47 protein-coding genes, 4 tRNA genes, 2 pseudogenes and 1 other annotated feature are annotated in these 57671 nt (G+C 44.1%); of the genes and pseudogenes, 32 read left to right on the top strand and 21 right to left on the bottom strand.

The genetic code is table 11. The annotated features are described in order from the left end of the window. Positions 1-8 precede the first annotated feature (8 nt). Positions 9-1364, top strand: a complete 1356-nt coding sequence (gene dnaB / locus WCV65_RS20935) for a replicative DNA helicase (RefSeq protein ID WP_035408509.1) — start codon at positions 9-11, stop codon at positions 1362-1364. 368 nt (positions 1365-1732) lie between these two features. On the opposite strand, the gene WCV65_RS20930 is transcribed toward dnaB, so the two are convergent. The 6 genes from WCV65_RS20930 to WCV65_RS20905 all read right to left on the bottom strand — a co-directional run bounded on the left by WCV65_RS20930 (position 1733) and on the right by WCV65_RS20905 (position 10044). Continuing rightward, positions 1733-4300, bottom strand: a complete 2568-nt coding sequence (locus WCV65_RS20930) for a family 16 glycosylhydrolase (RefSeq protein ID WP_338779165.1) — start codon at positions 4298-4300, stop codon at positions 1733-1735. A gap of 34 nt (positions 4301-4334) precedes the next feature. Beyond that, positions 4335-5681 (bottom strand): GH1 family beta-glucosidase, encoded by a 1347-nt coding sequence (locus WCV65_RS20925; RefSeq protein ID WP_338779163.1) that lies wholly within the window; start codon positions 5679-5681, stop codon positions 4335-4337. 13 nt (positions 5682-5694) lie between these two features. Beyond that, positions 5695-6480, bottom strand: a complete 786-nt coding sequence (locus tag WCV65_RS20920) for a carbohydrate ABC transporter permease (RefSeq protein WP_338782396.1) — start codon at positions 6478-6480, stop codon at positions 5695-5697. 117 nt (positions 6481-6597) lie between these two features. Beyond that, on the bottom strand, positions 6598-7497 hold the full coding sequence (locus tag WCV65_RS20915) for a sugar ABC transporter permease (RefSeq protein ID WP_338779161.1): 900 nt from the start codon (positions 7495-7497) through the stop codon (positions 6598-6600). A 62-nt stretch (positions 7498-7559) separates the two neighbouring features. Next, positions 7560-8873 carry an extracellular solute-binding protein gene (locus WCV65_RS20910; protein WP_338779159.1) on the bottom strand — a complete coding sequence of 438 codons (1314 nt, stop codon included), beginning with the start codon at positions 8871-8873 and terminating at the stop codon, positions 7560-7562. Positions 8874-9033: 160 nt separating this feature from the next. Further along, entirely contained in the window at positions 9034-10044 is a 1011-nt protein-coding gene (locus WCV65_RS20905) for a LacI family DNA-binding transcriptional regulator (protein ID WP_338779157.1), read from the bottom strand. Between the two features lie 561 nt (positions 10045-10605). Here WCV65_RS20905 and WCV65_RS20900 point away from each other — a divergent pair. The 14 genes from WCV65_RS20900 to rlmH all read left to right on the top strand — a co-directional run bounded on the left by WCV65_RS20900 (position 10606) and on the right by rlmH (position 22724). After that, a complete protein-coding gene (locus WCV65_RS20900; protein WP_338779155.1) occupies positions 10606-11898 on the top strand; it encodes an adenylosuccinate synthase in 1293 nt (430 codons plus the stop codon). Between the two features lie 550 nt (positions 11899-12448). Next, a tRNA-Lys gene (locus WCV65_RS20895) sits at positions 12449-12521 on the top strand. A 12-nt stretch (positions 12522-12533) separates the two neighbouring features. Continuing rightward, a tRNA-Glu gene (locus WCV65_RS20890) sits at positions 12534-12608 on the top strand. A gap of 17 nt (positions 12609-12625) precedes the next feature. Then, positions 12626-12702: transfer RNA gene (locus tag WCV65_RS20885), tRNA-Asp, on the top strand. Positions 12703-12898: 196 nt separating this feature from the next. Continuing rightward, positions 12899-12971 (top strand) — tRNA-Phe (locus WCV65_RS20880). Between the two features lie 313 nt (positions 12972-13284). Further along, complete coding sequence (locus WCV65_RS20875) at positions 13285-14706, top strand: M23 family metallopeptidase (protein WP_338779153.1); 1422 nt, start codon at positions 13285-13287, stop codon at positions 14704-14706. A 173-nt stretch (positions 14707-14879) separates the two neighbouring features. Further along, on the top strand, positions 14880-15593 hold the full coding sequence (gene yycF / locus WCV65_RS20870; protein WP_338779152.1) for a response regulator YycF: 714 nt from the start codon (positions 14880-14882) through the stop codon (positions 15591-15593). Between the two features lie 5 nt (positions 15594-15598). Continuing rightward, positions 15599-17428, top strand: a complete 1830-nt coding sequence (walK, locus tag WCV65_RS20865) for a cell wall metabolism sensor histidine kinase WalK (RefSeq protein WP_338779150.1) — start codon at positions 15599-15601, stop codon at positions 17426-17428. Continuing rightward, positions 17425-18777 carry a two-component system activity regulator YycH gene (gene yycH / locus WCV65_RS20860; RefSeq protein WP_338779147.1) on the top strand — a complete coding sequence of 451 codons (1353 nt, stop codon included), beginning with the start codon at positions 17425-17427 and terminating at the stop codon, positions 18775-18777. The genes walK and yycH overlap by 4 nt, the downstream gene beginning before the upstream one ends. Then, a complete protein-coding gene (yycI, locus tag WCV65_RS20855) occupies positions 18764-19579 on the top strand; it encodes a two-component system regulatory protein YycI (protein ID WP_035410560.1) in 816 nt (271 codons plus the stop codon). Before yycH ends, yycI begins: the two co-directional genes overlap by 14 nt. Before the next feature lie 21 nt (positions 19580-19600). Next, a complete protein-coding gene (locus tag WCV65_RS20850) occupies positions 19601-20395 on the top strand; it encodes an MBL fold metallo-hydrolase (protein WP_035410557.1) in 795 nt (264 codons plus the stop codon). A gap of 69 nt (positions 20396-20464) precedes the next feature. Further along, positions 20465-21679: a trypsin-like peptidase domain-containing protein gene (locus tag WCV65_RS20845; RefSeq protein ID WP_338779143.1), complete on the top strand. Its 1215-nt coding sequence runs from the start codon at positions 20465-20467 to the stop codon at positions 21677-21679. 327 nt (positions 21680-22006) lie between these two features. Then, positions 22007-22162 (top strand): CxxH/CxxC protein, encoded by a 156-nt coding sequence (locus tag WCV65_RS20840; protein WP_066098973.1) that lies wholly within the window; start codon positions 22007-22009, stop codon positions 22160-22162. Between the two features lie 82 nt (positions 22163-22244). After that, the gene (rlmH, locus tag WCV65_RS20835) at positions 22245-22724 is read left to right on the top strand and encodes a 23S rRNA (pseudouridine(1915)-N(3))-methyltransferase RlmH (protein ID WP_338779139.1); all 480 of its coding nucleotides are present in this window, start codon (positions 22245-22247) and stop codon (positions 22722-22724) included. On the opposite strand, the gene WCV65_RS20830 is transcribed toward rlmH, so the two are convergent. Further along, the gene (locus WCV65_RS20830; RefSeq protein ID WP_338779137.1) at positions 22696-24261 is read right to left on the bottom strand and encodes a recombinase family protein; all 1566 of its coding nucleotides are present in this window, start codon (positions 24259-24261) and stop codon (positions 22696-22698) included. The two genes, rlmH and WCV65_RS20830, sit on opposite strands and share 29 nt — an antisense overlap. A gap of 5 nt (positions 24262-24266) precedes the next feature. Beyond that, positions 24267-24863 (bottom strand): helix-turn-helix transcriptional regulator, encoded by a 597-nt coding sequence (locus WCV65_RS20825; protein WP_338779135.1) that lies wholly within the window; start codon positions 24861-24863, stop codon positions 24267-24269. Positions 24864-25005: 142 nt separating this feature from the next. Here WCV65_RS20825 and WCV65_RS20820 point away from each other — a divergent pair, with 142 nt between their 5' ends. From WCV65_RS20820 to WCV65_RS20800, 5 genes are all read left to right on the top strand, one after another. After that, positions 25006-25140, top strand: a complete 135-nt coding sequence (locus WCV65_RS20820; protein WP_338779133.1) for a hypothetical protein — start codon at positions 25006-25008, stop codon at positions 25138-25140. A gap of 72 nt (positions 25141-25212) precedes the next feature. After that, positions 25213-26133, top strand: a complete 921-nt coding sequence (locus tag WCV65_RS20815; RefSeq protein ID WP_338779131.1) for a hypothetical protein — start codon at positions 25213-25215, stop codon at positions 26131-26133. Positions 26134-26622: 489 nt separating this feature from the next. Then, positions 26623-27675 carry a DUF1835 domain-containing protein gene (locus tag WCV65_RS20810; protein WP_338779129.1) on the top strand — a complete coding sequence of 351 codons (1053 nt, stop codon included), beginning with the start codon at positions 26623-26625 and terminating at the stop codon, positions 27673-27675. A gap of 308 nt (positions 27676-27983) precedes the next feature. Then, positions 27984-28568 (top strand): recombinase family protein, encoded by a 585-nt coding sequence (locus WCV65_RS20805; protein WP_338779127.1) that lies wholly within the window; start codon positions 27984-27986, stop codon positions 28566-28568. A gap of 409 nt (positions 28569-28977) precedes the next feature. Beyond that, the gene (locus WCV65_RS20800; protein ID WP_338779125.1) at positions 28978-29448 is read left to right on the top strand and encodes a DinB family protein; all 471 of its coding nucleotides are present in this window, start codon (positions 28978-28980) and stop codon (positions 29446-29448) included. 112 nt (positions 29449-29560) lie between these two features. Here WCV65_RS20800 and WCV65_RS20795 read toward each other — a convergent pair whose 3' ends face one another. Next, positions 29561-29992 carry a terpene synthase gene (locus WCV65_RS20795; protein WP_338782394.1) on the bottom strand — a complete coding sequence of 144 codons (432 nt, stop codon included), beginning with the start codon at positions 29990-29992 and terminating at the stop codon, positions 29561-29563. A gap of 244 nt (positions 29993-30236) precedes the next feature. Between WCV65_RS20795 and WCV65_RS20790 the strand changes: the two genes are divergently transcribed. After that, positions 30237-31292 carry a DUF5105 domain-containing protein gene (locus WCV65_RS20790; RefSeq protein ID WP_338779124.1) on the top strand — a complete coding sequence of 352 codons (1056 nt, stop codon included), beginning with the start codon at positions 30237-30239 and terminating at the stop codon, positions 31290-31292. A 183-nt stretch (positions 31293-31475) separates the two neighbouring features. Here the strand turns inward: WCV65_RS20790 and WCV65_RS20785 are convergent, their stop codons facing one another. Then, positions 31476-32690, bottom strand: coding sequence for an MFS transporter (locus WCV65_RS20785; RefSeq protein WP_338779122.1), 1215 nt, complete (start codon positions 32688-32690; stop codon positions 31476-31478). 229 nt (positions 32691-32919) lie between these two features. Between WCV65_RS20785 and WCV65_RS20780 the strand changes: the two genes are divergently transcribed. The 4 genes from WCV65_RS20780 to WCV65_RS20765 all read left to right on the top strand — a co-directional run bounded on the left by WCV65_RS20780 (position 32920) and on the right by WCV65_RS20765 (position 36295). Then, positions 32920-33276 carry a YciI family protein gene (locus WCV65_RS20780; protein WP_338779120.1) on the top strand — a complete coding sequence of 119 codons (357 nt, stop codon included), beginning with the start codon at positions 32920-32922 and terminating at the stop codon, positions 33274-33276. Between the two features lie 142 nt (positions 33277-33418). Further along, positions 33419-33889: an inner membrane protein YiaA gene (gene yiaA / locus WCV65_RS20775; RefSeq protein ID WP_338779118.1), complete on the top strand. Its 471-nt coding sequence runs from the start codon at positions 33419-33421 to the stop codon at positions 33887-33889. 200 nt (positions 33890-34089) lie between these two features. Beyond that, a complete protein-coding gene (locus WCV65_RS20770) occupies positions 34090-35211 on the top strand; it encodes a hypothetical protein (RefSeq protein ID WP_338779116.1) in 1122 nt (373 codons plus the stop codon). A 211-nt stretch (positions 35212-35422) separates the two neighbouring features. Continuing rightward, the gene (locus tag WCV65_RS20765) at positions 35423-36295 is read left to right on the top strand and encodes a Cof-type HAD-IIB family hydrolase (protein ID WP_338779113.1); all 873 of its coding nucleotides are present in this window, start codon (positions 35423-35425) and stop codon (positions 36293-36295) included. 59 nt (positions 36296-36354) lie between these two features. On the opposite strand, the gene WCV65_RS20760 is transcribed toward WCV65_RS20765, so the two are convergent. The 3 genes from WCV65_RS20760 to katG form a co-directional block, all read right to left on the bottom strand. Beyond that, positions 36355-37395 (bottom strand): zinc-binding dehydrogenase, encoded by a 1041-nt coding sequence (locus WCV65_RS20760; protein ID WP_338779111.1) that lies wholly within the window; start codon positions 37393-37395, stop codon positions 36355-36357. 157 nt (positions 37396-37552) lie between these two features. Continuing rightward, positions 37553-38182, bottom strand: a complete 630-nt coding sequence (locus tag WCV65_RS20755) for a spore coat protein (protein WP_338779109.1) — start codon at positions 38180-38182, stop codon at positions 37553-37555. A gap of 152 nt (positions 38183-38334) precedes the next feature. Then, positions 38335-40548: a catalase/peroxidase HPI gene (katG, locus tag WCV65_RS20750; protein ID WP_338779107.1), complete on the bottom strand. Its 2214-nt coding sequence runs from the start codon at positions 40546-40548 to the stop codon at positions 38335-38337. A 221-nt stretch (positions 40549-40769) separates the two neighbouring features. On the opposite strand from katG, the gene WCV65_RS20745 reads away from it, so the two are divergent. Beyond that, positions 40770-42188, top strand: coding sequence for a PAS domain S-box protein (locus tag WCV65_RS20745; RefSeq protein WP_338779105.1), 1419 nt, complete (start codon positions 40770-40772; stop codon positions 42186-42188). A gap of 326 nt (positions 42189-42514) precedes the next feature. Here WCV65_RS20745 and WCV65_RS20740 read toward each other — a convergent pair. Then, a pseudogene (locus WCV65_RS20740) lies at positions 42515-42714 on the bottom strand (iron chelate uptake ABC transporter family permease subunit); the annotation flags it as partial. Between the two features lie 427 nt (positions 42715-43141). Between WCV65_RS20740 and WCV65_RS20735 the strand changes: the two are divergent. Next, positions 43142-44641: a malate:quinone oxidoreductase gene (locus WCV65_RS20735; RefSeq protein WP_338779104.1), complete on the top strand. Its 1500-nt coding sequence runs from the start codon at positions 43142-43144 to the stop codon at positions 44639-44641. An 89-nt stretch (positions 44642-44730) separates the two neighbouring features. Here the strand turns inward: WCV65_RS20735 and WCV65_RS20730 are convergent, their stop codons facing one another. Both WCV65_RS20730 and argS read right to left on the bottom strand, forming a co-directional pair. Further along, positions 44731-45363 (bottom strand): 2OG-Fe(II) oxygenase, encoded by a 633-nt coding sequence (locus tag WCV65_RS20730; RefSeq protein ID WP_035410618.1) that lies wholly within the window; start codon positions 45361-45363, stop codon positions 44731-44733. Between the two features lie 484 nt (positions 45364-45847). Next, positions 45848-47701: an arginine--tRNA ligase gene (gene argS / locus WCV65_RS20725; RefSeq protein ID WP_338779103.1), complete on the bottom strand. Its 1854-nt coding sequence runs from the start codon at positions 47699-47701 to the stop codon at positions 45848-45850. A gap of 39 nt (positions 47702-47740) precedes the next feature. Beyond that, positions 47741-47959 (bottom strand) — a binding site (T-box leader). Positions 47960-48123: 164 nt separating this feature from the next. Between argS and WCV65_RS20720 the strand changes: the two genes are divergently transcribed. Both WCV65_RS20720 and WCV65_RS20715 read left to right on the top strand, forming a co-directional pair. Continuing rightward, entirely contained in the window at positions 48124-48609 is a 486-nt protein-coding gene (locus WCV65_RS20720) for a DUF1456 family protein (RefSeq protein ID WP_338779102.1), read from the top strand. 14 nt (positions 48610-48623) lie between these two features. Then, the gene (locus WCV65_RS20715) at positions 48624-49331 is read left to right on the top strand and encodes a SprT family zinc-dependent metalloprotease (protein WP_338779100.1); all 708 of its coding nucleotides are present in this window, start codon (positions 48624-48626) and stop codon (positions 49329-49331) included. A 49-nt stretch (positions 49332-49380) separates the two neighbouring features. On the opposite strand, the gene rluF is transcribed toward WCV65_RS20715, so the two are convergent. From rluF to WCV65_RS20700, 3 genes and pseudogenes are all read right to left on the bottom strand, one after another. Beyond that, a complete protein-coding gene (rluF, locus tag WCV65_RS20710) occupies positions 49381-50088 on the bottom strand; it encodes a 23S rRNA pseudouridine(2604) synthase RluF (protein WP_338779098.1) in 708 nt (235 codons plus the stop codon). A 399-nt stretch (positions 50089-50487) separates the two neighbouring features. Continuing rightward, positions 50488-50877: an RDD family protein gene (locus tag WCV65_RS20705; protein WP_338779096.1), complete on the bottom strand. Its 390-nt coding sequence runs from the start codon at positions 50875-50877 to the stop codon at positions 50488-50490. 230 nt (positions 50878-51107) lie between these two features. Next, a pseudogene (locus WCV65_RS20700) lies at positions 51108-51350 on the bottom strand (gluconate permease); the annotation flags it as partial. A 169-nt stretch (positions 51351-51519) separates the two neighbouring features. Here WCV65_RS20700 and WCV65_RS20695 point away from each other — a divergent pair. Next, a complete protein-coding gene (locus tag WCV65_RS20695) occupies positions 51520-51987 on the top strand; it encodes a DinB family protein (protein WP_338779095.1) in 468 nt (155 codons plus the stop codon). Positions 51988-52039: 52 nt separating this feature from the next. Here WCV65_RS20695 and WCV65_RS20690 read toward each other — a convergent pair whose 3' ends face one another. After that, complete coding sequence (locus WCV65_RS20690) at positions 52040-52948, bottom strand: Gfo/Idh/MocA family oxidoreductase (RefSeq protein ID WP_338779093.1); 909 nt, start codon at positions 52946-52948, stop codon at positions 52040-52042. 78 nt (positions 52949-53026) lie between these two features. On the opposite strand from WCV65_RS20690, the gene WCV65_RS20685 reads away from it, so the two are divergent. Both WCV65_RS20685 and WCV65_RS20680 read left to right on the top strand, forming a co-directional pair. Beyond that, a complete protein-coding gene (locus WCV65_RS20685) occupies positions 53027-56212 on the top strand; it encodes an SNF2 helicase associated domain-containing protein (protein WP_338779091.1) in 3186 nt (1061 codons plus the stop codon). A gap of 77 nt (positions 56213-56289) precedes the next feature. Continuing rightward, positions 56290-56850: a cysteine dioxygenase family protein gene (locus tag WCV65_RS20680; RefSeq protein WP_338779089.1), complete on the top strand. Its 561-nt coding sequence runs from the start codon at positions 56290-56292 to the stop codon at positions 56848-56850. Here WCV65_RS20680 and WCV65_RS20675 read toward each other — a convergent pair. Further along, complete coding sequence (locus WCV65_RS20675) at positions 56844-57548, bottom strand: DUF421 domain-containing protein (protein WP_338779087.1); 705 nt, start codon at positions 57546-57548, stop codon at positions 56844-56846. The genes WCV65_RS20680 and WCV65_RS20675 overlap by 7 nt on opposite strands. Positions 57549-57671: the final 123 nt, after the last annotated feature.

Here is a 57671-nt window from a genome sequence, read left to right as displayed (position 1 = left end):
GCTCGAACTTGAATGAACTATTCAATGACCGAATTCCGCCGCAGAATATAGATGCTGAACAAGCTGTACTAGGAGCCATTTTTCTTGAACCGCAAGCCTTAACGATGGCTTCAGAAGTATTAATACCTGAGGATTTTTACCGGGCTGCGCACCAGAAAATTTATAACACGATGCTCCAGCTTACCGACAAGGGCGAGCCTGTAGATCTGGTCACCGTTACCTCTGATCTCGCAGATGTAAATCTGCTTGAAGAAATTGGAGGGGTCTCCTATTTATCAGACCTTGCCAACTCAGTACCAACAGCGGCGAACGTAGAATATTATGCAAGAATTGTAGAAGAAAAATCGATTTTAAGAAGACTAATCCGGACGGCAAGCACGATTGCCCAGGAAGGCTATACACGCGAAGACGAAGTGGCCGATCTCCTGACAGATGCTGAAAAAAGCATCATGGAAGTAGCACAGCGCAAAAACGCAGGCTCCTTCCAGAGCATTAAGGATGTCCTCGTTCAAACCTATGATAATATTGAACTTCTTCACAACCGAAAAGGAGACATCACGGGAATACCAACCGGGTTCTCTGAGCTCGACCGGATGACGGCAGGCTTTCAGCGAAACGACCTCATCATCGTTGCCGCCCGTCCTTCTGTTGGTAAAACCGCCTTCGCCCTGAACATTGCCCAGAACGTCGCGACCAAGACAGATGAGAACGTTGCGATCTTCAGCCTCGAGATGGGGGCCGACCAGCTCGTTATGCGTATGCTCTGTGCAGAAGGCAACATCAACGCCCAAAACTTAAGAACCGGTAACCTGACAAGCGAGGACTGGGGAAAGCTCACCATGGCTATGGGAAGCCTTTCTAACGCAGGAATCTATATCGATGACACCCCAGGGATCCGCGTAAGTGAGATCCGCTCAAAATGCCGCCGTCTCAAGCAAGAGGCCGGCCTCGGCATGATCCTGATTGATTACCTGCAGCTCATCCAGGGAAGCGGCCGAAGCAAGGATAACCGCCAGCAGGAGGTATCCGAAATCTCAAGAACGCTCAAATCCCTGGCCCGTGAGCTCAAGGTGCCCGTCATCGCCCTGTCCCAGCTCTCCCGTGGAGTGGAGCAGCGCCAGGACAAGCGTCCGATGATGTCCGACATCCGTGAATCCGGAAGTATCGAGCAGGATGCCGACATCGTCGCCTTCCTATACCGTGACGATTACTACGACAAAGAATCCGAAAACAAAAACATCATCGAAATCATCATCGCCAAACAGCGTAACGGTCCCGTGGGAACCGTCTCCCTGGCGTTCGTAAAAGAATACAACAAGTTCGTGAACTTGGAGCGGAGGTTTGACGACGCTCCAGGGGCTTAGAGGCTGCACCCTTTTGGGGTGTGGTCTTTTTCGTGCTGTTGCACTGACCCCCACTCTGCTAAAGCACTAAACCTCCGTCCCTTCTCTTTCTGATTGCATATCCCGAGCCGGATGGCATGTTTTTTGCTCTGTCCCCCTGTGCGGTGATTCGATGGGGGTCAGTGCAATGCACTGACCCCCGCTTTGCTAAAGCACTAAATCTCCGTCCCCCCGCTTTCTGATTGTATACTAGGAGCCGGATGGCATGTTTTTTGCTCTGTCCCCCTGTGCGGTGATTCAATGGGGGTCAGTGCACAGTGCACCTGCCGTCAACCGCACTACGCTTACACACCGAAAAACCCCGCTCCTCCAAAAGAAGCGGGGCTGCCTTATTCTCCAACCTTCCTAAACTCCATCCAATCCAAATTAGCATTCGGTGCATAAACCTGCAGGGTTTGGATGCCTTTTTCCAGACGGATGCTGGTTTCGAAGGTTTTCCACGTATCCCATCCGCCGGTCTGCGGGATGTTCGCCTCAGCTCTGGCATCTGCCTGTTCCAGTTTAATCTCGCCTTGAGGCAGATCGCCTGTGTACTGGTTTCCTACTTTTCTGAGAAGAGTGAATTTCCCGCCGTCTCGACCGGATGCTGCAAGAAATGTAACCGTATATTCCCCAGCTTCCTTGACGTCAACGGCATATTGCATCCAGTCGCCTTCGTCAATCCAGCCGACACTGGTTAGGCCGTTTTGCACGCCGAACATGTCCTGATAGTTTTCCGCTTCAATGCGGGTACCTAATGGTTCAAGTACAGCCGGTTTGGCAAGGCGTTTCATTGCAATGTTATCAATCGTTACGCCCGCACGATTTCCGCCTAAAAGAAATTCGATCACACTGTTCGGATCGCTTTCCGAAGGCTGAATCAGCAATCGGTAGGATTTCAAGTCTGCTGTAAGCGGGATTTGTTCGGTTTTCGTATAAAAGGCTGAGCGGTTCTCATTTGTAATCTGGAATCCGATATTCCGCTTTGCATCCGCTTTTGCGTCAAAGGTCAGGATATAGGCCGCGTCCTCTTCAAGATTCAGCTTGTTTTGACTTAAGCGAATCGCATCAGCGTAGCTTCCGGTGCGCTTAATATCCACATGAAGCTTGCGTTCCGGAATGGCTTCACCGACTGAAGCCTCGGCTTTAGATCCTTTATCCGCGGCAAGGTCCCAGAACTCCATGCGCGCCGTCCCCTGGTCAAAGGTTCCGTTGTAAATATAGTTTCCGTTAGGTAGTACCTTTTTCGGTGCGTTCGGATCCTTTGGAAGCTTTACGAGCTTTACATGGTCTATCCAAACTGGAAGATCCGAGCCCTGGCCCAGATTAAATTCCAGACGCGCATGAGGATCCGTCTCGCTTTCCATCGTAAACTCATAGCTAAAGGACTGCATCTTGTCCGTAAGGGAAAGAGTTTGATCGGATAAATATCTCGTATAGCTGCGTTCGGGACCCGAAATATTGATACCAGCCGCACGAGGGCCAGTAGACCGGGCATCAAATGTCAGTTTATAGCGCTCTCCCTTTTCAATCGGAAGGGCAGGCTGCACAAATTGGATGGCATGTACGGCATTCCCTGGTTTCGTGATGCTGATTTTTGCTTCACCGTTCACGGATTCTGCCGTTCCTTCTCCTCCAAACAGGCTGGAAGGCTCAAACGGCTGGAACTTCCACTCATTGAGGCCGGCCTCGAACTCCCCGTTATACACATAGTTTCCGTCAGCTAGCGGGGGACGAAGATCCGCAGCTGTCTCTTCAGCGACCGGTCTTTCCCCGGCCTCGCGATACTTTCCGTCCAATTCATACACTCTTACATAATCGACGAGCATCCGGCTTGGGAAGACCGTAGTGCTATCCGGATAACCGGGCCAGTTTCCGCCAACAGCCACGTTCAGCTGAAGGAAAAAGTCACGGTCGAAGGGAGCGGGATACGTGTAGGGTGCAGCAGCATTTTCATTTTTGCTGTACCAGTCATTTTGCTTTGCATAAAGAACGCCATCCACGTACCATCTAATTTCACCAGGCTCCCAGTCAATCGAGAAGGTGTGATAGGCTTCTGAGAAATCCTTCGCGCCTTGCGGAAGGCGGTACATCTCCCCTGTGTTTTTCCATGGCAGTCCATAATGCAGCGTGCCATGCACTTCATTCGGAGCGTGTCCGAGCAATTCCATAATGTCAATTTCTCCTGAGGCAGGCCACCCTGAGTATAGATCATAGTCTGTCGGCATCATCCAGATTGCCGGCCACATGCCCTGGCCTTTTGGGAGCTTCGCACGAATTTCGTAGCGGCCGTACGTCCAGTCGCCTTTGTTTTGCGTGGTCAATTTGGCAGACGTATACTCATTGCCGCCCAGAGCCTCTTTATGCGCTTCAATAACAAGGGAACCATTCTCCAGACGGGCGTTTTTTGAGCGGTTCGTATAATTTTGAAGCTCATTATTCCCGTAGCCGCCGCCTCCCTGGATAAAATTCCACTTGCTTTCATTGATCGCGGATCCGTCAAATTCATCCTGCCATACAAGATTCCAGTTTTCCTTTTGGATCTGGTTTTCCTTCAAGGCAATCTGTTCAAAATCAAGGACCCGATTCGCTGAATCCAACAGATAAACGCCTGCATACTTGTTGATTTTCGGATCAACACCTGTCAGGTCAGAACCGGAGAGGTATGGATTCGTGACCGTTCGTCCTTTCGGCGCCAAATCGCCGGTTTTAACTTTGCCGAACGGTTCATTTGATACCTTTACGGCCACGTGATGCGATTTTGGAACGGGGATAATCAGTTTAGCTGTCCCATGATCCTTCCCCTTAATCGCAACGGGATGGAACGGGATCGCCTCCTTGCTGCCTGCAGCCTGTGCAGGGCCTGTAAACCCTGCAATCAGCATGCAGGAAATCATCATACCTGTTAATTTGCGCATCTCTTTACCTCCTTGATTTTGTCCAAAAGGCGAATTAAGAACCGATCTGCAAGGAAGGTGTCCGCTGCTTAATGATTTCTGCATACCGATAGGCACTGTCCTTCCAGATTCGTTCCTGAGAATCAAAGTCCACATAAATCATGCCAAAACGTTTGTCATAGCCGAAGCTCCATTCAAAGTTATCGAGCAGGGACCACAAGTAGTAGCCTTGAATATTCATGCCCATCTCATTTAAATCAGAGACGGCTTGAAGGTGCTTTTCAATATAATCGGTGCGAAGGGAATCATGTACTCTGCCATTCTCCACCTCATCATCATAGGCGGCCCCATTCTCCGTTATGTAGATTGGGAGGTCCGTGTATTCTTTACGGAGTCTGATAATCAGGTCTTTAAATTCATCCGGAGCGATGTCCCAGCCCATCCCGGTTTTCTCATAATCCGAATAAGCGCCTTTGCTCATGAAATCTTGGGCTGCGCTGAATTCAACGATGGCCCGGCTGTAGTAGTTAATCCCGAAAAAGTCACATGGAACCGAAATGGTTTCCAAGTCTCCTTGTTTAATAAAATCATAGGAGTGAACGTATTTAGAAAAGAGATTCATCATATCTGCCGGATAGCTGCCTTTGAAAATCGGATCCAGGAACCATCTGTTAGAATAGCCATCCGCATTATTCGCAGCAAGCAAATCGTTCGCTGAATCGGACGCTGCATAAACAGGGGACAGGTTCAGCGTAATACCGATTGGAGTGAGGGATGAAAACTCCTGTTTCAGCATGTTCACAGCTTCTCCGTGTGAAAGCAGCATGTGATGAACGGCTTTAACGGCTTCTTCCATGTTCGTATGGCCTGGTGCATGAACGCCCTGATGATAGCCAAGAAAGCCCGCGCACCAAGGCTCATTGTGCGTAATCCAGGAATCAACGAGATGATCAAGCTCTGTAAAGCATGCTCTTGTGTAATCGAGGAACCATTTCACAGATTCACGGTTTGTCCAGCCGCCTTCTTCATGCACCCACATAGGCAGGTCCCAGTGATAAAGCGTAACCGCAGGCTTGATGCCTTCTCCCTGAAGACGCTTCGCCAGGTTTTTATAAAAAGCCATTCCTTCTGCGTTGTACTCGCCTTTCTTAGGGAAAATACGAGGCCAGGCAATGGAGAAGCGATAAGCATCGACGCCCAGGTTTTTGATGATCTGAATATCTTCCTCGAAACGGTGGTAGTGGTCACATGCCGTATTTCCGTTGTGCTGCTCATAAACCTTTCCGGGGGTGTCGCAGAATGTATCCCAAATCGAAGGGGTCCTTCCGCCTTCGTTATGTGCTCCTTCAATCTGATAGGAAGACGTTGCTGTACCGAAAATAAACTCTTTAGAAAAATTCACTTCACTTCACTCCTTATTCTTTGATGGCTCCAGCTGAGATGCTGTTAATGATGTATTTAGATAAGAATAGAAACGCAATCATGATCGGCACGACTGAAATGGCAATGCCAAGATACATGGATCCGAGATTTTGAGCGACTTGAGAACCTTTTAAAAATCCCATTAAAACCGGCAAGGTGTACTTTTCCGGAGAGAAGATCAGCACTAAAGGCATAATGTAGTTGTTCCAGGATCCGATAAAGGTGAAAATCGACATTGTTGCAATAGCAGGCATCATGATGGGGATGGCAACAATGTGAAAAATCTTAAACTCACTAGCCCCATCGATTCTTGCTGCTTCTATTAAACTCGGATGAAGAGTCGTCAAAATATATTGCCTCAGGAAAAATACAACAAACGGGCTTGCGACAGCCGGGACAATGAGCGGAATATACGTATCAAGAATTCCTAATGTCTTGGACAATTCATAAAATCCAATTAAACCAAGCTGTCCGGGCACCATCATCATGACGAGCATGAAAACGAAGAGGAAATTATTCCCTTTAAACGTGTAAAAAGCGAATCCGTATGCAGTCAGGGCCGAAAAATACCCCGTCAGGATCGTTACAAGAACGGAGATGAAAAGACTGTTTTTAAAGCCTGTCCACACATTCACATAATCCATCATCGTTTGATAGTTTTCGAGAAGTGCATTGCCGGGTACGAGAGTAAAGCCTGTTAATATCGCTTCATTGGAGCGCGTGGCATTAACGAGCATCATCAGGAAAGGAACAAAGCAAACAATGGCTAAAACGGTCATGCCGATGTAAAGAATCCCTTTGATGATCCGGTCTTTTCCGCCTTTAGGCTTTGGCTGAAGAGAGACAGGCTTTGATTTCAATTCAGTAGGAATGGTTTTGTTCGTTTCAATCATTTTTTACACCTGCCTTGCTTGTTTTCGTTCGCTGCTGTACATCGATCTGAAGACAACGGCAGAGAAAATGACTGTGATGATAAACAATCCGTAAGCAACTGCGGAAGCATAGCCATAGTTGTTGTACTTGAATGCCTGATTGTATAAATACAGAACCATCGTGTTCAGCGATCCGTCCGGCGATCCGATGCCATCGGTAATCAGCATAGGAAGATCGAATAATTGAAGACCACCAATGAGAGAGGTAATCATGATATACAAAAGAATCGGTTTTAATAAAGGCAGGGTAATGCTGACAAGTGTTTGCCAGCGGTTTGCGCCATCGATCAGAGCGGCTTCGAAATAGTCAGTGGAGATTCCGGAAATCCCAGCCATGATGACAATAAAGGAATGTCCGAACCACATCCACGTTAAGATCAGGGAAACGGAAATTTGAGCGGTGGCTGGTTCATTCAGCCAGTTAATTGGATCAGATATCAATCCGAGGTTCATAAGAACAACGTTCAGCGAGCCATGCTGCCAATCCAGCAGAATCCCGAATAATAGAGCAACGGAGCTGACCGTTATCAAATTTGGCAGATAAAAAATTGCCCGGAAAAACGATTGGCCCTTCATTTTTAGCCGCATATCGGAAAAAATGGCGGCAAGAATCAACGCAAGTCCCATTTGCAAAGCAAAATTAATGCCCCAGATTTTCAGCGTGTTGACAAAGGCCTGCACGAAGAAGGAATCCGTTAAAAGACGTGTATAATTCGCTAATCCGACAACCTCAGCAGTTCCGCTGCCGGTATAATTCGTAAAGCTGTAATAAAACGTGAGCGCAACTGGATAGATACTGAATACTAAGAAGACCAGCCAAAACGGTGCGATAAAAAAGTACCCATACCGGTTTAAATTTTTCACCTTTTTCCCTCTCTTTCAAGAAGTACAAGCGGCCTAAAGCTTGTTAAGCCGCTTGCTGCTTATCATTTATTTGGAACCGTTAAATCCGGATACGCATTTTTCGCTTTCATATAAAACTCTTTAATCGCGTCATCCTTGGATTTTTTTCCATCCGTATATTGTTTAACCGCATTGCCGTAAAGGGTATCAAGCTGCTGATCATACTTCGTTACGATTCCCGGCTTAATATTTTGAGCCTGATCAAGGAAGAATTGATAATTATTTTGCCCGCCAAGAAATTCATCCTTGAAATCACCTTTAATTTCATCTGTAACAGGAAGGTAGGATAGAACATCTCCTGTTTCTTTCGCCCAATCCTTAAGGAAGTCTTTATCCTGCGTCATCATTTTCACGAAATCGTAAGCCAGTTCCTTGTTCTTTGATTTGCTGTAAACACCAAGCCATGAACCGCCCCAGAAATATGGACTCGGACCGCTTGTAACTGCCCAATCACCCGTGGATTTTTTTACATTTGTTTTCAAAACACTATGCAGACCCCAAGTAGGAAGTACATAGGAGAACACATTGGTTTCAACTGTCTTTCCGTTCTCTTTAACCTTCACGGCTTTATCCATGGATTCGAACCACGATGGGGACCATTCTGCAGCATTGGCTGTGTAGCCTTTCGTCTTCATTTCTTTTGCATAGTCCATAAATTCAACTTTTCTGTCAGTCAGCTGCAGCTCATTTTTATCATTTACCCATGGTTCAGGTGCATCGCCTTGAGCAAACCAGCGGATTGCGCCCTCATCCGGGAACATGCGGTAGCCTTTCGCTTTCAATTTTTCTGCTGTTGCAAACACACTGTCCATAGAAGACATCATTTTCCCGACTTCAGCAGGATCATCCGTTCCAAGAACCTCTTTCGCAATGCTTCGCTTGTAATAAACACCGCCTGGAGTCGTCTGCCAGGAAAGAGCTCGCACCTTGCCATCCTTGTCTTTTCCCATATCAAATACGTAAGGAATGTATTGATCTGATAACTTTTCAGCATCGTATGGGGATTTTGAAAGGTCTTCCCAATATCCCGCATCCACCCATTGCTTAATAAAGGCAAGCTCACCCGTAAATACGTCAGGAGCTCCCACGCCGCTTTCAAGAACCGGCCTTAGCTTCGTTGGATAGTCTGCAATCGGAACGATGGTCAGCTCCACCTTCACGCCATTCTTTTCTTCAAATTTTTTAATAGGCTTCTTCAATTCATCTGTAAATGACCAGATTCTCAAATCAATGTCTTTACCGCCTTTTGATCCGTTTGCACTTTGTGAACCTGAACAGCCTGCCAAAACGCCGACTAGTAAAACAAGCGATAAAAACATACTCAGTGTTTTCTTCATCATGTAGCCCCTTTTCAAATGGTATTGGAAAATAAGTGCTTTACTTACTGTTCGAAAGCGGTTTCGATTTTTGTAAAAAAAATAAACATATAACCGAAAGCGGTTTCGTTTAACTGCAAAAAAATATACTGAAAGCGGTTACTATAAAAATTAAAAAAAATTAGGTTAAAGCTCGGCAGGATTCGCGTTCTATTAATTGAATTGGAATCATTTCAGATTTTATTGATTTCTTTTTCTGGACAATCTGACTCACAAGCAGACTCGCTGCCTGTGCACCAAGTGCATCTGTATCCTGTTTGATCGTGGTTAATTTAGGTGTTACATAGCTCGCCATTTCAATATCGTCAAAACCAACAATCGAAAAATCATCCGGAACAGCAAGACCATGGTCTTTAATGGTTTCCATTGCCCCAATTGCCATTTGGTCTCCAGCTATGAAAATGGCTGTAGGACGATCCTTCAGTTTTAAAAGCTGTTCCATTGCTGCTCTGCCTTCCTGAATGGAGAACATCCCTCCGTTTACAAGATATCCTTCAGGTATAGCAAGACTGCTTTTCTTCATTGCCTTCTCGTACCCATTAATTCTTGCCTCACCAGTAAATGTTTCGGAATCACCTGAAATATGGGCAATCTTGCGGTGGCCGAGTGATATGAGGTAATCTACTGCAGTCTCAGCTCCAGTCACATTATCAGAATAAACGACACTGCTGTTAACCTCATTCATGTCAATCACGACAATAGGAATGTTGCTGTCCAGAATTTCCAGCACCTGGGGATCATTTTGGTCAGAGCAGATGATGATAATGCCATCCACACCTCTGTATGTAAAATGCTCCAGATAGGTCGTATTCCGGTTGCGGAGATTTCTGGAAGGGAAAATGAGGTCATACCCTTCATTTTCCGCATGCTTGCGAAAACTTTCAATGACAGCATTAAAGAATGGATGCTTCATCCCCACTTCATTTTCCTCCGTAAACATGACTCCAATTGACCATGTTTTTTTGGTGGAAAGGGACTGGGCGTGAGAATTAGGCAAGTAACCCATCTCCGCTGCTACAGTCAAAATGACATTCTTTGTTTTCTCGCTCACATCCGGATAATTATTTAATGCTTTTGAAACGGTTGTACTGGAAACCCCAGCTTTTTTTGCTACATCATAGATCGTGGTCATCCTAATCTCCTCTTATCGAAAGCGCTTTCGTTAATTTGTATTATAAGGGTGTGAACTTAGAATAGGCAAGAGAATTTTTTGGATATTTTGGACGGGTGACATAGCTTGGGATCTGACCCGCACTCAGCTAAAGAACGAAAGCTCCGGCACCGCCTCTACTCAAACCTTATGTATCAAGGTCTCAGCCAGTACAGCCTCTGTCCCCGGCTGCGGTGAAGCAAAACGGGACTGGCACCGTGCCAGTCCCGTCATTTGCTATCAGGCTAAAGCTCTGGCACCATCCTTCACAAACCCAGGAGGCGCACCGGTTTACATGAGACTGCCTCTGTCCCCTTATGCGGTGAAGGAGAGCGGGATAGACCCGGCGTTATGTAAACAAACCCCCATCTATTTACTATCTGCATCCATTCTCCTATTCACGAACAAAAATAACCACCGACCTACTTAATGTTCGGAAAATAAATTGACTTTCCTCCATCTCATTGGTACAATATTGGATGGATTTAGTGTATATAAATGGATTGAAATCGCAAGTTAAATCGCATTCGGAGGTGCAGGTATATGTCTTCAGCAGTAGTAGTTGGAACCCAGTGGGGAGATGAAGGAAAAGGGAAAATCACCGATTTCCTCTCAGAAAATGCAGAAGTAATTGCTCGCTATCAAGGCGGAAACAACGCAGGCCATACCATTAAATTCGACGGAGTCACGTACAAGCTTCATTTGATTCCATCCGGAATTTTTTACAGTGATAAAATCTGTGTAATCGGCAACGGAATGGTGGTTGACCCGAAAGCGCTTGTTCAGGAGCTCGCTTACCTTCATGATAAAGGCGTAAACACAGACAATCTGAGAATCAGCAACCGTGCCCATGTTATTCTTCCTTATCATTTAAAATTAGACGCCGTTGAAGAAGACCGCAAAGGCGCAAATAAAATTGGTACGACGAAAAAAGGAATCGGGCCTGCGTATATGGATAAAGCAGCGAGAATCGGGATCCGCATCGCCGATCTTCTTGACCGTGAATCCTTTGAAGAAAAGCTTGCACGCAACTTAGAAGAAAAGAATCGTCTTTTTGAAAAAATGTACGAGGTTGAAGGCTTTAAAATCGAGGATATCCTTGATGAATACTACGAATACGGCCAGCAAATCAAAAAGTACGTGTGCGACACATCCGTTGTCCTCAACGACGCATTGGATGAAGGCCGCCGTGTGCTGTTTGAAGGAGCTCAAGGCGTCATGCTTGATATCGACCAGGGTACGTATCCATTTGTTACTTCCTCCAACCCGGTAGCGGGAGGCGTAACAATCGGTTCAGGCGTAGGCCCAACAAAAATCAACCATGTAGTCGGAGTTTCCAAAGCGTACACAACCCGTGTCGGAGACGGTCCTTTCCCTACTGAGCTCGATAATGAGATCGGCCACCAAATCCGTGAGGTCGGCCGCGAGTACGGTACAACCACTGGCCGTCCGCGACGTGTCGGCTGGTTTGACAGCGTCGTTGTCCGCCATGCCCGCCGTGTCAGCGGAATTACAGACCTGTCTCTTAACTCCATCGACGTGCTGACAGGCATCGAAACACTGAAAATCTGTGTTGCTTACCGCTACAAAGGCGAAGTCATGGAACACTTCCCGGCAAGCCTTAAAGAACTTGCGGACTGTGAGCCTGTATACGAAGAGCTGCCAGGCTGGACAGAAGACATAACAGGAGCGAAAACGCTTGAAGATCTTCCAGAGAATGCCCGCCACTATCTGGAGCGCGTGTCACAGCTGACAGGAATTCCGCTTTCCATCTTCTCAGTGGGTCCGGATCGTTCGCAAACGAATGTACTTAGAAGCGTATACCGCGCAAACTAATAGATTTAAAAAAGGGGAGCCAGTTAGCTGGCTTCTCTTTTTTAATATAGTAGAGGTTAGTGCTGTTCGGTTTTTACTTTGTACGTGCGGCGGAGAGTCCGATAAATGAGGAAAACGGCCCGATATACCGGGGCGAGTGTCCGATATAAGGTGAGGAGAGTCCGATAAAAGATTGAAAGTCCGATAAAAGCAGCGGAGTGTCCTATAAGGGAGAGAAACTGTCCGATATCCTGGGGTGAGTGTCCGATATAAGATGACAAGCGTCCGATAAAAGGTTGAATGTCCGATAAAAAGATAAATGGCTATTCTTCGATATTCCAAAGATAATCTACTACGTAAAATAACTGTATTCTTTTAAAAAGAAGTAGACATCCCGACTATCAAACAGCATAATAAATCATGCGTGCAAGAAAGATATATGGGATTCAAAAAGTATTTTGTCATTTTTGTAAAAAAACTATTGTTTCTTTCTATTAATCTATGCTATTATTAAAAACGTCGCTGAGGCGCTCTGATACTGAGTTTAAAGTGGCAGCAAGGTTTAAAAAGGGAGCCATTAGCTCAGTCGGTAGAGCATCTGACTTTTAATCAGAGGGTCGAAGGTTCGAGTCCTTCATGGCTCATCTCTAAATATTGGCCCGTTGGTCAAGCGGTTAAGACACCGCCCTTTCACGGCGGTAACACGGGTTCGAATCCCGTACGGGTCACCATTTATATAACCCCTTTTGGTCCGGTAGTTCAGTTGGTTAGAATGCCTGCCTGTCACGCAGGAGGTCGCGGGTTCGAGTCCCGTCCGGACCGCCATTTTGTTTCTTCATACATATTTAGTGGCGTACTAACTTAATAAAATGTGGCTTGGTAGCTCAGTCGGTAGAGCACGCCCGAATAAGCTGCAAAGCAATGCTTCAGCGCACAAATGGAGCTGCTGCTTGAATAAGCTTTCTGAGATTTGTGCGATTGTGCAAGTGATATCCAATGGCTCTGACGAAAATTATATAATGGCTTGGTAGCTCAGTCGGTAGAGCAATGGACTGAAAATCCATGTGTCGGCGGTTCGATTCCGTCCCAAGCCATCCAAAGACATGTTCCCGGTGGAATGTGTCTTTTTTATTATTTTTCCATCTCTTCCTCCCTCCTTTCCACTCCAAATGCTATTTGACCCACTGGTAAACCTGTTAAATAATACCCTGATTATTACAAAAACCCACCCATTTATAACAAATTGACCACAATCCCTTAACAATTGGAAGCAAATTGGGCGAGTTTTAGTAAGTTTGTGCTATCTTAAACGGGTGCCTTTTTGAGGCGCGTTTTTTTCCCTGCTTGATGGGGTGTAAATCATAACCTATTGAGCAGCAATGAATTGTTTTCAGGGGGACAACGACTATGAACCAGCCACATAAATCGAAATTTAAGTATGCGCTTGCATGCGGTATTATTACTTCGACAGTCATGCTTGGAAGCCAAACGGCTTCTGCGGAGGATCAGGTAGCAACGGTTTATCATATATACATAGATGGGAAGAAGCTTGGCACCATCGATAATCAGGATGTTTTAAAGGATGCGGAAGCGGAGATTGTGAAGCGTGCCGGCGGTCAATATGATCAGAAGGGTCTGAATCTGACGGTGGAGGATATGGAAATTGTCCCTGAGCAGATGTTTCAGCCATTAGCGGATAATGAAGGCGCTAAGCAGAACCTCGTGAATGAGCTTGACCTAGCGGCTAAGGCCTATTCTATTGTAATTGGCGGTAAAACGGCGGTTTCCTTTAATTCTAAAGAAGAGGCGGAAAAAACGCTGAGAGATTATCTTCATCAGTTTATGCCGGCGGACCAGCTCGCTGCGTTTGAGGAGCATAAAAGAAGCGGCAAGCCTTTTGAGCCGATAAAAGAGGGAGAATCGCGAATTACGGATATTACGTATTCGGCTGCCCCGGAAATTAAGGAGCAAAAGGTGAAGCCTGAAGATATCCGCAACACCGGACAAGGGCTTGAAGCTTTGCAGAAAGGAACAAAGGGAGAGTCCCTGTACAGCGTGAAAAATGGCGATACCCTGGAGACGATTGCACAGGATTTCAGTCTTTCTGTTGACGAACTGCTGAGGCTGAACGGGAATATGGATCCCCGGACTTCAATCAAGCCAGAAGATACATTGATGGTTGTCGTTCCTAAGCCTTTTATGGAAGTAAAAGTGACAGAGGAATCTTCAAAGGTGGAGGATATTCCTTTTGAAGAGGAGAAACAGGAAAATGGCGATCTTCCAAAGGGAGAAGAGAGCATTTCTCAAAAAGGGGAAACGGGACAGGCCCTTCGTGAGTACGTCTATACGAAGGTAAATGGCGATACGGTAACAAGAACGACGGCTAAAGAGGAAAAGCGTAAAGACCCGGTTAAGCAGGTTGTTCAAGTAGGGACGAAGGAAACGTCGAAAGGCGATGGATCACTGAGCTGGCCTGCTGTTGGCGGCCAGATTACGAGCAAGCAGGGACAGCGCTGGGGCCGTGCCCATAAAGGGATCGACATTTCCGGCGTGCAGGATAAGACGATTAAAGCTGCCGATAATGGGAAAGTTGTTTTCGCTGGAAAAAGCGGGGCATACGGCAACAAAATTGAAATTGATCATCAGAACGGCATGAAGACAGTATATGCCCACCTCAACTCCATTACGGTTTCTGAAGGCGATACGGTCCAAAAGGGATCGCAAATCGGGGTAATGGGTTCAACAGGACGCTCCACTGGCATGCATCTTCATTTTGAAGTATATAAAAACGGAAATTTAGAAAATCCGCTTGATTATGTAAAGCAATAAGAGGAAAGCTGACCTTAAGGTGCATCAATAAGGTCAGCTTCTTTTGTTTTCTGACAGAATTCATGCAGAAGGTGGAAATAAGGACATACTATCGGTATAATTAGTCTGTTTAGAACTATAAAAAAGTGACTTTATATAAAATGGGAAACCTTGGCCAAAAGGGGCGATCAATAATGGATAACCGAAGAATATTAGTCGTGGACGATGAAAAGCCGATTGCAGATATACTTGAATTTAACCTGAAAAAAGAAGGATACGATGTCCATTGCTCCTATGATGGAAACGATGCTCTGCAGCAGGTTGAGGAATTCCAGCCTGATCTCATTCTTCTCGATATCATGCTTCCGAGCAGGGACGGAATGGAAGTGTGCCGTGAAGTGCGGAAGAAATACGATATGCCGATTATTATGCTGACAGCGAAGGATTCGGAGATTGATAAGGTCCTCGGCCTTGAATTAGGCGCAGATGACTATGTTACGAAGCCTTTCAGCACGCGTGAGCTTTTGGCAAGGGTAAAAGCCAATCTTCGCAGACAGCATACCGTTGGAACGACTGAAGACACGGCGGGTGAAACGAATGAAATCGGCGTAGGTTCGCTCGTTATTCATCCCGATGCGTATGTGGTAACGAAGCGCGGCGAAACAATTGAATTGACCCACCGTGAGTTTGAACTGCTGCATTACCTGGCTAAGCACATTGGACAGGTTATGACGCGTGAGCATTTGCTTCAAACCGTATGGGGCTATGATTATTTTGGAGATGTCCGTACCGTTGATGTGACCGTTCGCCGTTTGCGCGAAAAGATTGAAGACAACCCAAGCCACCCGAACTGGATCGTGACCAGAAGAGGCGTGGGGTATTATTTGCGAAATCCTGAACAGGAGTAGTCTGAATGAATAAAATAGGCTTTTTTCGCTCCATCCATTTTAAATTTGCCCTGATATTTGTACTGCTGATTATTTTGGCGATGCAAATTATCGGGGTGTACTTTGTTAAGCAAATGGAAGAATCACTGAAGTCCAACTTCAATATTTCCATTAATAAACAAATCAACTTGCTGAACTACAGTCTTGGAGTTGAATTCGATAAAGACCGTACAAAAGAAGAGACGGATTCACTCGAGGACGACTTAGCAGATGTATTAAGCGATTATACGACGGGTGATATTGAAGAGGTTCGCGTCATTGACCGCAACTTAAGAGTTCTAGCCACCTCTACCTCCGACACTGATTTAGTCGGGAAGAAAATTACCGACATCATGATTAGCCGAGCCCTTTCAACCGAGCTGCAAACTCCTAAAGATGTATTCGATCCTAAAACCCAGAAACGAATCCGAATCTATGCTACGCCCATAAAGAAGAGTGATGGAGAAATCATCGGGGTTGTTTACATAGAAGCCTCTATGGAAGAGATTTTCACGCAAATGAGGAATATTAACAGCATTTTGGCTGTTGGTACTTTACTTTCTCTCCTTATTACAGCTCTTGTAGGGATTTTTCTCGCAAGGACGATCACAAGGCCTCTTTCTGATATGAGAAAACAGGCCCTCGAGCTTGCAAAAGGAAACTTTGGCCGCAAGGTGCGGATCTATGGAAATGATGAGATCGGTCAGCTTGCCTTAAGCTTTAACCATCTGACGGAGGAGCTTGAAGAAGCTCATTCCCAGACAGAAGGGGAACGGAAAAAGCTTGCATCAGTCATCGCCAATATGACGGACGGCGTCGTTGCCACCAACCGCAAAGGCGAAGTTATTCTAGTCAATGAACCGGCTGCACAGCTGCTGAATGTTTCACATGAAACAGCCCTTTCGATGAAAATCACTTCGCTGCTGGAAATCGAGGAAGAAGTCCAGTTCGATCAGCTGATTGAATCGCAGGAGCCACTCCTTCTTGACTTTAGCTCTGACGATAAACCTCTTATTCTCCGAGTCAATTTTTCTGTCATTGTAAAAGAGCATGGCGGATTTATTGAAGGCTTGATTGCGATTATTTACGATGTAACCGAGCAGGAGAAGATCGATGAGGAGCGGAGAGAATTTGTAGCGAACGTTTCACACGAACTCCGCACGCCGCTTACGACGATGCGCAGCTATCTGGATGCTTTGGCAGAAGGAGCCTGGGAGGATAAAGAAATTGCTCCCCAGTTTTTGAATGTGACCCAGACAGAAACAGAGCGGATGATCCGGTTAGTCAATGATCTGCTGAATTTGTCGAAGATGGACAGCCGCGATTACCGGATAAAACCGGACTGGATCAACTTTACGGTGTTTTTTAATAAAATCATAGACCGGTTTGAAATGACGAAATCACAAAAAGTGACATTCAAACGCGATATACCGAATGAAGAGCTTTACGTGGACATTGATACAGATAAGATTACCCAAGTCCTTGATAACATCATCTCCAATGCGATGAAATATTCTCCTGAGGGCGGAAAAATCACCTTTAGAATCAAGGTCCTAGAGGAAGAGCTTCTCATCAGCGTAAAGGATGAGGGTGTAGGAATTCCGAAAGACAGTGTGAAAAAAATCTTCGAGCGTTTTTACCGTGTGGATAAAGCGAGAACCCGGAAACTTGGCGGAACGGGGCTTGGCCTTGCGATTGCAAAAGAAATGGTCCAGGCGCACTCTGGTGAAATTTGGGCAGAAAGTAAGGAAGGACGGGGGACAACTGTGTTTTTTACACTCCCGTACGATCCGAATCAAGAGGATGATTGGGAATGAAACGGGAAACAGTGAAAACCCTGGTCTTAAGCTTTTTAATTATCGTCAGTCTGTTTTTTACATGGAGCATATGGACGTTTCAGCCGACCTATGACCCGATTGAAAGCATGACCTATCTTGAAACGCTAAAATTATCGGATGACAAACGCGAATTCAGCGAAGTGGTAAAGCCGCAGCAAGTCTTTTACCATGAGAATAAAAATACCCATTACGGGGCGGACAAACAGCTCGATAAAATTTGGAAAGCCATGGCCGACTGGAAGCTTGAAGAAGCGAGCGATCTTTCAACCCGCTACAGTGAGGCCGAGTTTCTGCAGTTTATCCATGGCCTGGACGGCCGCAAAAAACTCGAGCTGGTTTTCAGCCAGACAATCCCTTCTAAAACCTTTCAAAGCATTTTAGACTGGGAAACAAAAGAAGCGGTGAACAAAGCCTTTGACCGAATCATCATTCCTTTTGACGGAGTGAAAACGCCAACGGTTTATTTTGTCTCCACTCAAGGCAAGCTCGTTTATGAAGTGAAAATGAAGCATGACGTGGTAACCCAGCTTCAGGGGCAATATTTCAGCAATGCTGAAGAAGAAGGATATCCGCGTTATTTCGCAAATTCATTCAACAAGGACGCCGTGTTAATGCTCCCTGAAAAAAAACGCGTGTTTAACCGGTTCTCCTATACCTTCAGCAATATTGATGATGAAGACTTTAAACAGGCCCTGTATAATAACCCTTCCTACGTTTCACGCGGCTACAATAAATCGGACAGTGTCTATACCGATGGTTCGAGAAGGATGGTCATTGAAAAGGACAGCGGCTTCTCTCAAATCACCTACACAGCTGGCGGAAAAAAGGATAAAACCATTGAACCGGCTTTATCAAAGGTCATGGAACAAAGCCTGGATTATTTGAACTCTCATGGCGGCTGGACCGATGATTATGTATTTTTCGGTCATTCACCGGACTTGGAGATTACTCTAAGGATGCTGATCAATAATCTGCCTGTGTTTCCCAGTAAAGAAACCCCATCCATCAGGACGGATATTTTTCAAGAATGGGGCAGTACCGAAATCATCCGCTATGAGCGTCCCGGATACCGCACGAAAAGGCACTCCAGTCAGGAGCCTATTTTGCTTCCGGACGGCAAAGAAATCCTTGCGATGCTGACTGAAAGCAAAGGAGAAATGAACATCAACAATGTAGTCAGGGTCTTCCCTGCTTATGAGCTTCAGTCCTCTGAAGATATGAACGTGATCGTGAATCCCGTTTGGTATGCAGAGACGAAATCAGGGAATTACCGTGTGATTGATGATCCAAAAACACTGGGAGGAGGCAGACAGGATGGATTGGAGTAAAACGAAAACCATCTTTATTTTCGCTTTTCTTATTCTCGACCTGTTCCTTGCCTGGCAATACTCTCAAAAGCTCACGACGAGCAAATATGATCCGATTCAGAAGGAGACGATTCAAGACCAGCTGGCGGCGGAAGAAATTAAATATCCGCCTCTTTCCCCGGACAACGCTGAGCTGAAGCTATTGGCCGTTAAACGGCATGAGTTTACGGAGGAAGAGCTCTCCGCTCTTAAGGATCAGGAGCCGGCGATCGATATCCAGGATCAGATTGGCGAAACCGAATCGGTCTTGCTGCAAATGAAGCTGAAAAAACCGATCAAGATTGAAAAAGATGATTTGTCCAAAGCGGATAGCTTTGTTTCCTCCTCATTAAAATTCGGGAGTGAGTATGTGTTCTGGTCCTACAATCAGGAAAAAGCGGCCATTACCTATTTCCAGCGAATCAATGGGATGACGATTTATCAAGGATCTGATCAGCCGATTGGGGCCGTCACCCTTCATTTGAATGACAAAAGGGAAATTATCAGCTATGAACAAACGTACGTAATGGAATCCGACCAAGTCCAGGAACAGCAGGAAGATACCATTACAGCGATTGAAGCCATTGAACAGATGTATAATGAAAACGACCTGAAGTATAAAAGCGAGATTACCAAAATGGAGCTGGGCTACTATACGGAGCAGGCGGAATCAAATAAACAAACCCTGCAGCCATACTGGTATGTAGAGGTGAACGGCAAAGAACATTATTTTGTGAGCGCGTTTGAAGGGCAGATAGTCAGACCTGAGAAAGCGACTAAATAGATAAAAATTGGAGTGACAGACATGAGCTTGCAATTTAGCGTACTTGCGAGCGGGAGTACGGGGAACGCCATTTACGTAGAAGCGGACGGACAATCTTTTTTGGTGGATGCCGGCTTAAGCAATAAACAGCTTGGCCTGCTCATGAGCCAGATTGGCAAAAGCATGGACGATTTGAGCGGAATTTTTATTACCCATGAACACAGCGACCACATTAAAGGCCTTGGGGTTGCTGCAAGAAAGCACAAGGTGCCGGTCTATGCGAACGGCAAAACATGGAATGCGATGGAAAAGCTGATTGGAGAAGTTCCGTCTGAGCAAAAATTCCATTTTGAAACCGATACAGTCAAAACATTCGGAGGCTTGGATATCCAGTCCTTCGGCGTCTCGCATGACGCGGCCGAACCGATGTTTTACGTCTTTCATCATAATGGGCGCAAGCTTGCCCTCATTACGGACACAGGCTACGTCAGCGACCGGATGAAAGGCATGATCAAGGACGCCAACTCCTTTGTGTTTGAAAGCAACCATGACGTCAGCATGCTCCGGATGGGGCATTACCCATGGAGCATTAAGCGCCGCATTCTCTCAGACGTCGGCCACGTCTCAAACGAGGATGCCGCCCTAGCAATGTCGGACGTCATTGGCGATCATACTTCCCGAATCTATCTTGCCCATCTCAGCAAGGATAACAACATGAAGGATCTCGCGAGAATGTCGGTTCAGCAGACATTGGAAAGCAAAGGCTTCGTTTTAGGCGACGGAATCGGCCTTTATGATACCGATCCGATAAAGCCAACTCCGTTAACAGCCGTTTAATCATTATTTTTTTGCACAAGCTTGAGTATAATAAACAATAGCAGCATGCGAAAAAAAGGAGCTGGAAACATGGGGTATTATGATCAGGATTATCAAGAGCCGCCTCGCAGGCAAAAAGGCAACCGCGGCGGCTGGTTTTTGGCTGGAATTACAGGAGCCATACTCGGAGGGCTCATCGTCCTCTTTGCCGGCCCGACCGTTAATGATTTCGTCAACGGGAATTTTCAGCAGGAAGAAAACAATACCGGTACGAATGAGCCCGCTGGCCCCGAGAAGCAGGTTTCGGTTAACGTCAGCTCCGACATTACCAATATCGTGAGCAAGGTATCAAGCTCGGTTGTCGGCGTCATCAATATCCAGCAGTCCGGATTCTGGGAAGAGGAAGAAGGCAGCGGAGAAGCGGGAACCGGCTCCGGTGTTATCTATAAAAAAGACGGCGGCAATGCCTTCATCGTAACAAATCATCATGTGATTGAAGGCGCCACCCAGGTTGAAATCAGTCTCTCCGACGGCACAAGAATCAAGGCCAGGATTCTCGGAAGCGACAAGCTGACCGATCTTGCCGTCCTTCAGGTAAGCAGCGACAAAATCAAAAACGTCGCTCCTTTCGGAGACTCCGACAAGGTCAAACCAGGTGAGCCGTCCATCGCGATCGGAAATCCCCTCGGCCTTCAATTTGCCGGGTCTGTCACGCAGGGAATCATCTCCGGAACGGAACGTGCCATTCCGATTGATGAGAACGGCGACGGACAGCCAGACTGGAACTCCGAGGTCATTCAAACCGACGCAGCCATCAATCCGGGTAACAGCGGCGGCGCCCTCATCAACATCGACGGAAAAGTCATCGGCATCAACTCCATGAAAATTGCCGAATCATCCGTTGAAGGAATCGGCCTCGCCATTCCTGTCAATATCGCGAAGCCGGTCATTGAGGATCTTGAGAAGTACGGAGAAGTAAGAAGACCGTTCCTTGGACTCAGCATGCGTTCTCTTGATGAAGTGTCGAGCTACCACCAGGAGGAAACACTCAAGCTTCCGAAGAGTGTGACAAAAGGCGTCGTTGTGTTCGAATCCGACCCGATCTCTCCTGCAGGAAAAGCTGGCATTAAGCAGATGGATGTCATTACGCAAATGGATGGCAAGGATATTAAGGATATTATTGAACTGCGCAAGGTGCTTTACGAACTAAAGCCAGGTGATACGATTTCGATTACGTATTACCGTTCAGGGAAGAAACAATCGGCGGATGTTCGGTTGGGGGAATCTCAGGCGCAGGGCAGCTAAAAAAATGGAGGGCGCTTAAAGCAGCTCTCCATTTTTTTAATACCCCTTGAAAATAGTCTGTTGATTTCCGCTGCAGGCGATCGCTTTCCGCGGGGCGGGCGGTGAGCCTCCTCAGCGCCAGGCGCTTGCGGGGTCTCACCTGTCCCGCTGCTCCCGCAGGAGTCTCTCGCCTTCCGCTCCAATCAACAGGTGTTTTAAATTTGGGAACACTTCAACATAGTTAGAAGACAATTTTGCAAATCCCCCTTTTTAATTTAGGGTGTGGATAAATGAGATGTTTGGTGTAAAATAAGTAGAGAATCCACCTGTGGATAAGGAGGGAATAGCATGAAAGCATGTGCAGATCATGTCGAAACAGCGATAGATATGTATGTTGACGAGCACGAATTGGCTCCGGAAATAATGAAAATTGAAGAAACCAACAGGTTATCCACAACCTGTGAATTGTGCGAAAACCCAGCCATATATATAGTGGGGGAATAAACTTTCGCCCCCGGATGTGGATGGGAAATACACAATTGTGGATAACTCTTGTGAATATCGTAATTTAAAGTGGGGATAACCTGTGAATATATCGATTATAACGGTAGGAAAACTAAAAGAAAAATACTTAAAGCAAGGAATCGACGAATATTTGAAGAGGCTTGGCCCTTACGCAAAAATGGAAATTATCGAGCTTGCAGACGAAAAAGCGCCCGAAAATTTAAGTGAGCAGGATATGAAAATCGTCAAAGATAAAGAAGGCGAGCGGATCCTGGCAAAAATTTCGGATGATACTCATGTCATTGCTCTGGCGATTCAGGGAAAAATGAAATCGTCGGAGCAGCTTGCTGCGGATCTGGACAGGCTTGCGACTTATGGGAAAAGTAAGGTTGCCTTTGTGATTGGCGGATCGCTTGGATTGAGTGATGCGGTGATGAAGCGGGCGAATGATACGCTGTCGTTTTCAAAGATGACGTTTCCGCATCAGCTCATGCGATTAATTTTAGTGGAGCAGGTTTATCGGGCTTTCCGGATTAATCGGGGGGAACCGTACCATAAGTAAGCACATAGTTTGGTGAAGAAGAAACATCAAAGAATAATTCAATATCTTTGATGTTTCTTTTACTAGGGGAATTACCTTTATAAACAGTAATCTTATTAATAATAGAGTGTAGAAAATCCTTTTGTTGTTCTGGGGGCAGAGTAGGCAATATTTTAGAAAATGCACTTAAAATATTTGAAACTTGCTCGAAGGAAATTTCTTTAACAGTTGGTTTATTCAATTCAAACTCCAAGTATTTTTTCTTTTCTATTAGTTCATTTTGTTTAATTTCTAGTTCTTCAATTCGTTTTAGTATTAATTGTGGGAAATTATCTTGTGTTTCAATGATAGTCATTAATTTTCGAATGCTCTTTTCATTATCACGTATTGACTTAGTTACGTAATTTAGGTTGTTTTGAATTGGCTGTTTATGGGTTTTGATTTCCCTATTGACCCTCTCTACAATTCCCTTTAGTACAGAGGGTTTAGATGTTAGTTCTTCAATTTTTTTAAAAACATATTCTTCGGCAATATCAGCATTTACTAAATGCGATTTACATACACTGCTACCCTTATAATGAAAATTCCCACATTGATAATAACGAATGTATTCATTACCATTCTTGTTTTTCTTTGCTTTATGTCCTATCATTCCCTGTCCACAAATTGGGCATCGTAACAATGTTGTTAATGGGAAAGTACCAGTAAATGTTTTAGCTGGTTTATGTGATTTCTGATTTAAAATGGATTTTGCTTTTTCCCAAATATCCTCGCTAATAATAGGTTTATGTTCACCTTTAACAATGACAGGAGTTTTATTTGTTCCCTTTCTTCTTTTTTCATTCCAATTCTCAACTTGATTAAATCGGATAAATCCAGCGTAACAGGGGTTAGTAATAATTGTTCTTACAGAATTTATTGAGAATGCTTTATTACGTTTTGTTTTGTAACCTTCGTGATTTAATTTATTGGCAATTGCCTTATAACCTTTGCCACCTATATATAAATCAAAGATATATCTAACAAGGTTAGCTTCATCTTCAATAATTATCAACTCTTTATCTTTAGAAGCATAGCCTAGCATACTGCCCCCATTCCACTTTCCTTCTTTGGCTCTTTGGGTCATCCCTAATTTTACATTGTCTACGATTGTATTTCTTTCAAGTTCGGCAACTGCCCCCATCATTTGTAAAGCAAATTTCCCCATTGGGGTTTCAGTTTCAAAATTTTCGCTATAAGAGCGAAATATAACATTATTTTTATGTAATTCTTCAACAATCTTTAATAAGTCAATTGTATTTCGTGCTAAGCGTGATATTTTCCAAACAATAACTTCATTAAATTTTCCCTTTTTGGCATCCTCTAATAGTCTTTTTAGTCCATTTCTTCCATTAATTGATTTACCACTAATACCTTTATCAATATATTCTTCAACGATTGATTTCCCTAACGATTCACAATGATTTCTTAAAGTATTCAGTTGTGCATCAATGGAATAACCGTTTTCTGCTTGGTCTTCTGTAGAAACTCGTACATATAATGCTACTTTTGTTTTCATATGTATCATTCCTCCTCAAATGAATTAATAATTTTTTCCGTCATTAGCTTTTTACAATCTTTCATTGTATTCGAAAAAATTAATTGCATTTCCATATAATCGAATTTAGAAAAGTCATTTTCAAAAAGTGTAAAAAGTAAATCAGCTTTTTCTTCGCTTTTCAGCAGTTCTATAAGATTGCTAAGAATCATGTCAGCCCTTGAATTATCATAACGCCCAAGCGTTTCTAAATGATTATCAACTAATTGTAAAAATAATTTCCTTTTCCTTTCAATTTGTTCGAATTTTTTACTGTAATAACCAGAATTAATTTTCCATGACAGTTCTTTATCTAGTTTTACAGCCAATTCTAATTCAGCTTGCTTTTCCTCTTTTGAATGTATTCCATAATAATTCAGCATTCTTTCGGCATTTTCCTTATTTAAACCTAGTTCTAGCAATATCTGTAAACATGTATCAAATGAAGGGTTTTTAATTAATTCACGTTCCAGCTGAGATACATAAGTGACTGCTTTCCCTACTTTTTGTGATAATTCTTTTGATGGAATCCCAACATGTTTTCTTAGCTTTTTCAATTCTTGCCCAAAGCTAGTTTCATTCATTTTTTTCTCACTCCTTTGATGTTGCAATTGAATTGTAGCATAAAGGTAGCATATAAGTCAAGTTAAAAAGTAGCATGATATTGACAATATGCTACTAACATGCTACAATGTGTTTACTCGTTAGAAAAGGGGGTGTTACCAAATGAAAAAAGAAACAAATTTTGAATTGTTTTTAGATAAGCTTTCAACCATTGTTATAGACCTACTTCCTAAAAATGAATCAGTTAAACAAAGTGAAACAAAAGAAAAGCCTGTAAAAGAAATTGAGGTAGCATAAGGTAATATAAGTAGCATGGATTTCTTATAACATACAGAAATCTTTATTAAATTCAAGAAAGGAGCATTGACCATGTTTGATACAGTAAAAATGAAGTTGGTAAACATACATATTGAAAAAGAAGTATTTGAAAATATAGGAAATGTAAAAACAACAACATATTACGATAGGGAAACAGGCGTATTAAATGACCGATACATGCTAGAACAGGATGAAATTCCATACATAGTTTATTACTCCAATACCAAAAGCCTAATAATCCAGTTATCTATTCCGAAATTTTTATATGGACAAAATGTACATGTGATTAATAAAAGCGATATAAACACCTTTTGGGAAAGGCTTGAACAGAAGTTAAAGGAGTTATTTGGAATTATTGTGGAAAGGTCAAAATGGATTGTACAAAGAATTGACGTTTGCTGGAATTTTAAAGTAGGAAACAAAGTGAGCGATTACATAAAATACTTAGGTACAAAGAAGTTACCTTACAAAAGTACATACTGTATTAATCAAAGTGAAACTGTGATTTATAAAAATAAGAGTAGTAGAATCATGTTTTATGATAAACAGAAGGAGTGCAAGGTAAATAAACAACCTGAGGATATAATTTCAAGAGCAGAAGGCATATTAAGAATGGAAATTAGTCCATCATATAAAAACATACAGGAAATATACGCAGATAGGAAAGCAATAGAAGTATTAACCGTTTATTTTTTTAAAATAATTACTCAAAAAGTAATGGAGCAAATTTCATTTAATGAATCAGGGGTAAATATTATGAATCTTTCTTATGAATGGTTGTCGAATCAGAAGATAAATAGAGTTGAAACAGTCATAGGATTTAATACTATAAATAATTATCTTGGAGATACAATAACTAAAGAAATTTATGGGTCAACCTATTACGCAAGAAAAAAATGGGTTGAGGAAATTGAATTTCTAAAACTAAATCAGTTATCTGACTTGGTAATTGATTATAAAAGTATAGAATAAAAGAAATATTTTATACAAATGGACAAAAACATAAAATAGTGATGTAGCCACGAAATCTCTATTAAATATTCCACGTATGAAACATAAGAAAATCCTCTCAAATAACATACTTTTGAAGTGTGAACAAATTCAAAACGTTATCTTAAACATAAAAGGTTAAAAAAGACTAATAGGTAACTATGGAAACAATAAGTTTAATCAAACCAAAAAGTCCTCATTACAGGGGATTTTTTGGTGAAACTAGTGTTTCACTCCCACAATATGTTAAATATCTATTACGTGCAAATATATCCAAAAACCTGTCAATTAAGATATTTTTACGTGTGAATGGTCGTATGGCTTTTTCAACTAAAAAGTGGTTGTTGAAGAAAGAGAATTAATACTATTTACGGTTAAGTAGTAATTATAATTTGTTGGAATTGGATATTAAACTTAGAGGTTTGATATACTGCACATATCAACAGCTCAATTTGATAAGGGGTTTTTAAAGTGGATATTATTCAGTTGAAAAAAATAGTTAAAGACATGCCAGAACGAGAGGTACGGTCATACCTCTTTCATATTCTTCTTAGAATTGATATGTTGGATGATAAGGAATATTCATTGGTTGATTTTTCAGATGACCTCAAAGAAATTTATAACGATATTCTTAATCCAGAAGAACCTAAAGAAACAATTACATTCGATAAAGGTAATTACAAAAAAGTCCATGTAATTTTTGGATACTCGTATTTAAGGCAAGTATTAAAGGAATTGAATGTTCTGGAAGAAGATTTTATTATTACATTTTTCGATAATTTTGCTGTTGCTCCAATAAGAAATTTAGAAACAGAAAATGGTCAAAAAGAAAGATTTGATTGGATAAAAAACAATTTTCATGATGAAGAAACAGAAGTTTATGTAGATTATCTTCAGAAAGCACTTACTCAATTATCGTCTATTCCAGAAAATGTTCCAATTAATATATGGGTTTCAGAAAATGCACATGAACAAACAGGTCTTCTTTTTACAATGCACTTGTTAAGCGATAGAAAAAACAACATCTATCAAGTTGATACTGGGAAATTATACAAAGAGTTATTTAAGAAAAAGTCTAAAAAGTTTGCTCCACTTTTTTCAGGCGAAATAACCTTAGAAGAATTGCAAACCATTTACAAATATAGTAAAGAGAATCAAAAGATTTTAAGCAACTTAGAGCCTGCAGAATTTAAAAAACATTGGTTAAGTCTTTCAGAAAACTCTGGTATGTTGAGAATATGGGAAAATGGTGAAATTAAGAATGTTTCTGAAGACTATTATGACAATTTTATAATTGAAAAAGCCAAGAAGGTAATAGGTAAGAAAAAAGGATTTATTAAATCGGCAAGGTTAATTGGGGAAGTATATGGACACATTTTTCAATATATAGGAGATGGATTTCTGGAATATAGGCTTAGAAAATTAATCGAAAAAGGAATCTTTGAATACGAAGGTAGTTTAGAAGCAATGGCATATTACAGTATTAAATTTAGTAAAAATGGTGAACCAGAAAAATCTAGCTAACCATATACTAAGAATGGGTACTTTACTTTAACAGCAAATGGACTGTTTCGGCAGTATTTGATTATAGTTATTTAACTATTACGTGTGCATTACCTTCAACAATGGGGTAATGCTGTTTTGTTGGATTGATTGGGTAAGAGTTGAATGTTTCCTTATTACCGATAGACTACACATAAACGGTAATGAACATATGAAAACCGAAATCCAATAGTATCAAGGGTTTAGTGATATAGTTTTATTACTGTTTGACTATTACCGTAATTAACAGTAAAATATAATTAAAGATAACGGTAATGGAGTGGATTAAATTGAAAACTGTCGGATACATACGTGTTAGTAGTGAAGGTCAAAACATCGCTCGCCAAAAGAAGTCTTTGAAGGAAGCAGGATGTAAAGAGTTTTATATTGAGAAGCTTAGTGGTGCTTCAATGGAACGACCCGAACTACAAAGAATGTTAGATGAACTTGAAGCGGGTGATACGGTAATCATTCATGAAATAAGTCGCTTATCTCGTTCTACAAAAGACCTTCTAACAATTGTAGAAATCATCCAGAGTAAAGGAGCTGGATTAAAATCCATAACAGATAAATGGTTGGACTTATCTGATGACAATCCTATGAGCGAATTTCTTTTTACTATTTTTTCTGGTCTAGCACAGTTTGAACGTAAAATGATTAAGCAAAGACAGAAGGAAGGAATAGAGATTGCCAAAAGTCAAGGCAAATTCAAAGGGAGAAAAACAAAGTTAGTTGAAGGTGGCAAAGAAGAGCAAAGAATGAAAGCAATAATTGAAGCTTATAAGCAAGGGAAGTCCATTAATGATATTCGTACAACGTTTAAGGTAGGTACAGGTACGATTTATAGATTGTTGGATAGAGAAGGTATTAAGTGAGAAATAAGGCACTTAAAAGAGTGTCTTTCGTTCTTATGGGGGGATGGTTTTCACCTAAAACAACACTTATCTATTTCATATGTGTAATAGCACTTCAACTCCCACAAGTTGATTTAAAATAAAAATCCCCATATTTAGTGGGGATAATGGTTAAATTGATATAAATACTTTATGTTCAAAATTAACTATGTTCTTTGGTGATATTCGCTGAACCGTATCATAAATAATAGTAAAGTTGCTCAATATGACATTAAACCAAATCAAAATTGATTTGGTTCTTTTTGTTATTTGTAAAACGGTCATATAATCATACTCTCAATTACGAGATAATCCCTAAGCAGGATGTTTCATTAAAATACAGAATCTTTAACAAAGGCAGTTATTAATGGAATTCAAGGGGGATATAACAGTGAAACGAACGGACCTGCTTCTAAATGTACTGGATTCAACATTCGATCAAGAAAGCTGGTATGCACCGTTTATACACGCTATAGAAGGACTTACAGCTGAAGAGGCTAATTGGAAACCATCTGGTGAGGCGACAAAAAGTATTTGGGAGAACGTTAATCATCTTATCTATTACAAAGAAAGACTGGCTGCAAAATTGGAAGGCATTGAATGGACAAATAATCTCGACGGTGATGAAACTTTTCACCTTACCCATCCATCTCTTGATGATCATGAATGGAAAGTAGTGGTGGAACGTTCTGTAAGTGCCCAACGTAATTTAAGACGGGTGTTGAGTACAATTTCCGACTCAGAGCTCGACAACGATTCTCTGGAAAGAAAATTACTGGATATCATGCTTCATGATGCTTATCATACAGGTCAAATTATTCAATTAAGAAAAATGCAGGGCTCATGGCCTTCAAAAAGGTAATTAGATAACCCAATAACATTTATGAAAAGCAAGCCACTCAAGCTAATTTTGAGTGGCTTTAATTTCTACGGTCGCAGAATTGAGTTTTACAAAGAATCGTCTCTTTGCTTACTTAATCTTGAGATAAATAAATCCAATTTTTCTCATCAAATTCTTTAATAATATAATTTGAACCAATATTTTGTAAGATCTTATTGAAAGACTCTATATTATCGTCATGATCATACAAGTCTTCTTGAATATATTCTTTAATAATGAAATTCGTCAAATTTGTATGATTCACAAAATCCGAAAAGTACGTTCTCAAAGTAAATGAATCTTCTTCTGTTAAAGCTTCATCGTTAACTAATGAAATTCTTAAAACATTTAAAGTCTTATTTATGTCTTCTTCGTCCATATAACATAAAGGATCCATTTTCTTGTCTTCTTCAGTAAAAGGATTTCTAGTATCCTCGATTACTACATAAGCTAGAATATTTCCGTTTTTTAGTACATGAAAGATTTCTAAATCACGTAATCTTAATATTCTATGAAGTGATATCATCATTTTCTCCCGCCCCTACTACATGTTTTATCATGACTTTAAAGCATGTTCGTGATTTTGGAAAGTACGGGGACGATCTTCTCTAATGAATCATTTATGGTATCTAATTCTAAGTTAGAAACGTGCACTAGTATCTGTAAAAAAGTTCAATAGTCATACATATATGGTTTATGTTTCCATATTTGAGGGAAATGGAATGTCGAAACGGAACTAATACAATTGAACTAACTGGGAGGATTTTTGAATGATTAGAAAAGGAAGTTTACTAGTTTTAACGGGTATGCTGATGGCAGTCACAGCAGGATGCGGCGGCTCTGGGGAGAAGGCAAATGCCGGCAGCGGTAAGAGCAAGGAGTTGGATGTGTCAGTGGCGGATGCTTCATACATATTGACAGGTGAGGATGACGGCGTATCGGAGAAGGATACGGGTGTCCTGATGGTCAACTTAAAGGTAAAGAACAACTCAGACTCAGCTTTTACCATTTCTTCAATGGATGGAATCAAGCTATACCAAGGGGAAAAGGAGCTGAGCCCGAAAAGAGATGTCTATTCTTCTGATTTGGGACTGGAGCCAGATATGCCAGGGAGCATCGGAGCCGACAAAGAAAAGACTATCCCTGCTTTTTTTGAAGTAGAAAAGGGAGAGACATATGAAATTGGGATCAAACCTCGTTCCGAGAATTATGAAGATAAGCTAAAGGAAGTTACACTGAAACTGGATACAGAAAAATATGCAGACAGTCTGGATCTGATGGAGGATCCTGCGAAAGCTTTGACAGCCTATATCGAGACCATTTATCTGGATAAGGAAAATCCGGATTTTGAAAAGCATGTCTCCGCTGATAAGCGGGCACTTCAGGAAGAAGCAAAATCAAGCTTCAACGACGGCCTGAAAAGTAACGTATATAATTCCATTCCTGCTCAAGAAGTGGACAAGCACTATACCAGCTACAAATCCGTACTTGCTGAAAAGGCAAAACTTAAAGCTGAGCCAAAGGCATATGCCAATGACAGGGCGGTCGTTACGCTTGAATATTCCACAGTGCCTTTAGATGATTCATATGAAACCATGTCTGATTTACAAAGCGAATATAAGGAAAAAACCAATGACTATGACTCCAAGAAAGCTCAGAGTTATGCCTTGGAGAAGTTCGATGCTGTGCTGAATTCATTGGATGTCCAGCAAGGAAGAGACCCATTGGAAATTAAAATGATTAAGAAGGATGACAAGTGGTCGGTTGATACAGAAGATTACAATAGTGAAAGGATTGTGGAAGTATTTGCATCAGGGTCCCGCTGACAAAAGGAGCAGGGTATCTTCTGCAAATCTCCTTTACAACAAGTAACCATTCATGAATAAGTCGCATATGCGGCTTATTTTTTTGCCTTCTCTAGATAGGAATATATTAAGGTGAAAAAAATCATTTTAAAAAAGAAGCACAAAAAACCAATCAATGGTCCTCGGTACTTCCTTAAAAATTCCTCAAGACATCCGCAGCTTCTCCCTCCTGCTGATGTCTTTTTCTTTTTGATCCAACCGATAACTCACAAAAGTCAGCACACTCGCGGCAATTGCGACCAGTCCCCCAACCCAGGTCACATTCATCAAGTCCCCTTGATGGTAAACGAGTCCGCCTAATGCGGAACCAAAAGCGATCCCGACATTGCTAGCAACGGGCATTAATGAGGCGGCAAGGCCTGTTGCTTTCGGCTGGTAGATCCCGGCAAGGTCGATTAGATAGAGCTGGGTGGATGTTGTTAACAGGATGGCCATTAGGGACATCAGGCCGATGTTGATCAATCCGATAATAAGATCGTTTGTCGTCCAGTATAGAGCGATAAGGACAATGGCTTGGACGAGAAAAACGAACCGGAGTCTTCCAATCGCGTTGTGGCTGGCGATTTTGCCGGCAAGGATGTTGCTGAAGATCGAGATGAATCCATAGCCGAACAGGATGAGACTGATGGACTGGCTTGGCGCTGCCATTTCGTTCAGGAGCGGCACGAGGTATGTGAATACAACATACGTTGCTCCGAATCCAAGAGATGGGATGAAAAAGGCCATTAGGATTCTCGGGTGTGTTAATAAAGAGAATTGATCCCTTATTGAGCTGCGGGCTTGATTTTGCAGCTCGGGCAGGATGAAAAAGGCTGCTATAAAGGCAAGTCCTCCAAGAAAAGTGGTTAGCAGGAAGGTTGCATTCCAGTTATACGAATCCGCAATGACCGTTCCGATTGGAACGCCCACTACGTTTGCGAGCGTAAAACCGCCGAAAACAAATGAGATAGCCAGGCTGCGTTTTGCAGCCGGCATGGTGTCACTGGCCACCATCATGGCAAGGGAGATCAAAACGCCTGTTACAATCGCAGTCAGCATTCGAAGTACGAGGAGCAGAATATAGCTTGACGATATAACGCACAAGGCATTCAGAATGATGAACGCTCCAATTAAAAACAGCATCCATTTTCGTTTTGGAAAATGGCTTGTTGCGGACATGACGAGTGGTGTTGCAATGGCAAATGTCATCGCAAAAGCAGAAACAAGTGTGCCTGCTGCTGAATTGGTTATATGAAGGCTCGACGAAATATCGGTCAGGATTCCGACGATTACAAATTCGCTCGTGCCGAGTACGAATGTTAATAAAGCGAGTGTGAAGATGAGCAGCCAATGCCGCCTGGTCAATTCTGCGGTGTTCATAAGTACCTCTTTTCTTGGATGAATAAAAACGTATTCCATAAACAATTTAATCATCATACCATAAACCGTTTTTATAGTTCAAAAAAATGGAGCCTGTCCCTCCTCGACATACTGCAGTGAGACAGGTCATTATTGAAATTTCTTTACGCTTAAAGCCACCAGCAGGGATGGGCTTTGTTCTTATGGAATAATGATAGAAACTGTCTCAAATAGAAAAGGAGGAATGATTATGCTGTTTATGCTGATTGTCAAAGCCTCGAAGAACTCGGAAGCCGGAAATCTCCCGAGCTCAGAGCTTATGGAAGCTATGACGAGATACAATGAGGAATTAGTTAATGCAGGCGTGCGGGTAATGGCTAAAGGACTTCATCCAAGTTCAAATGGAATCCGCCTTTCTTTTTCTAAACAAGGGGAAGAACCTCTGATGACAGAGGGTCCATTTACGGAAACGCAAGATTTGATTGCCGGTTTCATCCTAATTGATGTGAAGTCAAGGGAAGATGCCATAGAGTGGGCTCTCCGGATGCCGGACCCGCAGGGATTTGGTGAAGGCCAGATTGAAATGCGTCAAGTATCTGAGGCATAGGGGCAATCATTCATGCAATGCACGGCGATTTAAAAATAAACCCTTCCAATAGTAACAACATATGTAAAAAATTGCTATAATGGTTTTTGTAATAGCACTATAGGCATATACATACTCAATGACTGTGAAGGGGAGCGAAATAATGGCTGATCACAATGAGAGCCCGTTATTGATGGGTGATGAAAAGAGCCCAAAGATCAAGGTGGAAAGAAAAGAAGGAGAACCGACAGCTGCTTTTAAAGGGGCGAGCTGGGCTGCTTTGGTCGTGGGAGTTGCTGCTTATCTGATTGGCTTATTTAATGCCGGCATGGAGCTGAATGAGAAGGGGTATTACTTTGCTGTGCTGGTATTTGGATTGTATGCAGCTGTGTCCCTGCAAAAAGCGGTAAGGGATAAGGACGAGGATATTCCGGTTTCGGGGATCTATTACGGGCTTAGCTGGTTTGCGGTGATTGTAGCGATCGCCTTGATGGCAATCGGACTTTATAATGCCGGGAGTATTGTTTTGAGTGAAAAAGGGTTTTACGGTATGGCGTTTGTACTTAGTTTGTTTGCGGCCATTACGATTCAGAAAAACATTCGGGATACGCAGGTTGCTAGAGGAAGAGATTAATAATACGGGGGTGTTGCTGCTTGCAGTAATGCCCTTTTTTTATTTAGCTAGATTAGCATCGAAAAAAATTCAGTTTTCGTGGAGGAATCATTCATTTGTGAAGAAGGACCCCTGAATAGTTTCTCATATTCAGTTATCATAGACTCGTAGACTCATTGTCGAATTCAGCAGATGAAATACTAAACAGTAGGTGAGATAACTTGAAGAAAAGAATAAGGGCAGGATTTTGGTTAGGTGCGATCCCGTTTTTAATGGTAGCGGGCTGTTCTGAGGCAGCTACTTCACAAGAAACGATGCCGGAGATGAACGAGGAGTCGAAATTAACCTCAAAGGATCCGTACTATGACACAGAAAGCATAGCAAGTTCTCCGAGGTTTGCCTTGAGCGCGAATTATAAGGAGATCGAGCCTTCCAAAAAGGCGAAGCCGCTGGAAACGAATTATACCAAGGAACAGCTGGCTAAGATTACAGTAGCAGAAGCCCATGGAGGCAGCAGGGAGAGAAGCGTGCCTTTAGGTCAGACCCTGCATAAGGATGTAGCGGATCAGACAGAGGGACCGCTTAAGGACTCGCGGATCGTTGCCTTTTATGGAAATCCAAATTCCATTAATATGGGGATACTGGGAGAACATAGCCCGGAGGATTTAATGGATAAGCTGATGAAGCAAACTCGCGCTTATTCAGAGCTGGATCCTGAACGACCTGCGATTCCTGCGATTGAACTGATTACGACCATCGCTCAGCGCACCCCTGGGGATAAGGGGCTTTATGTCCACTATACGCCGGAGGCCGATATTGAGAAGTATGCGAAGCTCGCAGAAGAAAATAATGCGCTTCTTTTTTTAGATGTGCAGCTTGGCCGTGATTCTATTATGAATCAGGTGAAGGCCCTTGAAAAATATTTAAAAAAACCAAACATTCATTTAGCCATCGATACGGAGTTTCACGTGAAACAAGGGCAGGTCCCCGGAGAAAATCTGGGTCATGTAGATGGGAAAAATGTTCAGGAAGCAATCAAATATGTATCAAAACTTGCTGCTGAGAACGGACTTCCAGACAAAGTTGTCGTGGTCCATCAATTTGCGGATAAAATCATCAGCAACAAGAGCGCCATTCAACCGGCCGAAAATGTGGAGGTTGTGTTAAATAGTGACGGATTTGGAGCGCCATCGCTGAAAACATCAGGCTATCATCTGCTTGTGCAAAGCCAGCCCATTCAATACGGCGGATTCAAGCTGTTCTTTAAAAATGACAAACCGGTCATGACGCCAAAAGAGGTACTGGCGCTGGACCCGGCCCCGTCATTTATTAATTATCAATAAGTTCATGTACATAAAAAACGCAGCGGCATTTTGCCGCTGTGTTTTTTGGGGTTTCTAATAGCAAAAAAGCTTGTTCCCTGAAATCGCTATATCCCACTCTTCCCAAATTTTATTTTTCTAATAAAATATATTGCTAAGCAATTCCATTTTGTTACCCGTTCAAAAGAGTTATAATTTAGTAGATGTATTTGCTCTGAAAGGAGAAATAGTGATGAAATTATTTGCACTTGATATGGATGGAACGACATTATCATCCAGGAATGAGATCAGTCCTGAAAATATAGAAGCGATTAAGAAGGCCCAGAGCCTCGGGCATAAGGTGATGGTGTTGTCCGGCAGGGCGCCGGAGTCCATTCAAGAGGTTATGGGGCGGTATGGCCTGACGCTTCCGATCGGCGGAAGCAATGGAACGGCTGTATTTGCGGATGGAAAGCTTTTGGAGCTGACTTCGTTAACGGATTTGCAGAATCAAGTCATTGCGGAAGAAGCGGAGAAGGAAGCCATTCCTTTTAAAATTTACACGAATAAAGGCATTTATTTTCACCGGGAGTGGCCAGAGCGCTTAAAACACGTTCTTTCTTCAGGAGCTGTACCGGAGGAATATTATGTGGATGAGAACTTTGGCAAGATGACTCATATGCCGGATGAATCGAAAACATTTGATAGCATTCAGAGCCTGCTGATGGATCAGGAATTAAAGATTCAGAAGTTTTTTATGCTCGTTTTGGATCCCGTTCAAAAGAGCCGGTTATTGACGGCCGCGAAAGCCATTGAGGGGGGCTATGTCACGTCATCTTCTTCTTTTAATATTGAAGTGATGAACTTCAATGGAAATAAGGGAAACGGCCTGAAGATTATGGCCCGGTACTTCAATATTCCTCTTGAAGATACCATTGCAATTGGCGATCAGTTCAATGACGTGCCAATGTTCGAAGCAGCTGGATTCTCTGTTGCGATGGGCAACGCGGTTGATGAAATCAAAAGTAAGAGTGACTTTGTTACGTTAACGAACGATGAACATGGAGTGGCGCATGCTATTGAGCATGTTTTAAACGCAGGTAAGGTGCCGGAGGGTTTGGTATAAGGGACCGGATAAAGACAAAAAAACTCGTCAATGGATGACGAGTTTTTTTGTTGGAAAAATCAATTCTCTGGAAGCAGCACAATCTTTCCCGCTTTCCCGGAATTTTTAAAATAAACCTGCGCTTCCTTTGCCTCCTCAAGAGGGAACGTACGGTCAATGACCGGCTTGATTTTTCCTTCGGATATCGCGCGGAGCATCCGTCTGAACTCCTCTCTGGTCCCCAAGACGGAGCCGTAGAGGGTGATGTGTTTTAAGTAGAGCGTTCTGAGATCAAGTTCTGACTTTTGGCCGCCGGCGGATCCTGAGGTACAGAACTTCCCGCCATTCTTCAGAACTTCCAGGGAGGTGGAGAACAGGGGATCTCCGACAACGTCCAGGACAGCATCAATCGGACCGCCGTTCACTTCCTGGATTTCTTCAGCAAGGTTTCCGGATTTATAGGACAGTACATGTGAGGCACCTAATTCTTTCATTCTTTCTTCCAGTGCCAAATCGCCGACAATGGCGATGACCTTGGCTCCGAATACGCGGGAGGCGATTTGGACATTTAAGGAGCCTACTCCGCCGTTTGCCCCCGTGACCAATATGGTATCCCCTTGCTGAATCTGGATTTGCTCATTCATATGCCATGCCGTCAAGCCGCTGACGGAAAAAACCGCACTTTCCGTATAATCAGGAAGTGGCATTTCATAGCAAAGGTCTGCCGGCCACACCACATATTCCGCATAGCCGCCATCGTATTCAGAACCGACGAAGGACATGTCTTCTGAAATATGCTCGAGACCTGGTTCTCCACTGGAGGTAAAAGGAAAGAGGACAACGTCTTTTCCAATCATCGCATCATCCACCGCATGCCCCGCCTTCACGATTCTGCCTGCTATATCGGAACCCGGTATCCTGGGAAAGTTCACGCCTTCCGGCTTCCATCCTGATTTAGCTCCGGTTCCGTAAGCCCCTTCTCTCATCCAGATTTCCGTATTGTTAATGGCGCAGGCTTTCACCTGAACCAATACTTCATGGTCTTTCGGCTCCGGAATAGGCAGTTCGGCCAGCTCGAGCTTCTCTATACCGCCGTAACCGGTTACTTGGATTGCTTTCATTGAACGCTCTCCTTTCATCTATTGAGTTCGTATGTAAGGGAAGAAGTCGTGATTCAAGTCCATTATATATGGGAAGACCGTTTTTCTTATACGAAACTGCTTCAAGAGGGGTTAATAATAAAAAGGCTGGACCATAAGATGTCCCAGCCCTTACCCGTTAATGCATCATATTCCCCGGTGCTTTCGCATAGCTGTTCAGCATCGCATTCATGTCCTGCTGCATCAGCTGCGGAACCTGGTAGTAGCCATGCTTGTTTTGATAAAGGAAAATTTCGTAACTTAGCTCGATAAAGTTAGGAACACTGTCGGCGATGACGCGGCGCAGCACAGGATTGGTCATCTCCAGTGCTGTCATGGCCAAGAGGGTGGCCAATGATTTGGTGTTGCCGAGCATGTAAGCTGATAGCCCCTGATCGGAAAGCTCGGATACGGATTGGTTGGGCTTCTTCGGCTGGCCCGGCTTTATTCCGTAAACGGCATCGTTATTTTGCGTCATTTTATAGACCTGGGTTGAAACAGCCGGTTTTTGTCCCGTGGAAAAGGCTTCTACAATGGTATTGTACATCTGGGTAACAAATACAGACTGGCGTTGGGCAATGTCCTTCAGCTCTGGATCCTTCATATGCTGCTCGTACATTTGGTATTGATCTAGCATGCTAATGATTCCGGCGATGACTTCATGGGCATCAAACAGTTCATGCCCTCCATGGTCACTGGAATATGTAGAATTCGGCTGCATGTTGGGCATCTGCTGCTGACCGTTTTGATCCATGTTTTGGTTTTGCATGAGTTTCCCTCCTGTTTTTAAACATTCGGTTACTATCATGTCCCTGATGAAGGGATATATCCCGAATGTCCGCAGAGGTCTGGGCAATTTTATTCAAAAAAACTCCCGCAATGTTTTACGGGAGTCTCCTTTTCAAATAAATTAGCCGTTACTTACTTAACATCAAACCGATCCCCGTCCATCACTTTCACCCACGCTGCCACAAAATCACGGACAAATTTCTCTTTGTTGTCATCCTGTGCATACACTTCCGCGAGAGCGCGGAGCTCTGAGTTGGAGCCGAAGAGAAGGTCAAAGCGTGAAGCTGTACGGATGACTTCTCCCGTTTTGCGGTCGCGGCCTTCGTATTGGTTGAAGCCTATCGATTTCCACTCTGTGCGCATGTCGAGCAGGTTGATAAAGAAATCGTTCGTTAAGATGCCTGGACGGTCGGTGAACAGGCCGTGTTTGGTGCCGCCGTGATTGGTTCCGAGAACACGCATGCCGCCTAGCAGGACCGTCATTTCTGGAGCGGTTAAGCCGAGCAGCTGGGCTTTGTCGACGAGCATTTCCTCCGGACTGGTTGAGTATTCTTTCTTCTGGTAGTTGCGGAATCCGTCTGAGACGGGCTCTAATACATCGAAGGTTTCAGCATCGGTTTGCTCCTCTGTCGCATCGCCGCGTCCTGGCGTAAATGGCACGGTAACGTCGAAGCCTGCGTCTTTTGCGGCTTTTTCGATGGCTGCGCTGCCGCCGAGTACAATGAGATCCGCCAGGCTGACTCTCACAGTCAGCTTGCTTTGGATGTCTTCGTACACCCCAAGAACCTTTGCCAGCTGTTCCGGTTCATTGGCTTCCCAGTCCTTTTGGGGAGCCAGTCGGATCCGGGCGCCGTTTGCTCCGCCGCGCATATCGGTATGGCGGTAGGTGCTTGCTGAAGCCCAGGCAGTTTTCACAAGCTCGCTAACAGTCAGTCCTGAGCTGAGAATTCTATTTTTAAGTTCAGCCACTTCATCGTGAGACAGTTCATAATCCACTGCCGGAACGGGATCCTGCCAGATCAGCTCTTCAGCTGGAACCTCCGGGCCTAAGTACCTGACTTTAGGTCCCATGTCGCGGTGGAGAAGCTTGAACCATGCCCGTGCGAATGCATCGGCAAACTCTTCCGGATTTTCATAATAGCGTCGGGAGATCTTTTCGTATTCCGGGTCCATACGGAGGGCCATATCGGCCGTGGACATCATCGTTTTCACACGAATGGATGGATCCTCTGCATCCGGCGCCATATGCTCTTCCGCCATATCAACAGGCGTCCATTGATAGGCACCTGCCGCACTCTTCGTCAGCTCCCACTCATAGCTGAAAAGCAGGTCGAAGTAGCCGTTGTCCCACGTAGTCGGGTTCGTCGTCCAGGCGCCATCTACTCCGCTTGAAATCGTATCGCGCCCTTTTCCGCTTCCGTATGAGCTAAGCCAGCCTAAGCCTTGTGTTTCGAGATCCGCTGCTTCCGGATCGTCACCGACATGAGACGGATCGCCTGCACCGTGGGCCTTCCCGAATGTGTGGCCTCCGGCTATAAGGGCCACGGTCTCCTCGTCATTCATCGCCATCCGTCCGAAGGTATCGCGAATATCACGGGCACTTGCGAGCGGATCAGGCTTTCCATTTGGTCCCTCAGGATTCACATAGATGAGCCCCATTTGCACAGCAGCAAGCGGATCCTCAAGCTCGCGGTCGCCGGAATAACGGTTGTCCGCCAGCCATTCTTTTTCCGTACCCCAATACACGTCTTCCTCCGCATGCCAGATGTCTTTGCGGCCGCCTGCAAAACCAAACGTCTTTAACCCCATGGATTCAAGAGCCACGTTGCCGGTTAAGACAAGCAGGTCCGCCCAGGAAATTTTGTTTCCGTACTTTTGCTTAATAGGCCACAGCAAACGGCGGGCCTTATCAAGATTCACGTTATCCGGCCAGCTGTTCAGAGGGGCAAAGCGCTGGGATCCTGAACCGCCGCCTCCGCGTCCGTCCGCCGTACGATATGTACCTGCTGCATGCCAGGACATGCGGATAAAGAATGGACCGTAATGGCCATAATCAGCCGGCCACCAATCCTGGCTGTCTGTCATCAGCACATGAAGGTCCTTTTTCAGCGCATCGTAATCAAGCTTTAAGAACTCTTCACGGTAATCAAAGTCCTCTCCCATTGGATTGGATTTTTTGTCATGCTGGCGAAGAACGTTTAAATTCAGCTGATTTGGCCACCATTCCTTATTCGTCGTTCCCCGCGGAGCCTTTGACGTCGTAATCGCACTATCCTTGTGGTGAGTGACAGGACACTGTCCGGCAGACGTATGTTCCTTTTGATCAGGCTTATTGTTATTTTCCATTTACAACTCTCCTCCCAGTTTTGGACCATAAATTGCGAGATTAATAGTTGGACAATTAAGATAATTCTTACTTTATATTATAGTGGACAAAATCGGTAATTCAAAGCTAGAAGCGTTTGAGTGAAGTCTTTTAATAGAATGCCAGCCTGGAATTCTTTTGTATAGCATCTTAGGATTTGGTAAAATATTCTTGATGTAATAGGCAAGATTAGGAGGCTATGATGGTACGGTCTGAAATATTTAGGGAAGTATTTGAGCAGTCTCACGTTCCGCAAATTCTAACATCCTTAGATTTTGCAACTACGTTCGAGAACCAGGCTTTTTTCGATTTTTTAGGGTATACAAGAGAAGAATGGGCAACGAAGACTCTTAAAGATATTTCCCCTCAAGAGGATTATGAACGGGATCTGCACATGATGCGGGAGTTAATAGCCGGAAAAAGATCCAATTACCAGATAGAGAAATGCTATATTCATAAATCTGGCAAGCAATTACACGGGACACTGAACGTTTCTCTACTATCTGACCAGGACGATAATAAGCAATTTTTATATGTACAGGTAATCGATTCAACGGAAAAATATCTCATAAGCGACTCTCTAATAAAAAGTGAGAAAAAATACAGATTATTGGCGGAGCATTCATCCGACTTGATTATGATTCACGATGTTAATGGACGTTACCAATACATCTCGCCTTCGTTCAAAACCTTATTGGGCTATGAGCCTTGTGAGCTTATTGGATGCGATCCTTATGACTTCATTCATCCGGAGGATATACAAACAGTCAAAAACCATCATCTTCAAATCGTAACAAATAAACAAGCTATGCCCGTCGTTTCCTATAGAGTAAGAAGATCAGATGACTCCTATATTTGGGTTGATACAGAAATAAAGGCAGTTCTTGATGAAAATACGGGAGAACTCACCGAACTCATTTCGATATCTAGAGACGTACAGCAAAGAATTGAAACATATGAGCTGTTGAGAAAATCGGAAAGACTTGCGATTGTGGGGCAAATGGCCGCAGCGGTAGCCCATGAGATCCGCAACCCGCTTACACCAATTAAAGGGTTTATAACCTTATTGTCCAAGACTAAAGAATATAATCCAGCGTTTATTGAAGTCATCCTAACCGAAATAAAGAGGATTGAAACGATTATTACAGAGTTCTTATCTATGGCAAAGCCAAATAATCGAAAAATGGATACCATTCACATGGATCAGCTCGTTGAACAAGTCGTAAATCTCATGCAAACGGAAGCATCCATGGAAAATAAGCAGCTTACCCTGAAGCTTAAAACCGTTCCGCTGATCGTTGGGGATGAGAACTCTTTAAAACAAGTCCTCTTAAATGTAATAAGGAACGCTTTGGAGTCATTAGAAGAACAGGGAACCGTCTCTGTATTGGTATTAATAGAGGAGAAGTTTATTTGTATCAGAGTTCAGGATAATGGCTGCGGAATCTCGCAGGAAAGGCTGGCTAAAATAGGCGAACCCTTCTATTCAACGAAAGAAAAAGGCACCGGCCTAGGACTTATGACCAGCCTGAACATCATCGAAAACCATCATGGAAAATTGGATATTCAAAGTGAAGAAGGCGAAGGAACGACTGTGAAGATTTATCTTCCGCTGCCCTAAAGCAGCGAAACTAGTGAAATAGAGTTTGCTAAAAATAAATAAATAAAAGAGCCATTCTCATTGCAGAATGGCTCTTGCTGTATAAAGAATGTCAATTGTATTAATGAGCGGGACAGATAAGATCCCCGCATGAGAAAACCATTAGCAAAACCAGCCCCTTACTCATATCGTCGTAGGTTAATGCGGTTAGGTTTTTGTGAAACACAACCATATCAGAGCTACACTATGGAAGGGGCTAGTTATTAAAAGGATACCTTATAATACGTGAATTTAGACGTATCAGTAGAAAAATTTTTGTATCAACTGATTGTTTCCTATTTTTTCGTTCCTGATAGGGCTATGGAAAATCCAACCCCGATGAGCACGAGGCGCACCGGCTGCAGCCCGGTTTTTTTGTCATAGGCCAGCGAATAAATAAGGAAAGCCGTTACGATGGCTCCTATAAAGGCGACGAGTGCAAGTAGATACACAAACGATCCCGGTTCATCGGGAAAAACAAAAAGAAAACGGCGATCGCCACATCAGCTAGCAGAAAAATTCGGGCAGCGCAGAAGTTTGCCATGGTCTCTTCACGCAATGAAGTTTTCCAAAAACGAAACCGCGAATTAGTGTGGGAAATGATGAGGGAAAAAGAAATGGATGGAACGATTGCTTCCCGGTGATTGAATCCGAAGATGTATACATAGAATTTCCCTCCATATTTAAAAAGATTAAGAGAGTCAAACGGCCGTTTTAAGGGATGTAACGTATGTTTTTGCTCAACCGAGCCCATTATTCCGAAATTCCAACTTTTTAATTACTTCAAAATAGTTTATAATTATCAGATAATAGTTATTATAAATGAGGCAGAAAATGTTTGTTCCTGGGTGGGGTCCGGGGATGCGCGCTTTTTGGTGCATCCAGGCAGGAGTGCCTGCTCTTTTATACAACTTTAGGGGATGAGGAAGGTCATAATGAGCAGCATACGCAAAAAAACAGACGTTATTTTAATTGGTGCTGGAGTCATGAGTGCAACGCTTGGAGCGATGTTGAAAGAGTTAGCACCTGAATGGGAAATTAAAGTGTTTGAAAAGCTTGCAAAAGCAGGAGAGGAAAGCTCGAACGAATGGAACAACGCGGGTACGGGCCATTCTGCGCTTTGTGAGCTCAACTATACAACCGAAAAGCCGGACGGCTCAATCGATATTGGAAAAGCGATTAACATCAATGAACAGTTTCAGGTTTCAAGACAATTTTGGTCCTATCTTGTAGACCGCAATCTGATTCGTCAGCCGCAGGATTTTATCATGCCCATTCCTCATATGAGTTTGGTGCAGGGTGAGAAGGATATTGCTTTTCTGAAAAAACGTTTTAAAGCGCTGTCACAAAACCCTCTGTTCCAGGGAATGGAATATTCCGAGGATCGTGAACAGCTGAAGGAATGGATGCCGCTGATTATGGAAGGCCGTCCAGCGAATGAACGCTTGGCTGCAACTAAGATCGATTCCGGAACAGATGTGAACTTTGGTGCGCTGACCCGCATTCTGTTTGATCACCTGCAAAGTAAAAACGTGGAGCTTCACTATAAGCATAGTGTGAAGGATCTTAAACGCACGAGTGACGGACTTTGGGAAGTGAAAGTGCACAATATGGCAAGTGGGATAACGGAATACCACACATCGAAATTCGTCTTTATCGGCGGCGGGGGCGGAAGCTTGCCATTGCTTCAAAAAACCGGTATTCCTGAGTCGAAGCAAATTGGAGGATTCCCGGTAAGCGGACTGTTTTTAGTCTGCAGCAATCAGGAAGTAGTCGAGCAGCATCATGCAAAGGTTTATGGGAAGGCAAAGCTCGGAGCTCCTCCAATGTCTGTGCCGCACCTTGATACCCGTTATATAAATAACAAAAAATCCTTGCTGTTCGGACCGTTTGCCGGCTTCTCGCCGAAGTTCTTAAAAACGGGCTCTAATCTTGATTTAATCGGCTCCGTCAAACCGAATAATCTTTTCACCATGCTTGCAGCAGGAGTGAAAGAGATGGGATTGACGAAATATTTGATCCAGCAGGTGCTGCTGTCGAATGAAAAACGAATGGAAGAGCTGCGCGAGTTTATTCCAAATGCGAAAAGCGGGGATTGGCATGTCGTTGTAGCCGGACAGCGCGTTCAGGTAATCAAAGACACAGACGCCGGTAAAGGAACGCTGCAATTTGGTACGGAAGTGGTCAGTGCCGCAGATGGCTCGATTGCTGCATTGCTCGGTGCCTCCCCAGGTGCTTCTACCGCTGTTCAAGTCATGCTTGAAGTATTGGATCAATGCTTCCCAGAGCATATGGGTGAGTGGGAACCGAAAATTAAAGAAATGATTCCTTCATACGGCATGTCCCTGACCGACAATCCGGCCCTGTTTCAAGAAGTTTTTGCTTCAACCGCAGAGTCTCTTGGTTTAAGTAAAAAAAAACTGGTCCTCATTTAAAAGTAAGGATTGAAAGACAGAGAGATTACTAAATAATAAAGCCAGGTAAGCCCCGTTTGCTAAGGGAGGCTTATCTGGCTTTTTTCGTATTACCGATACTGTTTTCTCCGTACCCATATGGTCGCGGCCCATTTGTCTCCTGTAATGACGGGAGCGCCTCCGTGCAGCGTTAATTCATTGATCGCAGGATCCTGATAGAAGTATTCAAAGTATACAGCCATCCCTTTTTGCGGTGTGATGGAAAGCTTCAGATGAGGGAAGTATGTTTCGCCGCCTTCTTCGACATCGTTCAAGTACATAACGAGTGTGCTGATTCTTGGGTTATGGTTGGCTTTGGAAGACTTAAAATAGTCGAGGTGGGCTTTGTATTCCTCACCAGGCTTATAGTTTAGGATATGAAGCCCTTCTCCGTGATTCGCCGGGACATTCATAATCTGGGCCACCCGCTTTTCAATCCGGGCATCTACCCCGTTTTCTGTTTCCGGCAGGAACGCCCCGCTGCTTGTCCGAATGCCGCTTACTTCCCTCTCGGTTCCAATCTTGGAGCGGTTCATGTGCTCCTTTGAAAGCTGAATAAGTTCATCGCACTCTTCATGACTCAATACATTTCCCAATATCGCAATCATGGGCTCCTCAAACTTCGCAATGATGGAAATGTCACGGTCTTCGGTCACGATTTTATTCCCGCTATGATTAAATATGGATTGTTCCTTTAATTGCATTGCCAATTTTCATCAACCTCTTTATTTTAATTGGTAGAAAGCGTTTTCAAAAAAAGGTGTAACTTTTTAACTATGAAAAAATAACGACTCATTGTTATGAGTTTATCATCAAGACGGACTTATATCTCTATAAATTTTTGAAGATTCGTTATTTTTTGATGAAAAAAGAAGTTAAAAAGTGGGCTATTGAATTCCGCTGCAGCCGTGGGATGTGATCAGCCCCTAAAGCAGATTTGTGCCTGCGGGATTCTCACCTTCAATTACGGGGGGTTTCGTGTCGATTACGGGCAATTCCATGTCGATAGCGGGCGGTTTCGTGTCGATTACGGGCAATTCCATGTCGATAGCGGGCGGTTTCGTGTCGATTACGGGCAATTTCATGTCGATTACGGGCAAAACGACAGTTCCTGTCTCCAAACAGAATAAAGAGACGCCCGGAACACCGTGCGTCACTCATACTTTACCAATATACTCAACCATCACCCTACATCCGCTCAGGCGCCGGCAGCCCAAGTATCTCCAGCGCATCTCCCATCGTTTCTTTAAATTGAGCGGTAAGCCATAGTCTTAAGGCTTTTTTCTCATCGGTCGCTTTCATGATCGGGCAGGCGGCGTAGAAGTTGTTGAAGAGGGTGGCGAGTTCATGAGTATAGGTGCAGATGATGCTTGGTGCAAGCTCGCTGAAGGCTGATTTCAGCGTATCCGGCCATCCCGCAATGTGGCGGATTAAGGCATATTCTGCTTTTTCCAGATGGCTGATTTCGCTTGGTTTTATGTTGATCTCTGCTCCGGCTTTCGCTAAAACGCTCGCTGCCCGGGCGTGGGAGTACATTAAGTAGACGCCTGTATTTCCGGTTACCTCGGTGGCTTGCTGGATGTCAAAGACGACCTCGGTCAGCAGGCTGAAGCGAAGCAGGTAGTAGCGGATGGATGCCGCGGCAATTGTTCTGCTTGAGAGCCCGTTTTTCTCTGAACGGGTCTGGTCGATGATGCTTTCCATCCGGTCCAGCAACTCAGCTATTTTGATGCCGATTCCCTGTCTGCCTGACATCGCATACGATGCTTTGCCGTTGGAGGTGTCGATGCCGAGCTCCTTGGCAGCACGGGGACTTAGGGACACCACGCCGTAGCTTACATGACGGAGCTTTTCGGCTTGTTCTGCATACCCAAGAATTTCGAGCGCCTGCTTGACCATCGCCTGCGGATATTCCTGGCGATAATCGATGACATTGATGACAAGATCGGCCTTCCCATAGGATGAACGGGTTCCATTGGAGCTCGTCGTCCAAAGCTCTTCTGTAAAGCGCTTATACAAAAAATCGTTCTCAAGCAAACCGAATTTCCATAGATGGTAGGCGATATCCTTCGCGGTGTACGTCAAAATTCCGTTCGAACGAACCAAAACTTTGTCGAGGCTATGTTCGGAATCAGGCGCTTCACTTTCAGAGGAAGGCTGCTTTAAAACCCAGCACCCCTCAAGCTTGCCGGACGTTTCACGGTGAAATTGCTCTGTTTGTTTCAGCAATTGGAACGCGGAAGCCCAAAATCCCTCCCTCACAATATTGCTTTCCCACACGAGCAGGTCATAGCCTATGCCGAATTCATTCATTTCTTCAAGATGCTCACGGACAATCCGCTCAGCAACAAGGGAACCGACCCACGATAGATTATCCTTTCCTTCTTCAATGGCGTGCAGAATGTTCGTCCGCTGTTCCAGCAGAGGCGGATTCTTTTCGTACTCTTTATTGACCTTCGAGTAGATATCCCAGCAAAAGTCTCCAAAACGGGAGTGCTCCTTTTTCTCAGCGATGTTCAAAATGCCTACAACCGTATCTGCCAGCTGATTTCCTAAGTCATCAATATAGTTGTGCACCTCGACATCGTATCCGGTTCTTTTCAAAAGGCGGACGAGGACATCGCCAATGCATGAATTTCTCAGATGGCCGATATGTGCGGACTTGTTCGGATTGATGGATGTATGCTCAATCACGGCCTTTTCACCTGTATTCATAGGCAGGGCGAATTCTTCTTTAGCCCATTGTTTCCAATCTATATACAGATTGATAAATCCCGGGGGTGCAATGTCAATTTTGCTCACCAGGTGATTTGCGCTGCCGCCCTCCTCCAGCTTATCTTTTAGTATCCCGGCAATGACAATCGGCGCTTTGCGCAGGGATTTAGCGAGCTGCATCGCAATATTAGTGGAATAATCTCCATGCTCCAGATTGGCAGGCTGCTCAATGTGAATCTTTAGATCCTCGGTATAGACGAGACCGAGCTCTGTAAAAAGACTTTTAACCGCATTTTCCATGCTGCCTGCAATTACTTGGCTAATCATTTGATCCCTCCTTCAAAATAGAAAAGCCTCCGTCTCTGTAAAAGAGACGAAGGCTTAAGCATTCGCGGTACCACTCTTGTTGTTAAACATCTGTTTAACCACTTTAGCAAAATAACGGTTTTTAGCCGTGGCCTCCTACTATAAGCGTTCAGAAGCCATTCTCGTGGGTCCGTTTCCCTGTTAACGCAGTACCGGCTTTCACCGCCCCGGCTCGCTTTGACGTCAGTTAACAGATACTCTCCCAGTCCTTGAATTTCGATATGTTTTGTAACAGTATATCCAAATTGAAGAAAATGTCAATCCTGTTTCGTGAGGACCTCTATATAAAACTGACTTTCATCGTGTTAGACTAATGTTTTAAGAATGAAAATACGCGATTGACTGTTCCGAAAGCAGTCAATTAACAGGAGATAACGAACAATATGGATAATAATGATCGCTTAATACGTTTACGATATGCACTTGATTTGAGAAATTCTGAGGTGGAAGAGATCTTTGGATACGGCGGCATTGAATTTGCGAGAGAAGATATTGGCAAAATCCTTACTAAATCGAGTGATGAAGAGGATGATGACAATCACATCCCGTGCAGTCCGTTCATGTTCGAGTCATTTTTAAACGGCCTTATTGTGTTTAAAAGAGGAAAGCAGGAAAATCAGCAAGGACAGCCTGAAAAACCTGAAATGACACTCATACATCCCAATAATGTCCTGTTAAAAAAGGTGAAAATCGCTTTATCCTTAACAGCGGAGGATATGCTTGAGGTGTTAGAACTTGCCGGAGTCACGGTAACAAAGGGTGAACTTGGCGCCTTGTTAAGGAAAGAAGGCCACAAAAACTATAAAGAATGCGGAGATAAATATGCCCGTAATTTCTTAAAAGGATTAGCGGTTAAATATCGAGGATAGGAACGGCGGAAAACATGATTCATACGTATTCAGGTGAAACGATAAGCTTTGACGTCCGATACAAAAAGCGTTCGACCATAGGCATTTATGTAGATGGTTATGGAAATGTGGAAATCCAGGCCCCAAAAGGCACTCCGGACGAATCCGTGCTGAGAGTAGTGGAGGAAAACTGGAATCGGATTCAGCAAAAAGTAAAAGAAAACAAGGAACGTCTGCTGGGTCCTCAGGTGAAGATGTATGAGCAGGGAGAGAGCTTTCTTTATTTAGGAAAAGTCTACTCCTTAAAGATTCATCATGATCTGCAGGCGGAGCAGGATCATGTCCTCTTTAAAGGGGAAGAGCTGCAAGTAGTCATGAGCCAGCTCGAGGATGAAAAAATAAAACAGGCGTTAAAACGGTTTTATTATCAGCAGTGCAAGGCTTTGGTGGAAAAGCGGATCACCGCTCATCAAAAGCACTTCAAAACAAAGCCCCGTTCCATCCGCATTACGGATAGTAAAACGACTTGGGGAACGTGTGATTCGGAGCTGCGGTTAACCTTTAACTGGCGGCTCGCAATGGCGCCGCCGAGAGTGATCGACTACGTGGTCGTTCACGAAATGTGCCACATGGTCCATCTTAATCATGACCGCTCCTTTTGGCGTCTTGTTGGGAAAATGATTCCGGACTATAAGGAAGATGAAGGCTGGCTGGCACGGTCCAGCTGGAAAATGACGGTCTAAAAAAAAAGGATGAGTCCAAGCTGTTTCTAGCTTGGCTCATCCTTTTTGGTTACCATTCTTTCGGGTAGTAATTTAATTCACTGAATAACTGATTTTTTTCTTTTTTCGATAGATCTCTCCATTGTCCAGGGGGAAGGTTTCCTAAATGGATATTCATGATCCGGACCCTCTGCAGCCTGAAAACCTCGTAGCCGAGCTCTTCGCACATCCGGCGGATTTGGCGGTTCAATCCCTGCTTCAGGATGATTTTAAAGTCAAATTTTGAAAGTTGCTCCACTTCACACGGAAGTGTTTTCGTTCCTAAAATTTTCACACCGCTTGCCATCTTTTCTATAAACTCCGGAGTAATCGGCTTGTCCACGGAAACGATGTATTCTTTTTCATGCTCGTTTTCAGCACGCAGAATTTCGTTCACGATATCCCCATCATTTGTCAAAAGAATCAAGCCTTCGGATTCCTTATCCAGACGTCCAACATTATAAATTCTTAAAGGGTGATTGACCAAATCCACAATGTTGCCCTTTACATTTTTTTCAGTGGTGCTGGTGATGCCGATCGGTTTATTTAAAGCGATATACACATTGTTTCTGGACACCTGGATCTGGTCTCCGCTTACCCGGACATCGTCCCCGGGCTCAACCCTGTCCCCAATTTTCGCTTTCTTGCCATTGATCATGACCCGGCCTTCTTCAATCAGCCTGTCTGCACCCCGTCTGGACGCCTTGCCAGATTCGCTGATGAATTTATTAATACGCATGTTTATCACAGCCTTAAGTTTGAATTATACGTTTAAGAATACCTCAACTGTCTGTGTATTCTCAAGAGCTTAGACGAACTTAATGCGGGAAAGGTGCCATAAGTGTGCGGCCGAGCGAGGTGCCTGTCCCCCAGAATTTTACCGTATTAAAGCTTTGGCACCAGCCATTCAAACCGTTGATACATAAGGGCTCAAAGCGTTGAGTCTCTGTCCCCCGATGCGGTGAAGGATAAGGGGACTGGCACGGTGCCAGTCCCCCAGAATTTTACTGTAATAAAGCTCTGGCACTAACCGTTCAAACCGTTGGTACATAAGGGATCAGAACATCAAGCCTCTGTCCCCTGATACGGTGAAGCATGATGGGACTGGCACCTTCACTAATAGGAGTATTTTCCCGTTTTAACGTTCTTTTACTACTGTACCTGAAAAGCGGTCATGTGGAAGGATTGCTCCTTCTTTGTCTTCGAACGTATTACGGCTTTTTAAGTAATCTAAAGTACTCACTGTATCCCTGTATCCCATTCGCTTAATGATTTGACGGGATGTCAGTTCTGAACCATCCTCATTCTCAAGTGCCAGTCCCATTTTTTTATAACCAATGGTTTGGCCTCTTTGGCGCATCTGTGCGTACTCAAGTGTCCACATTACAATGGTCGGTGTTATCAAAGCATGTACGGCTTCACTTTTCACTTTTTTCCGCAGTAAATACTCAACACCAGCCGTTACAGCGCTTGAAATGGCCAAGTCGATTAGAAACGCTTTTGTTCGTTTTTTCGTTATGGAATTCACCAATGTTCCTCCTCTAATTCTTTTGTTTGTCCAGTAAGTATACGAATTTCCAGTCATTAAGTTTCATTCTGTCTGGACGCTAACGCAGAAGAGGCCCACCGCCTGGAGCCGCCATCAACCTCATCCACCTGTGTATCATAAGAACAAAGAAACAGCAAAAAACAAATGCTTGAGGAACTAAAAAAGAGCACCCATAAAAAGTATGGATGCTCTTTTTTTATATCACAAGGTCAAACCACCAAACTCAGCAGCAGGATAAACACCAGCCCCGAAACAGAGATAATGGTCTCAAGCAGTGTCCACGTTGCGAATGTTTCTTTCATCGTTAATCCAAAGTATTACTTGAACATCTAGAATCCAGCGTCATTTACGTGGGACGCAATCAAGCTTCCCGCTCCGGTTGCAAGAACGACCAATGCAAGGTTCACGTCTGTTTGGCCAAGCAGAGGGATGACTAATCCTGCCGTTGTAAGGGGCTTTATTTAACTGCACAAGTATGTGATGAGTAAATGATAACGGAGTATGGTAAATTTATCGGGTGGACGGCGAACGGGTGGGTGAAGGTGAGAAGGATTTTCGAGGTTAAGGGGTAAAACAAAATAATGCCTTGATGGCAAAACTTTTTTAAAGGGAGGAATTATGATGTCCGATGAACGAATATCAGCTCAGAAAGCGATGAAACGCTGGAAAATGCATCGAAATGCTTTGATCCAACTCGCAGCGGTATTCCCTGAATCAAGCGGTTCGTGGCGTCCTTGGAAGGAAGGGATGACGGTGATCGAACTCGTCCATCACCTCGCCTGGACTCCGGAGTTCTTCCTGGCTCCAATCGAGGGGCGGGAAATGGATATCCCTCCTGTTCCGGAAACACTATCGGAAGCCCGCAAGCTTTTAGAAGAGCTCACAAACGTACATGAAGAGATCCTCGCGTCGCTTACAGATGAAGATTTAAACAGCGAAACAACCATTGATCTCTTTAAACTGACGGAACCGACTGAAGATATGCTCTACCGTCTGATTGGCCACGAGGCGCATCATAAAGGACAATTGATTCTGTATGCCCGCATTCTCGGCGCGGAACCGCCATTTTATGTTGATTTGAGTTTGTAAGCAAAAGAAGCAGACCGGTCTTTATTGGCCTGCTTCTTTTAAATGCTTTGAATTAGGCTTGCGAATCAATCTGTCTCACAATTCTCTCGCAAATCTCATGGGTAATGAGTGAATCCTTAATGGAAGGATTCGGAACACGATTTTCCCGCACACATTCAATAAAATGATCCATAATCTGATAGAATCCCCGCTTGAACAGAGTCGGCTCCCAGTCACCAAACTTCGTCACGCTGATGTTTTTATTATGGAAATGGGTCGTTTCGACAAGACTGTTTACTATATATTTATGCCGGCCGGCCGAGTATTCAATGATTTCTTCCGTCACGCCGCCATTTCGGTTCATGATTCCGATCGCCGTGCAGCCGTCTCCAATCAGCTGAACGATGATGTGATCCAGAAGACCTTCATTTTCCATGAACTCTGTTTTTACATCCTTTACCTCTGTCCCCATCAGGAACCGGAGGGTATCGACCACATGGATAAAGTCCTCTACGACAAATCTTCGGACATGATCAGGGGAGGCAAACCGATTTTTCTGCATCAAAATCAGGCTTGCTTTGCCGTGTTCTTTCAGCTCTTTGACACGGGGGATGAATCTTCTGTTGAAGCCGGTCATCGCGATCTTGCCGCTTTTTTCAGCGAGCTCTGCGATTCTTTTTGTTTCGCTGAAATCCAAAGATACAGGCTTGTCTATGTAGACGCTGATTCCGTTTTCTAGCAGCTTTTCCGCCGTCTCTACGTGCGCTTCTGTCGCAGTACTGACAATAGCGGCATCGATGTTCTTAGTCAGCAGTTCGTCCACTGTCTGAGCCGTTTCCGCATGTCTGTAGACCTGGGCAAGATGCTGCAGCGTGTCCTGATTCCTCGTACAAAGCACAAGCTCTAGATCTTTTCTTTCCGATAGCACGGGCAGGTACGCTTTTTTGGCGATGTCGCCAAGTCCGATGATTCCCATCCTCATCTTTCTTTCCTCCTCTGTTAAAATGGTAGGTAAAGTATAGCATGCACGATTGAAATCTTTCTTTAAGGAGCCTTTGCTTTGAAAATAGAGCTAAACAAAAAAATTATCGAAAAACTGTGCGGACAGGTCTCCCTTAAGAGCGGAGATTCCTTGCGCCGTTCCAATAAAGTGAAGTTCCAGGAGTACCGCGAGAATGGCTGTCACGCGACCGTTCAGAGTACGGAGGATTTCCGCGTTTCGGTCACGGTGGAACCTGATGGTACGTTCCATGCAGCATGCAGCTGTCCGAAGCTTATTTCCTTTAAGCAGCAATGCCAGCACATAGCGGCGGTCTTGCTGACGATTGATGAACATCAGACAATCGGGACGGTTCCTGAGATCCAAGCGGAGGGAGAGGCACCCGCCGTTCCTGACTATGCCTTGACGGAGGAATTGCTGACGGCCTTCAAGGACCGGCAAAACCGTAAAACAGGGGAGCAGAACTACTTTGAAAATCGCACCGTACTGAATGCGGTGTTTACGTGCAAGCCGGTTCAAAGGGAAGACGGTGAGCTTCTGCTTGCACTGGAACTCACTGTTGAATCGGTAAAAGTCCGGAAGATGAAGGCCTTTCTGGAAAACATCATAAGCGGACAGCCCTTCCAGCTTACGTCCCACTTCAAGTTTGATCCATTGTCTCATTGTTTTACGAAAGAATCAGATGCTGTGATTCAGCAGCTTTTTAAGGTTGTACAAAATGAGACGGCTGAAAAGGAAAGCCATCAGCTGCTCCTTTCTCCTTTTTCATGGAGTCTGCTTCTCCCATCCCTTATGAGAGCGCCTTTTGCAGAGCTTGAGGTCAACGGGGAAATCTATTCGGGTCTTCGTCTATCTGAAGGCGTCCTGCCGCTTCAATTTGATTTTTACGAAGAAGGCAGAGGGTATGAGCTGAAAGCGGGTGGATTGCAAGACCTGATTTTCTTGAAGCCCTACCAATCGGTTTTATCTACAGGAGTATTGTTTCAGCTGGGGACGGAAAATTTTGAACGCTTGGCTGAACTGAAACGGGTCATTGATGCTTCAGGAAAAAACACGATTCCCATTCCTCCGCAGCAGGTCAATCTTTATCTGGAAAAAGTGGTTCCAGGGCTCCGAAAGCTCGGGGAGGTTGCCGTTTCAGAGACGATTTCCAAACGGATGGCTGAAGCATCGCTAACAGCCAAACTCTATTTGGACAGAGTGAAAAACCGGCTGCTTGCAGGTCTTGAATTTCATTACGGAAATATTGTTTTTAATCCTCTCGACGAACAGGAAGTGCGCGCTCTGTCAAGGGTTATCCGCGATTCGGAGAAGGAGGATCTGATCCTCAAGCTGATGGAGGAAAGCTCGTTTGCCCGGACGGACAGCGGCTATTATCTGCAAAATGAGCTTTTGGAGTATGAGTTTTTGTATCATGTACTGCCGAAGCTTGAAAAGTTTGTCCAGGTGCATGCTACGACTGCCGTTCGAAGCCGGATTTTTAAAGAGACGGCAGGACCGAGAATCAAGGTGGAGGCTAAACGGGAGCGCACGAACTGGCTGGAGTTTAAGTTTGAAATGGACGGAATCCCGGAAAAAGAAATCCGCGATGTTCTGGCGGCACTGGATGAAAAGCGGAAATATTACCGGTTGCGAAGCGGGGCTCTGCTTTCCCTTGAAACACGGGAATATGAGGAGATTTACCGATTCTTAACAGCGATGCCGGTACAGGCGGAGGACTGGGAAAAAGAGCTTGAAGTCCCACTGATCAAAGGGCTTCAGCTTCTGGATTCCATTAAAGTTTCCGATACACTGACGCTCGAGGACTCGGTTCAGCAGCTGCTGAACGGTCTTCTCCACCCGGATGAGCTGGAATTTGCTGTTCCCGAGAAGCTGGAATCTGTTCTGAGGGATTACCAAAAAAACGGATACCGGTGGATGAAATCACTCGCCAGGAACGGATTTGGAGGGATTCTTGCGGATGATATGGGGCTTGGGAAAACGCTGCAAAGCATTGCGTATATCGTGTCCGTTCTTCCTGAAATCCGCCGGTTAAAAAGGCCGGTCCTGATTGTTTGCCCTTCTTCCCTGCTGTATAACTGGAAAAATGAAATCGGCACGTTTGCACCGGAAATCGAGGCCATCATCATGGACGGCAGCCGGACGGAGAGAGCGGACCGTTTCCGGGATGATGCAGCTGCAGATGTCCTTATCACGTCCTATCCGCTTGTGAGACGGGATATACACGAATACGAAAAACGGGTTTTCCATACGGTCTTTTTTGATGAAGCGCAGGCCTTTAAAAATCCAATCACACAGACGGCAAGAGCTGTCAAAAGGATTCAGGCCGATCACCGGTTCGCGCTGACAGGAACACCTGTGGAGAATTCGCGGGAAGAACTTTGGTCGATCTTCCATGTTGTCTTTCCGGAGCTGTTAATGGGGTTGAAGGAATACAGCACGCTCACAAGGAAAAAGGTCGCAAGGCGAATTCGTCCTTTTATGCTCCGCAGAATGAAGGAGGACGTGCTTTCCGAGCTTCCTGAGAAAATTGAGTCGATGGAAATCGTCGAGCTGCTCCCCGAGCAGAAAAAGCTGTACGCGGCCTACCTGGCAAAGCTTCGCCACGATACCCTGAAGCACTTGGATAAAGAGACCATTCAAAAAAACAAGATTAAGATTTTAGCCGGAATTACACGGCTGCGGCAAATCTGCTGTCATCCATCCCTGTTCGTTGACGGATACAGCGGAGGGTCGGCGAAATTTGATCAGCTCATGAACATCCTGGAGGAGGCCCGCCTCTCAGGTAGAAGAGTGCTGATCTTCTCCCAGTTCACCTCCATGCTTGACATGATCGGACGAGCATTAGCGGTTCAGGGCTTGCCGTATTTCTATCTGGATGGCCAAACCGCACTCGCGGAAAGGGTTGAACTGTGTACCCGGTTTAATGCAGGCGAACGGAATCTTTTTCTCATTTCACTGAAAGCGGGCGGTACAGGCTTGAACTTAACAGGCGCGGACACCGTCATTCACTTTGATACATGGTGGAATCCAGCGGTGGAGGAACAGGCCGCTGACCGTGCGCACCGGATGGGACAGACGAACACAGTAAACGTCATCAAGCTTGTCACACGCGGCACGATTGAGGAGAAAATGAACGAGCTGCAGGATAAAAAGCGGCAGCTTATTAAAGAAATCGTGGATCTGGATGAGAAAATGCCGTTTACGCTGACGGAAGAGGATATACGGGATTTGCTGAGGGTATAGAGTGAAGTTTATTCATAAGCGTTCTATTAGGAATCATAAGTATGAAGGAATGAGCTCTGCTTAAGGAGGAGAAATTCATGAAGCTTAAGGATAAGACCATGAACGTATTCCATTCTTTAAAGAAGCCTTCCAAGAAAGAATTGAAGGAAGTTCTGCAAAAATTGGATGTCAAGCTTGAAGAGGTGGCCCCAATGCTGAAATCAGCGGATGGAAATCCTTACTACCGCAAGCTTATCTTTCAAAATGATGAAGTCGAATTACTCGTTATGAATTGGTCGCAGGTGGAGTGTGCTCCCCATGATCATGGAAATTCACAAGGATGGATTCAAGTGCTGAATGGAACGTCTCTTAACACCGTATATGAAGTGAGCGAAAAGGGGTGGCCGTCTGAGTTATTTGAAGAGATCCATCAAGAGGGGAAGTTGTTTTATGCACCAAGGAAAGGGGTGCATAAGATGAAGTCTGCAGGAGGGACTGATTTAGTTACACTGCATCTTTATTCCCCTCCGATCACTGGGATGATGGTCTACGACCTGGATGCATGTGCGGCTTGCGTCGTATCGGATGATTGCGGAGCATGGTGGACTGAAGAAATGCGCCAGAAAGTAAAGGAGATTGAGCTGCCCAAAACTCAATGATATAAAAATACCTTCAGCTGTTCCTTACCATCCAAGGTTGCAAGCAGTACATGCTGAACCTCCGCTTGATAAAGGCTTTCCAAACGGCTGATCACCCAGCTTTCCTCCTTGTGCAGCTGGCGTAATACCTCGGATAGCACCCTTCCCTCCATAATTATCGTTCTGGGAAAGTCAAATGGCTCCGATTTTAGCTTAAGGGAAGCGGGTGTAAGGGGTTCGTAATCCGGATGCAAAAATACGGATAGTTTCCCATCTGCTTCCCAAATGGCTAATGCTACTTTTTTTACGTCGTCTACTTTATCTTCTCTTAATTCCTCCAAAAGCACATCAATAGAAATTCTTGCTTTTTTTAATCCCTTATTAAGAATTTCACCATTTTCTACGACGGTAATGGATTTATGATTAATGAATCTTCTAAAACCAGGCCACTTAAGGTTCAGCTGAATACCCAGACTATACAAGGCGACTAATACAATCGTGGAAACAATTGAGCCCTGCAATCCCAAGTGCTGATCAGATAAGGGGTGTGCAATGATATTTCCGATGACTAAGGCAATGACGAAATCGAGCAGCCGCAGCTGGGAAATGGTGCGCTGGCCTAATACTTTTGCGACAATCACTAAAAAGACAAAACCGATAACCGACCGCAGAACCCATTCCATGATGGTGAGCGTTTCCTGGCTTTGATAAAAATCCATTCCTGACACGTCCTTTGCTTCAATAAGTGCTTTTTAGTGTGTCACTACTCATTCAATTTTATAGGGAGAGTTCATCTGGTTTAAAAAGCATTCCTTTAGGAGATGGTTTATAGACCTTTCCGA

This window comes from Metabacillus sp. FJAT-52054, from assembly GCF_037201815.1.
In the GTDB taxonomy this organism is placed as follows: domain Bacteria; phylum Bacillota; class Bacilli; order Bacillales; family Bacillaceae; genus Metabacillus_B; species Metabacillus_B sediminis.
This window is presented reverse-complemented; position numbering and strand designations above follow the sequence as displayed.

Coding starts and splice junctions, on each gene's coding strand:
- WCV65_RS20735 (WP_338779104.1), top strand. CDS start 43,142: ATGAGCAGCATACGCAAAAAAACAGACGTTATTTTAATTGGTGCTGGA.
- WCV65_RS20755 (WP_338779109.1), bottom strand. CDS start 38,182: ATGCAAAACCAAAACATGGATCAAAACGGTCAGCAGCAGATGCCCAAC.
- WCV65_RS20900 (WP_338779155.1), top strand. CDS start 10,606: ATGTCTTCAGCAGTAGTAGTTGGAACCCAGTGGGGAGATGAAGGAAAA.
- WCV65_RS20715 (WP_338779100.1), top strand. CDS start 48,624: ATGATTCATACGTATTCAGGTGAAACGATAAGCTTTGACGTCCGATAC.
- WCV65_RS20830 (WP_338779137.1), bottom strand. CDS start 24,261: ATGAAAACAAAAGTAGCATTATATGTACGAGTTTCTACAGAAGACCAA.
- WCV65_RS20785 (WP_338779122.1), bottom strand. CDS start 32,690: ATGAACACCGCAGAATTGACCAGGCGGCATTGGCTGCTCATCTTCACA.
- WCV65_RS20720 (WP_338779102.1), top strand. CDS start 48,124: ATGGATAATAATGATCGCTTAATACGTTTACGATATGCACTTGATTTG.
- WCV65_RS20820 (WP_338779133.1), top strand. CDS start 25,006: ATGAAAAAAGAAACAAATTTTGAATTGTTTTTAGATAAGCTTTCAACC.
- WCV65_RS20690 (WP_338779093.1), bottom strand. CDS start 52,948: ATGAGGATGGGAATCATCGGACTTGGCGACATCGCCAAAAAAGCGTAC.
- katG (WP_338779107.1), bottom strand. CDS start 40,548: ATGGAAAATAACAATAAGCCTGATCAAAAGGAACATACGTCTGCCGGA.
- WCV65_RS20930 (WP_338779165.1), bottom strand. CDS start 4,300: ATGCGCAAATTAACAGGTATGATGATTTCCTGCATGCTGATTGCAGGG.
- WCV65_RS20850 (WP_035410557.1), top strand. CDS start 19,601: ATGAGCTTGCAATTTAGCGTACTTGCGAGCGGGAGTACGGGGAACGCC.
- WCV65_RS20730 (WP_035410618.1), bottom strand. CDS start 45,363: ATGCAATTAAAGGAACAATCCATATTTAATCATAGCGGGAATAAAATC.
- WCV65_RS20910 (WP_338779159.1), bottom strand. CDS start 8,873: ATGAAGAAAACACTGAGTATGTTTTTATCGCTTGTTTTACTAGTCGGC.
- WCV65_RS20675 (WP_338779087.1), bottom strand. CDS start 57,548: ATGGATTTTTATCAAAGCCAGGAAACGCTCACCATCATGGAATGGGTT.
- yycH (WP_338779147.1), top strand. CDS start 17,425: ATGAAACGGGAAACAGTGAAAACCCTGGTCTTAAGCTTTTTAATTATC.
- WCV65_RS20845 (WP_338779143.1), top strand. CDS start 20,465: ATGGGGTATTATGATCAGGATTATCAAGAGCCGCCTCGCAGGCAAAAA.
- WCV65_RS20795 (WP_338782394.1), bottom strand. CDS start 29,992: ATGATATCACTTCATAGAATATTAAGATTACGTGATTTAGAAATCTTT.
- WCV65_RS20815 (WP_338779131.1), top strand. CDS start 25,213: ATGTTTGATACAGTAAAAATGAAGTTGGTAAACATACATATTGAAAAA.
- WCV65_RS20780 (WP_338779120.1), top strand. CDS start 32,920: ATGCTGTTTATGCTGATTGTCAAAGCCTCGAAGAACTCGGAAGCCGGA.
- yycI (WP_035410560.1), top strand. CDS start 18,764: ATGGATTGGAGTAAAACGAAAACCATCTTTATTTTCGCTTTTCTTATT.
- WCV65_RS20840 (WP_066098973.1), top strand. CDS start 22,007: ATGAAAGCATGTGCAGATCATGTCGAAACAGCGATAGATATGTATGTT.
- WCV65_RS20680 (WP_338779089.1), top strand. CDS start 56,290: ATGAAGCTTAAGGATAAGACCATGAACGTATTCCATTCTTTAAAGAAG.
- WCV65_RS20760 (WP_338779111.1), bottom strand. CDS start 37,395: ATGAAAGCAATCCAAGTAACCGGTTACGGCGGTATAGAGAAGCTCGAG.
- yycF (WP_338779152.1), top strand. CDS start 14,880: ATGGATAACCGAAGAATATTAGTCGTGGACGATGAAAAGCCGATTGCA.
- rluF (WP_338779098.1), bottom strand. CDS start 50,088: ATGCGTATTAATAAATTCATCAGCGAATCTGGCAAGGCGTCCAGACGG.
- WCV65_RS20825 (WP_338779135.1), bottom strand. CDS start 24,863: ATGAATGAAACTAGCTTTGGGCAAGAATTGAAAAAGCTAAGAAAACAT.
- WCV65_RS20905 (WP_338779157.1), bottom strand. CDS start 10,044: ATGACCACGATCTATGATGTAGCAAAAAAAGCTGGGGTTTCCAGTACA.
- WCV65_RS20695 (WP_338779095.1), top strand. CDS start 51,520: ATGTCCGATGAACGAATATCAGCTCAGAAAGCGATGAAACGCTGGAAA.
- WCV65_RS20920 (WP_338782396.1), bottom strand. CDS start 6,480: ATGACCGTTTTAGCCATTGTTTGCTTTGTTCCTTTCCTGATGATGCTC.
- WCV65_RS20875 (WP_338779153.1), top strand. CDS start 13,285: ATGAACCAGCCACATAAATCGAAATTTAAGTATGCGCTTGCATGCGGT.
- WCV65_RS20765 (WP_338779113.1), top strand. CDS start 35,423: ATGAAATTATTTGCACTTGATATGGATGGAACGACATTATCATCCAGG.
- WCV65_RS20745 (WP_338779105.1), top strand. CDS start 40,770: ATGGTACGGTCTGAAATATTTAGGGAAGTATTTGAGCAGTCTCACGTT.
- WCV65_RS20790 (WP_338779124.1), top strand. CDS start 30,237: ATGATTAGAAAAGGAAGTTTACTAGTTTTAACGGGTATGCTGATGGCA.
- argS (WP_338779103.1), bottom strand. CDS start 47,701: ATGATTAGCCAAGTAATTGCAGGCAGCATGGAAAATGCGGTTAAAAGT.
- walK (WP_338779150.1), top strand. CDS start 15,599: ATGAATAAAATAGGCTTTTTTCGCTCCATCCATTTTAAATTTGCCCTG.
- yiaA (WP_338779118.1), top strand. CDS start 33,419: ATGGCTGATCACAATGAGAGCCCGTTATTGATGGGTGATGAAAAGAGC.